Source organism: Microbacterium sp. UBA7513 (genome assembly GCF_002478345.1).
Lineage (GTDB): Bacteria > Actinomycetota > Actinomycetes > Actinomycetales > Microbacteriaceae > Microbacterium.
On record NZ_DLNJ01000037.1, the window covers coordinates 1 to 56773 of the forward strand.

Here is a 56773-nt window from a genome sequence, read left to right on the forward strand (position 1 = left end):
CACCACCCCGCGGGACTCCAGGTGACCCCCAGGCGTCCAGATGGCTCCCGCGAGACCGATTTCCGCGTGATTTCGGGCCGCAGATCATGCAGAGCGTGTCACGAGATGCATGGTTTGCATGGTTCTGGTCCCCTTCTGGTCCCCCTCGTCGCGCGCCTCGAAGAGCCACTGAGCCGCCCACTGGCCACCCCTATGAGGGCGCCTCCATCGTCCACATGCTTGACCGCGTCAAGGGGTCTGAGCGCCTGCCGTCGTTGATCCGCGACGCTGGTCCCTGATGGTGATGGAACGCGGTTCGTGATAGCCAATAACGTGCGGAGCTCGATCGTCGCGGACATGCTCCGGCACCGCCCTCAGTGATTGACGTCGAGTGCGTCCGCGACAGGGGCGAGAAGGGCCCGCTCGTTGCGTTCGATCCGCTGCTTCGCCTCGTGCTCGGTCACGCCCCATACATCCGCGATCGAGCGGAGAGCTAGAGCGATGTCCCACGGGTTCAGTCCCTGACGCCGCACCTGTGCGAACGGTCCATCAGTCTCAAGCACAATCTTGTCGTTGGGCATGAGCGCAACCAGGTCTCTGCCTTTCGTTCCAGCCAGCATCGCGGGTCCGACGCTGAACCAACATCCGCGCCCTGTCGCACGTTCCATCTGTGAGCGTGAGCCCGAGAACCAGTGGAGCACCGGGGTCTTGATCTGCGCGTACCGGTCAAGCTGGTCAAGTACATCTTTAGCCGCTCTACGGCTGTGGATCGAAATGACCTTCTCGTCGCTGGTGCTACATGCTTGAAGCACGTGGTCGAAGACTTCCAACTGGTCTTCCCAGAAGGTGCGACACTCGGGTGACCCATCTAGGCCCACTTCACCAACGAAGGGTGTGCTCGCCAAGTAGCTGTCGAAAAGAGCTAGTTCATGCTTCCGCTGCCCTGCGAGTTGAGGGTGCAAACCAATCGCAGTGCGGATCGCAGGACGTCCCTCAGCGAGTCTCGCGGTGCCGTTCCACGCGGAAGGCGTTGTGGTGACCGAGAGCAGACCGACACCGCGGCGCTGGCTTTCGTCGGCCACGGCAGATGGCGATTGGTAGAGATCAAGGTGGCAGTGGAAGTCGATCACACTAGGCCGTACCTCTCATGGACTCTCCGCAGTTCGCCGAAACCACGCTGGAGCATGTCTCGAAGTTCGAGCCGGTTATGGATTAGCGGAGAGCTGAGAGTCGGTCCGAGCCAACGGTCGAAGCCGTCCTGTTCGATGGTGAGCAGCGCGACGGCTACCGAGCGCACGTCGTCAAACGCTGCATGGTCTTCGTCTTGGATAGCCAAGTCGTCGTACACGTACTCAGTCGGATCTGGGCATCCCCACGCCTCGAACGAGGCACGTCGAATCTGGCATGGGACGCATCGACCGCAATGCCTGTAGTTGAAGCGTTGGAATCGACCACAGCTTGTCGATAGCGGCGCCTCGGTCGAGAGCAGGTCTTGGTCAAGACAGTCGCGAAGCATCTCGCCCTTGGTCTTCTCCGCGTAGGGGTTCTTGATCTGGACGTTGAGCCCTACCGCATCGAAGATGCTTTGCATCCGTCCTAGGAACTCGGGATGCGCGGTTCGAGTGCTGAGGCTTCCCACGCGAGCCGCCGTCAACGGCGGGTTGATCGCGATGAATCCGTTCTCGCTCACGTAGAGAGGTACCGGCTGGCCATAGGCGTAGCGACGAGTAGCGGTTGCCGCCAGCACGGCGAATGCCAGAAAGATCAGAGATCGAGACCGTTGTGAGGTCTCCTTCTGACCACGAGGAGTACTGGCGTTGTGATTGAGTTGAAGGTGATCGATACCGCCGCCAATCCGCTGAGCAAACCGGTCCTGCTTTGCCGCATCTCCACGCACCGTTTGGCTGACTGCGAGCAGCGTCGTCCCTGCCGCAGTGAGGTCAATCGCACCAATCAAAGAATCGAGGCCGCCGGATAGGAGCGCAACAGCGTCACTCGTCGGGTATCGAGGCTTCTTAGGCGGGGTCGGAATTGCTCCGCCGTCTCGAAACGATATTGTCCAAAGATCGGTGGTGAGGAACTTCAACGCCGTAGCGATTGCGTCGGCGTGCGGGTTCCATCGATCCGGATCACTCAACGCGATCTCAAGTTCGATCTGCCGGGTCCATCCGTCTGGGCTCGCGCTTCGCAATGTCGCCCCGTCGGCGACAACAACTGATAGGGCGATAGCGAGCAAGTCCCAGGCTGCGGCATCTGGCATCAGCTTCTGTCGGCGAACCTTCTCCGCAGCAGACCACCCCGCCGTGAGTACGTCGCTGGTGTCGCCATGTCCGAACAACACGATCGGAGTTTGCTCCCCGCTTCGATCGCTGGCCGTCAACTTGGGAACGCTGAGGTATTTCATGAGGTGTACTCCTCGAAAACTGCCAGCGTCTCGCGGAGCGCCGCACGGGTAAGTTGAGCAATGCTCCTGGTCGTCGGGGCCGCACTATCGTCTCGGATCTTGCGAAACGAGGCCGAGACTTGCTCTGAGATAAACTCGCGGATGTATCTCAGTCGGCGCATCCCGGTGACTGCATCTGGGGCCTTGTCCAGCACAGTCTTCTGCAAGTCAAGGCAGAACCGCGCATACACGTCGAGGGCTGCATAGCGCTCGATCACGTAGTTCCTCTGTGCTTCAGTCAGCGCAAACAGGTCCGCATCGGGGAACCGCACTAGTAAATCGGATAGCGCATTGCGGATCGAGAGGCGTGATACTTCTTTGTCCTGCGTTCCGTCCGCGGGACTAGCGGCGTCAACGATCGCGTCGAGTACAGCATTCGCGTCGCTCCCATTAGCCAGAGCTGCGTCACGGAGCGATGTCCCGTCCGGCGTTCGGCCAGACTGGAACATCGTTCCCAGACGCCCGGCTGTCGCGGCCGTTCCGCCGAGCCGACGCGTCATGGTCGCGGTGCCACCGTAGCCGCTTCCTACATAGTGGCCGAGCGCCCGGTGCAGGTCTCGGCTGTCACCGTTTCGGGCATAGCTTCCGAGACTTCGGCGTGTGTCCCTGAACCGTGCGGGTGGTGCTTCCTGCGGCCGGTCTTGATCGGGCTCGTTGGAGGTGTCGTCGGCGTCGGCCTTGGATGGGTCGTCCGCGGGCACGTCGTCGGCCCACGGTGGGACGAGATCGACTCCGGCACCTGGTCCGGTGCTACTTTGCGACGTTCCCACTCTTGACCCTCCCCTCAATGACCCTCTTTACTGGACCCTCGACATCCACGGCGCTGGTCCAGTGCTTGAATACATCGGCGGCCCAGGGCTCCGACTCGATCTTTGGCACGATACTTGCCTGAATCTGTTTGCCGGGTCGCTCGATGAGGAAACCTGCGAGGCTTCGTCCTTGGTTTGGGTCAGCGGCAGCTAGAGCAATGCAGGCATCCAGGATTGGCGGAGCCCCCCACTCTTGGACCTGTCGAGCGCGCGCAAGAACGCGATCCATCAAGATTGACAACTCGGTTCGAGGCAGCGCCGCGAGTTGAGTAACGAGGGCGTGCGACTCCTGGGGGTCCTCAACAAGTGCTTGAAGCAGGTCGGCCGCAGCAGACGAGAGACGATCCGATGCGGTGACCAACGGAGCATGCTCACGTCCTACGTAGAGCGCGCCACGAAGGTCTGTCTGGCCGAGGGCTGGCGGAAGCGCCAACCATTCGCGAACGAACGGTTCGTCCCATGCCTCGTCGGGCTCGAACTCCTCCTCCTTCGTGGCCGCGTCTTCCCAAGGAGTCAAGATCTGAGGCATTCCGTCCGGGTCGACGTTCACTGCCGCAGTCAACGCGGCGTACGCCGCTGGCGACGCCAAGCGTTCGAACAGAAGCAGCTTCGCCAAGACCGCTTCGTCCACGCCGACGCCTTGTGCAGTCGAGATGGTCATACGAATCGAAAGCGCATTGAGGAACCGCTTGATCAGCCTGGGGTTTCCCGCGATCCGCTCGGAAGTTGTCATCAACGGCGCCAACCGCTCCGCAGTCTCAAGCCGAGCAAGCAGCGCGGGCTTAAGGTCAACTCCGCAATTACTCACGAATGACCGATCAACGCGCTTGCCCTTCCAAGACTCTCGGAGTTGACCGGCGATCGACGTCCGAAGGTGGTCCTTCTGCGTCTGGTCAAGGTCGCTGTTCTCGATGAACAGCATCATGAGATAGGCGCGAACCTCTTGCGTTCCGAGAGCCGGCACGCGAATAGGTATCTGTACCAGCTTGTCGAAGTAGTTGGTGATTAGTTCGTCATTCTCGAGTCCACCGAAATGCTTCTTGACGGCGTACTTGATCATGTTGTCATCAGCGGCGATGACGAAGGCCGTGTGATCAAGGAACAAGAAGAGTCGAATAGCTTCCAAGGTCGATATCGTCGTGCCTGGCATACACCGATCCAGGTCATCGATAAGCACCACGAGCGTGATATCAAGTGCTTTGACCGCGTTCTCGAAAGAGTTGCGAAGGGCCTGGATTTCCTTTGGCGGCGAGACCGCCTCCTTCGGCTTTATCAGGGCCGCGGCAGCGCCAGCCGTAGCTGACGCCTGCTCTCCCAGCGACTCCAGTTCCTCACCACTTAGATTTCCGGAGGCCGCGTCTTTGAAAGCATCCGAAATCTCGCCTGCGAGTCCTACTGGCGGAAGTCCCAGCGCCATCGATGCAGTGGGCAATGCGATCAGCTTGGCGAGCCGGAACCACCGCACCCGCGAGAGAAAGTCCTTGGCTTTGTCGACCCCCGTGCTGCGGGCTTTTGCCTCGGCCTCAAGCTTGTGGGCGATGACCTCAAGGAGCGCTGCGCGGGCGTCGTCATAGCCCTGATACAGCCATGCGTTGAACTCCACGAAGACGAACTTTTCCGGCTTCTGCTTGGGCTGATGCTTGGCAAGCGACGTCTTGGTCAGCTTGATCATCGAGGACTTGCCGACGCCCCAAGCACCGGAGACCCCGATCGATACGGGCCGTCCATCAGCGCTGACGATGACTTCCGCAATGGTGTCTGCCACGCCCTCAAAGTTGAGGAAGTCGCGGTCGGTCTCGTTGTCGGTCCACATGCTCGGCCGCCTCCTCGCGTTCCTCGCTCCGATCGGCGACCTGAGCCTGACTGTCCTGTTGATTCTCCCACGTTCGTCCCGTTGGCGGTCGGATTCGCGAGCGGTGTTCCGACGCGGGTCTAGGCGTTGACCGCTCCCTTCGGCTACTCGACAGGTGAGGGTGCGATGCCCCGGTCTACGCGCACCTGGGGCTTCAGTCACTCCTCCCAGTTCAGGCGTTGCGGCTTTCCTTGAGACGCACCCTCGCCATCTCGCTTTGGGCGTGCCGGCCGCAGCCTCCTCTCGTCCGCCAGGGCGTGGGCTAGCTGGACGAGGCTGACGGGTCCGATCCAGAGGAACTTGAAGGCGTTCCAGACGAACAGCAGGACCGGCAGGTAGAGCCAGCCGGGACCGTCGTCGTTGATGATCGTGGTGCAGATCGCGGCGGCGTAGAAGTAGGGCACAGTCAGGAGCATCGCGGGGATGCCCCACTTGAGGCCACGGCGAGTGCGGATCGCGATGAGCAACAGGTTGGTGGGTGCGTAACGGAGCACGCCATAGCCTCGTGCGCTGAGTGCCACGGATGCGCGGATCATCGCGGGGTTTCTCTTTCCTCGTCATAGCACGACGGTGTTCCGTCGTGGAGGCGGCTATGAACCGAGTGCCCGCGAGGGGCCGTCCCGAAGGACCCGCGTAGTTTGCTGAACCTGCCTCGTCCCAAATTCTACGACTGACGTGTGACGGACGGAACCCCTCGCTGAGCGCAAGAGCGTGTACCTCGTCGGTGACCTTGGAGCGAGAGGACACCGATTATGGCGACATTGGCGGAGCAGGTGCCGGGAGAGCGGCAGGCGCGAGTCGTGCTGTCGATGGTCGCCGAACCGAACGACCCGACCACCGGGTACGTCCTTGACCGTCACGGCGGGGTCGAGACGCTGAGGCTGATCGAGTCCGACGACGAAGTGCCCGGCCTGGCACGCGCCGACGTGCTGATGTGGCGCGAACGGCTGGCGGCGCGGGTCACACCCGCAGTGCCGGATCAGATCGCTCAGGCGGAACGGCGCGGGTTCGGCACGCTCATCCCGTCTGACAAGGAATGGCCCGCCGGGCTGAACGACCTGGGCGAGCGTGCCCCGTACCTGCTGTGGACACGCGGCGCGGCCTCGTTCCTGACGACACCGCTGAGCGATCGGGCCACGATCACAGGCGCACGCGCCGCGACCTCCTACGGCGAGCACGTCGCCGGCGAGCTGGCGACAGGTCTTGCCGATGAGGAACGGGTCGTCGTCTCCGGTGGCGCTTACGGCATCGAAGGTGCCGCGCACAAGAGCGTGCTCGCCGCGAGCGGACACACGATCGCCGTCTTGGCCGGCGGGCTGGACAGTCCCTACCCTGCCGGGCACAGCGAACTGCTGGGTCGCATCGGAGATGTCGGGCTGCTGGTGAGCGAGCTGCCGCCGGGCGCCGCGCCGACCAGACACAGGTTCCTGGCTCGCAACCGCCTGCTGGCGGCACTCTCGGGTGCGACCGTGATCCCCGAGGCCGGTCCCCGATCCGGGTCGATGACCACCGTCATCGCCGCGCACGAACTCGGCCGGGGCGTCGGCGCGGTGCCCGGTCCGGTGACCAGCGCAACCAGTAGTGGCCCCAACCAGCTCATCCGGCAAGGCTTCGCCCAACTCATCACGGAGCCCAGCGAGCTACTTGTCCTACTTGACGCCGACGAGGTGACAAGTCGAGCGGCGACGGGGCCGGGGGTTCGACAGCAGTTCGACCGCCGCCCTCAGCGGGGAAGACCGGGCCGCTCGCTCTGATCATCTTCGATCGACACCGCAACCAGCGTGTACTAGACGGCTTCGATGTCGTCGGTCGATGTCGAGACCGCCTCAGTGCGGGGTACCAGCTCACTGTCTGAGCGTGTCACTACTGTTTCGGGCTTCAGGAAATGGGATGGCCCGTACATCGAGAGCATCCAGCGGCCCGGTTCCCACTCTGTCGCGGTACTTCCTGCTTCATCGACGCGAACCCATCGGAGATCGGTTCGGTAGGTGACGCCATTCACGAGGAGTTCTACATCGACGTGTGCGACGGCGGCCGCAACGTGCCGGATGCCGAGGATCGTCCATGCCGTGAGGTCTAGTGTCTGGTAGAGGTCCTTGGCCTCGACGGCGAGCTTGCCGACGGAAGATCGCGAGCTGCCGAGCTCCATGAAGTGGGCGCCTGCGGGAGCCCATTGCTTCTTCTGCCACCTCAGTAAGAAGTCCGCGCACGTCGTAGCGACCTCGGACGGATTGTCGGTGGATGCGCCTGGTTCGTACTGATGAGGGTGCCATTCTTCGAGTTTGGCCTTCTGGTCTTGGACCGTCTTCCAGCGGGTCAAGGACGCGCGCAGCGTTGGCGTCGGTTCGACAGGCTTTGCCTGACGTTCCCGGGCGTCTGCCCAGTCGCTTACCGCGAAGAGCCGATTCCACGCTTTGGCGGCGACGACCTCGTTATCGAAGTTGACCAGGGTGCCGTGCATGATGCCGTTGCGGTATAGCTCGGTTACTTCGGTCGTATCGGTCTTGTAGAAGCCCTTGACGAACGACTGGTGCGCATGGCTCAGGCCAAGATGGTGTCCGGCCACGCTGTCCCACGCCACCATGTCTTCTACGGGACGGGCATGCAGTCCTTGCCGTGACGCCGTGTCGAGGTCGTTGACGAAGCCGTCCATCACTGACAGCAACACAAGGACTGTGCTGTAGTACCGGCCTGCCTCGTAGTCGATCAGCGCCTTCTTCAGTAGCGGGATGCGCGGACGCATCGCGTCGAAGCGATGGAGGCGACGGAGCGGGAACGCGATCCGATCGGCTGACTTGTAGTACTCGACGAGCCGCGCCTCAGCGATCGACGCATCCTCGGCGCAGACGACGTGCTCGATAGCAGGCAGATTGAAGTCACCGGTAAACACCCAGTTTCGTTCACCAAGAAGGCCGTAGAAGGTGTCAACAATCCCAATGATGCGCCCGTGCTCGCTCTGCAAGTCCTTGAGCTGCTTCCGTTGTGCCTTCGGCAGCAGCAAGCCAAGCAGCTTGAACGCCGCGATCTGCTGCTCCATCTCCTTGACGGACGGAAGATCGCGCGCCGAGCCGTAGGGGCTCACTTTGTCCGTGTCGCTCATGTCTCGACCGTATCTGCGAGCACCGACACTCACGGCATGTTGTGGCTCGGTCCGTGCAACTCCGCTCGTCATAGGCTCCGAGCGGGCCGAGCCGCCGCGGTCCGTCGTACCTGCTGCGCCGGCTGCTCGTCGTTGGTGATGGCGTGGGCGCGGTTGAGGGCGGCGTGGGCGCGGATGGCGTCGATCTTCTGGCTGGTGCTCTCCGGCGGCGCCCCGAGTGGGGTTCGGTCGTCGGTGATGCTGTAGCGGTCGCGGTAGGCGGCGATGGTGTGGGCGGCGCGCCACCATGCCGCCTTCTGCTTCTCGCCTCTCGGTGCCGTGCCGAGGTCGGCCGTCCACGGTTCCTCATCGGTGAGAGCGCCACGGAGCACGGCGTCGGCGCGGGCCTCGATCAGCTCGCGGCGCTCGTCCAGTGCTTGCCGCATGTCCTCGGCCATCTGCCCGCCGGCGTGCGGGATGAGCCCGGCGATCAGTCTCGGGGGTTTGCGGGTGCGGCCTGATCCGGCGGGCCGAGCGGTGGCGCGCGCGACGCGGGCGTGGAGGACGGAGGCGATGTCATCGGCATCCTCCAGGCTCCGCGCGGCGACCAGACGCGGGAGCAGCGCGTCGAGGTCGTGGTGGTTGGCTTCGGCGTGACGTAGCTCGGCCGACAGCGCGCCGTAGGCGTCGGAGGCGAGCACGTCTTCGATCTGCTCGCCGGTGAGCCCGGAGGCTTGCAGGACGGTGGCCCAGCGGTCGTGCTGGGCGGCTTGCGCGATGGTGTCGTACTCGGCCGCGAGCTGGGCGATCGAGCCCCAGCGGTCTTGCTCGGCGGTGATCGTCTCGTGCACGGACAGCTCGGCGCCGATGTGCTGCAGGACGCCGTAGAGGATCGAGCGGGCGGTGACGTTCGGGTTGTCGCCGGGATGCGGCACCGCGTGTTCGGCGTCCTCTCGGTCGACGGCGACGTAGGCGTGATTGCTGTGGGCGCCGCGGGTCATGGAGACGTAGAAGTTCTCCCGCGTCGTGGTGGCGGTCACGACCGCGTGCGCGGTGTCGGTGGTCACGCCCTGGGCACGGTGCGCGGTGACCGCGTAGCCGAGTTCCAGGTGCTCCGCCACATAGTCGGCCGGCAGGACGATCCCGCCGCCGAACCTGCGCCCGGCCGGGCGGATGCTCACCGACCCGTCCTCCCGAACCCCGGTGACGATCCACCGGGAGCCGTTACGGACCCACGTTCGGCCGTTGCGAAGCCGCCTGTCGTTCTCACGGGTGATGACCAGATCACCCTCGGAGACCGCGGTGCCGTCGCGCAGGGCAAGTTCGCGGGTGGGGTTCACGGTGCCGTCAATGATCCGATCCGCCCGCGCTCTGGCGTTCAGCTCGGTGACGGTCGCCTGGGTCTCGGTGACCAGGATCGACGCGCGCCCGGCGGCAAGATCGCCCCGCCATGCGGTGTAGGCGGCGTCGATCATCGCTTCCTCATCGCCCCCGGTGATCCGGCCGTGCTCGATCAGGGTGTCGATCGCCTCGGCGCGGCCGTGGCGGAGCTGGAGCGAGGTGTTCTTCTCCCACTCGTTGGTGAAGCGGTGCAGATCGGTCAGCTCGGGAGCGTCGTCGCGGGCGTGCACGAGCATGGCGAAACTGCCGCCGGCGCCCGGTGATTGGAGCTGGCCCCAATCGCCGACCAGGAGGACTTTCGCGCCTGCCTTCTCAGCTTCACGGGTGAGCCGATCCAACGACATCGTGCCGGCCAGCGAGGCTTCGTCGATGATGACGAGCTGCCCGGCCGTGAACGTGGCCCCGTACATGATGTGGTTCTGCCACCACTTCGCCGTGTTCTCCGTGGCGATGCCGAGGTCATCGGCGAGGACCTGCGCGGCGACCGCCGAGGGGGCGAGCCCGATCACCGACCCGGTGCCGTGCTCCTTCTCCCACGCCCGCCGGAGCCCGTTCATCGCCGTCGTCTTCCCAGCCCCGGCCGGACCGACCAGCACGTCCACGACCCGGCCGGAGACCGCGATCGCGGCGAGGGCCGCGGCCTGATCCTCGCCGAGCACCCGGCCGCGTGCGTCGGGCTTGCGGGCGATCCTCTCGACCGTCTCCAACGGCACGGTCGGTCCCGTCGTGGCCGCGGCGCGGGCCAGGAGTCGGTCTTCGGCGGACAGCAGGACTTCGGATGAGAACAGGGTCGAGGCGTGTGGGCGGAACTGGGAGGTGCCGTCCACGCGGCGGAACTGCAACGGGCTGGACGCCAGCTCCGGTGGCGTCAGCCGCAGCGAAGCGTGCTCGGCGGCATCGACCACGAGCCCGGTGATCGCCTCCCGGTCCTGGATGCTGGCGAACCGCCAGCCCATCAACTGCCGGGATGCTTCGGCGTGCAGGTTCCAGCGGGCCCAGGTCGAACGCTTCTCACCAACCGTCTCCATCACGGTCTGCCCGACCTCGCGCACCACATCCAGCGGCACATCGTCGGCGCGCAGCACCCCCCGCGGCGCCTGCGGGGTGGATGCGGTGAGCGTGCGCGCCCAGTCGTTCGCGTCACGTCGCAGTACTCGGCTGGCGCGCTGGCGCCACTCGCGGGTGAGGTCGGCCAGCGACCGGACCTGCTTCTCCGGCCTCGTGGCGAGCGTGGCCTGTGCCCGGAGTTTCAGCACCGTTCGGGCGGAGGGCTGCCGGCCGTGCTTGACGACGTACTCGGCGATGAGGCGGTCCTTCTCGGCCTCGATGTGCCGGGAGCGGGTGGAGAACTCGGTCACCAGCTCGTCGGGCACGCCGTCGATTTCCCATGCCGGGTTCCGATCCTTGCCGCGCTCGCGCGCCTCCCACTCCACGCCGAGAACGCGAGTGAGCTGGTCGGCCAGGGCGGCGTTGTAGAGCTCGGAGACGGCGACGACCACCGCGTGCATCGGCCGGCCGGCAAGGGTCCGCCAGCGGCCGTCCTGCACGGTCAGAACCTTGTTGCTGATGACGACGTGCGTGTGCAACTGCGGGTCGCTGGCACGGCTGTCGTAGTGATCGAACGCCGCCGCCACGACGCCGGCGACATCGACGTGCGCAACCGCGCCGTCCGGACCGGTTGCACCGACGCGGGTTGCTGCAACCTCGCGTTCGAGGAACGCAACCAGCTCTGCAACCGCCGCATGATGCGCCTCCGCGATCAGGGCTTGCGTGCCGGCGTCCGCGACGGCCCAGATCGTGGAGACCGACTTCGGCACGGAGAACGTGAAGTCATAGCCCGCGACCGCGCGACGGGTGCCGCGCTCGGCTTCCTCCGCCTCGATCGCGACCACTTCCTGCGCTCGAGCGGACGGCCCCAGCTCGGGCTCGAGGGCGTCGACGCGCTGCTTGATCCGTTCCGTGATCGAGGCGAACCGTTGGTAGGCGCGGCCCAGCGGATCGCCGGTGATCGGGTCATGGCCCATCCCGATCAACAGCGCGAGCTGGGCTTCTGAGACCTGCGCTCCCTCGACCAGCTCGCCGTGCCCGAGCCGGCCCAGGCCCGAGCCCATCCAGAAGCCCGGCGGTGTTCCTGCCTCGGCGTAGTAGCGGGTCAGCGGCGTGCTCAGGCTCCGGTCGCCGTCGCCTGCGGCTACGGATTTCAACAGGTACTTGTAGCCATCGCCTGCGCTCATCACGCGCATCGAAACCGTCACCTGGCCCGCTCCTTCCGCTGCTGTACGGAGGGCAGGTGAGCCCGCGAGCCCGGTCGCATCTGATGCGACTCGGGACCCTTGCGCCTCGTCTGAAAGACGTGTGATGGCTCCGAGAGCTGCGGAGTGCGCGAGCTGTTGGTTCGCACGGCGCGGGTGGTCGGACGACGCGATAGAGGCGGTGCGCCTGGGAATGCGCGAAGCAGACAGCAGACGCGCTGGCGGTGGATCGGGTGGCCGAGCACCTGGTCGCTGACCAGCCCGGCGGCGAGTGCCTGTGAGGAATCCGACCGGGGATCGCCCGTCAGCGCCGGAGTCCTCATGCTCGACCTCAACAACCGCGGTCGCCCGCTCAGCGTCGGCTCGCTGTTCAGCGGCTACGGCGGGCTCGACCTCGCCGTCGAATACGCCCTCGACGCCGAGACCGTTTGGTTCTCCGAGAACAACCAGCGCGTCGCTCGCATCTTCGCCCATCACTGGCCCGACGCTCCCAACCTGGGCGACATCACCACCATCGACTGGAACGACGTGCCCCCGGTCGATGTGCTCTGCGGCGGATTCCCCTGTCAGGACGTTTCCACGGTTGGCAAGCGGGCCGGCCTCGCCCCGGCACTCGCTCCGGGCTTTGGTCGCACATGGCCGAAGCGATCGAGGCGCTACAACCCCGTCTCGTGGTCATCGAGAACGTCCGCGGCCTGCTGTCCTCACCGGCTGTCCGCGCACCCCTGGAAGGAGAAGACGATGCGCAACGCAACCCCGACCATGCAACCCCCGGCGATGCAACCCTTCGCAGTATGGAACCCGACCCGTGGGGTCTGGGAGACATCGCAGCTCGACCTCTCCGGGCAGCCGGCGCCGTACTCGGCGATCTGGCCGACCTGCGGTACGACGCACAATGGATCGGCCTACCAGCATCCCTTGTCGGCGCTCCTCACCCCAGACTTCGCATCTTCATCCTCGCTCACCGCCAAGGCGCTGTTCAGGACCCCGCTTGCCACCGACTCGGCCCGCGGCGGGGAATCGCTGGAACAGGTACGAGCGAGACGAGGGACAATCGCACTGTCCCACCAGATCATCGACCTGGCACTGAACGGACCCACTGGCTTGCGGAACAGGAGCAGCGAACCGGAGATGCTGTGGTCGCTGATCGAGGACATCTTCGCCGCTGCGGACGATACGCCGACGCCATCGCCCAATGGGAGCACATCACCGGACGACCTGCACCGGCTCCCGCGCTCCTGAACGACGCCAAGGGGCCAAGACCGGCACCGGAGTTCGTGGAGTGGCTCATGGGCCTGCCCGCTCGGTGGGTCACCGACCCGGCACACCAGCTCACTCAGAACCAGCAGATCACGGCGCTCGGCAATGGAGTGTTGCCGCTACAGGCGACCCAGGCGATCCACGCAGCGACGAGACCCGCCTACCTCGACGCTCAGGGCGGCGACATCAGGAAGCGCAAGCACAACCAGTAGTTGTAGGAGCCTGACGAAATGGTTGTTTGACCGTGGAACAGCAGTGCTGATGAGATCAGTAGACAACGATTAGTTGTGGGCTTGGCCGCGCCGTGGAAGGGGTTCGGGAACCGTGCTCGGAGCACCGAGGCCGAGGCTATCCGGACAAAGGAGTTCTGATGAACAACGCACGGCCACCCTTCGATCCCGAGCTGGAAGCCGTTGTTGAGGCGATCACGAGTTCAGCTCCCGCGACCTTGACAGCCGACATGATTCCCGAGCTACGGCAAGTTGCAATGCCTGGTTCATCTCGGAGCGCCGTCGAAGACAGGGGCCTCGTCGCGCGCGATGTAGCGGTGACGAGCTACGACGGAACCGAGATTGTGCTTAGCGTGATCCAGCGCCCGGAACGTACCGGCGCCGGCCCATGCATCTATTACATCCATGGAGGCGGCATGGTCATGGGCGACCGATGGAACGGCGTGCTGGGTCTGGCCGAGTGGACGCAACGCCTCAACGCGGTGATCGTCACGGTCGAGTATCGGCTTGCGCCCGAGTATCCAGACCCGATACCCGTCGAGGACTGCTATGCCGGCCTCGTCTGGACGGCCGACCACTCTGAGGAACTTGGCATCGACCCAGGACGCCTCATGGTCGCAGGGGCAAGCGCCGGCGGAGGACTCGCAGCGGGGACCGCGCTCCTTGCTCGGGACAGGCAGGGCCCGGCGCTGTGCGCTCAACTATTGATGTGCCCGATGCTTGACGATCGAGACAGCACTGTTTCGACGGTCCAGTTCGATGGGGCTGGGACGTGGAGCCGAGGAAGCAATGCCACTGGCTGGACTGCACTGCTTGGCGAGCGCCGAGGCTCCGAGAACGTGTCCATCTATGCCGCGCCCGCCAGAGCCGCGGACGTGGCCGGGCTTCCTCCGACGTACATCGATTGCGGCAGCGCCGAGGTGTTCCGTGACGAGGATGTCGCCTACGCGACATCCATTTGGAGCGCGGGTGGTCAGGCGGAGTTGCACGTATGGGCGGGAGGCTTCCACGGGTTCGACGTGTTCGCGCCCGATTCGCGGGTCTCGTCACAAGCGGTTGCTACGAGAAACAACTGGATTGCGCGAGTCCTGGGTGCTTAGGAGCTCAGGTCTTTGTTCCCCTGGGCAGCCAAACGTCCCGACTATCCGCCTCGCGCTGGACTGTCGCATCCAAGTAGGACCGCAGGGCGGCGAGGCCCGGATGCGGGTTCGATTTGAGCCACAGCAGCGAGTAGGGGTACATCGGCGTCGGGGATCGCAACGGGATGCGGCGAAGGTCGTATTGCGCCGGCCAGAGATAGCGGTCTCGATCGCCAACGAATGTCGCAAGGTCTGCGGATTCGGCGAGTTGATCCATGAGTGCTTCATCGCCGAAGTGAGGGCCGAGCGCGTCGATCGTGAGGTCGAAGGCGCCGGCGAAGTCCTCGTAGTAGGCAGCCCATTCGGTGCCGTCCACGATTCCGGGAATCCATATCCGGTGTCCGGCGAGCTGTTTCGGGGATAAGTGCTTCCTGTTCGCCAGCGGGTGATGAGGCCCGACTAGCAACTCAAGTGATGAGTTGACTGCCGGAGTTGCCACGATGCCTTTCGGAAGGCGATTCCAGGGGGATGTCAGTGCACGAAAGGATGCGTCGATCACGCCATCGCAGATCGCTTTGATTGCTGTCTCGATGTTTCCATTCGCCAGCGTCACGACATCAAGCCCCACATCGGGGTGACCGTTGTAGAAGTCTTGAAGAACGACCGCCGGAGCAATGCGGCGATGAATGACGTCGACCCGCAATGCCCGCTTCTCAGGCTGCACCGACTCTGCTGCTCGAACCGCGATCCTCAGCAGATCGCGGGCATGAGGCAGGAACGCTTGGCCGTCAACGGTGAGCTGCGTGCCGCGCGGAGTTCGGGTGAACAGTGTGACGCCGAGCTCTCGTTCCAACGCGGCGATGCGCTTGGACACCGCCTGCTGGGTCACTCCAAGGTCGGCTGCGGCCTCCTGAAACTGCCCTAGATCGGCGGCCGCGACGAACGTCCGCACTCCCTCTACATCCACGGGATCAGCCTACCACCACAACGAAAGGTTGTGGCTCGCCGACGATCTAGTTGTTTGTCACGCGATGGGATGGCTTGGTTCGATCGAAAGAGTCAACGTCTTGTTGTGGATCGGAGTTCGAGATGCATGTGGTCACCGCCTGGGCGGAGCAAGGACGGTGCCGATGACATCGCCTGGATCGTTCGTCCACCTGCACGTTCACAGTGAGTATTCGATGCTCGACGGTGCAGCCCGACTGAGCCCTCTGATTGCCGCGGCGATCGAGCAGGATATGCCTGCCATCGCGATGACCGATCATGGCAACGTCTTTGGTGCCTTCGAGTTCTGGCGTGCGGCCACGGACGCGGGCATCAAACCGATTATCGGCACCGAAGCGTATCTAACTCCGGGGACTGCCCGTCAGGATCGCACGCGTGTCCGCTGGGGAAACGGCACGGACTCTGGCGACGATGTGTCAGGCAGCGGCGCCTACACGCACATGACGCTGCTGGCGGAGACCACGCCCGGAATGCACAACCTGTTCCGGCTCTCGTCGCTCGCGTCGATCGAGGGCTACTACTTCAAGCCTCGGATGGATCGCGAGCTGCTGAGCCAGTACGGGGCGGGGCTGATCGCGACGACTGGATGCCCCAGCGGGGAGGTACAGACCCGACTTCGCCTGGGGCAGTACGAGGAAGCCCGTCAGGCGGCATCCGACTTCCGGGACATCTTCGGGACGGACAACTACTTCTGCGAGGTCATGGATCACGGTCTCGGTATCGAGCGTCGCGTGATGACCGATCTGATCCGACTCTCGAAGGAACTCTCACTACCGCTGGTGGCGACGAACGATCTGCACTACGTCAACGCTGGGGATGCCACCAGCCATGCCGCATTGCTCTGTGTTCAGTCCGGCAGCACCCTGGACGATCCGAAGCGATTCAAGTTCGACGCGGACGAGTTCTATCTGAAATCCGCCGCGCAGATGCGCGATCTGTTCCGCGACTATCCGGAATCCTGCGACAATACCCTGCTCATCGCTGAGCGGTGCAATGTCGAGTTCGACACCAAGGCGAACTACATGCCACGATTCCCGGTTCCCGATGGAGAGACCGAGGAAAGCTGGCTGGTCAAGGAGATCGACCGGGGACTGGCCGAGCGGTACCCGGAAGGAGTGAGCACCGAGGTCCGTGAACGAGCGGACTACGAGACACGCATCATCCTGCAGATGGGATTCGCCGGCTACTTCCTCGTCGTCGCTGACTTCATCAACTGGGCCAAGGATCACGGCATCCGTGTCGGACCAGGACGCGGCTCCGGCGCGGGCTCGATGGTCGCCTATGCCTTGAAGATCACCGGCCTCGACCCCCTCGTCCACGACCTGATCTTCGAGCGGTTCTTGAATCCCGATCGCGTGTCCATGCCCGACTTCGATGTGGACTTCGATGATCGCCGTCGAGGTGAGGTCATCCGCTACGTCACCGACAAGTACGGCGACGACCGAGTGGCTCAGATCGTCACCTACGGCACCATCAAGTCAAAGCAAGCCCTGAAAGACAGCTCCCGCGTCCTGGGGTTCCCGTTCAGCACGGGCGAGAAGTTGACCAAAGCTATGCCCCCAACTGTCTCGGGAAAGGACATCCCCCTCGCGGGCATCTTCGACCCGACTCATCCCCGCCACATTGAAGCAGCCGAAATCCGCACCCTGATCGAGACTGACGCAGAGGCAAAGTCCGTCTACGACACAGCGGTCGGCCTGGAAGGGTTGAAGCGACAGTGGGGTGTCCACGCCGCCGGTGTCATCATGTCCAGCGCCCCGCTGCTGGACGTGATACCGCTCATGAAGCGGGAACAAGACGGCCAGATCGTCACCCAGTTCGACTACCCCGCCTGCGAGTCGCTGGGGCTCATCAAGATGGACTTCCTGGGGCTTCGCAACCTCACGATCCTCAGCGATGCCGTGGACAACGTGCGTAGCAACCGAGGCGAGGACATCGAGCTCGACGACCTCCCGCTTGACGATCCTGCGGTGTTCGAGCTGTTCCGGCGCGGCGACACATTGGGCGTCATCCAGTTCGACGGCGATGCCATGCGTTCCCTGCTGAGACTCGCCCAACCGGATCACTTCGAGGACATCACCGCGGTCGGCGCGCTCTACCGGCCCGGCCCGATGGGCGCCAATTCCCACATCAACTACGCGCTCCGCAAGACCGGGCAACAGGAAATCACCCCGATCCACCCCGAACTGGCCGAGCCGCTATCGGACGTGCTTGGCAAGACCTACGGCTTGATCGTCTACCAGGAGCAGGTCATGACGATCGCTCAGGTGCTCGCTGGCTTCTCTCTCGGGCAAGCAGACTTGCTGCGGCGCGCGATGGGCAAGAAGAAGAAGGCCGAGCTCGACAAGCAGTTCGAGGCGTTCTCCGCCGGGATGAAGGCCAACGGCTACGGCCAGGACGCGGTGCAGACGTTGTGGGACATCCTGCTGCCCTTCTCCGACTACGCATTCAACAAGGCTCATTCCGCCGCTTACGGACTGCTGAGCTACTGGACCGCCTATCTCAAAGCGCACTACCCGGCGGAGTACATGGCCGCTCTGCTGACGAGCGTCGGAGAGTCGAAAGACAAGATGGCGTTGTACCTGAACGAGACCCGCCGGATGGGGATTAAGGTCCTGCCCCCCGACGTGAACGAGTCAGGCCGCTACTTTGCCGCTGCGGGCGACGACATTCGATTCGGCCTCGAAGCTATCCGCAACGTCGGCGCCAACGTGGTCGACCAGATCACGAGGGCGCGCGACGAACGCGGCCGGTTCGAGAGCTTCCACGACTTTCTGCGCAAGGTGCCGCTGGAAGTGGCGAACAAGCGCACGATCGAGTCTCTAGCCAAAGCCGGCGCGTTCGACTCCTTCACCCACACTCGTCGCGCACTAGTCACGATTCACCAGGAAGCTGTTGAAGCAGCCGCCGGGCTGAAACGCCAGGAGGCCCGAGGGCAGTTCGACCTGTTCGCCGGACTCGGCGACGACGCGGAGGGCTCGTTCGACACGGAGATCCCGGAACTGCCCGAGTACGATAGGAAGGACAAGCTGGCGCTCGAACGGGAGATGCTCGGCCTCTACGTCTCCGATCACCCCTTGCGGGGACTGGAACAGGTTCTTACCCAGCGCGCCGACACGCAGATCGCGAGCCTGATCGGTGATGCCACCCCGCGAGACGGAAAGTCAGTGAACCTCGCCGGGCTGATTACGAGCGTCCAGCATCGCGTAGCCAAGGTATCCGGCAATCCCTACGCCATCGTCCGCGTGGAGGACCTTGGTGGAGAAGTCGCCGTGATGTTCACAGGAAAGACGTATCAGGCGTATTCAACGTCGCTTCAAGCCGATTCCGTCATGCGTATCAGCGGCCGAGTGAGTGTCCGCGACGATGGTGTGACGATCCACGCGGACGGCGCCGAGGAAATCGAGTCTGCCGATTACATGGCGAACAAGCCATTCGTGATCGTCATGCAGGAAACGACTGCAACTGAGCCAGTCATCAAAGAGCTTCGCGACATCCTGGACCGTCACAGGGGCAGCACCGAGGCTCGAATCAGGCTACTCAAGCCGCAGAGCTCGATGCTCTTCTCGCTCCCGCCTCATCCGGTCAACGTCACGGCTGATCTGTACTCCGAGGTCAAGGCGCTCCTCGGGGCAGGCTGCGTGGAGTCCTGAGGTGACTCGCCATGGCGGGCTCGTCCTACAGCGCCGGGAGTGGGGCGGCTGAGTTCGGTCCGATCCGGGCGCTCGCGATGACGATGCATCGGCCTGTTGCCCCTGCCGCTTTCGATTGGATCAGGCTCATCTTCGTCCGCGACGGTTCGGCCATTCTCCTGAGTGAGTTCGGCGAGAAGCCGGTGCGGATCGGTGACGCGGTCCTGCTCGCGGCAAACGTGCTCTGCGGAATTGAGCCGGAGGATCACGTCACAGTGACCGTCGTCTATGCCGACACCGACTATGTGATTGACCAGGTGTTCTGGCAATACGTCGGTTTCCTGCACGATCGGCTTGATGCACAGGACTTCGCGGCGACCATCTACACCGAGCCAGCGCAGATACTACGTCTCGGGGAGCAGCGTGCCGGCATGACGATGCCTTGGCTCGACGAGTTGGTCGCGTTGAGTATCCAAGACCAGCCCGTGGCGAACTTCCATCGGATGCAAGCACTCTGGTTCTCGATCGCCCATGTCGTCGCGCCGTTCATCAACACGTCGCCTGTACGCACCTCTCCGACGCAGCGTGCGACCAGTTGGCCGACCTCACCTCGTCATCGCCGGTTCGCGCCGCTGCGAAGGGAAGCGCGTAAGGCGGCAGAGCTACTGCGTGCTGACCCGGAACGTCGTTGGTCGGTCACGGACCTTGCGAACGAGGTGCATCTTTCCAAGTCCCAGGTCGGCCGTGTGTTCGTAGAGGCGTATGGGAAGTCGCCGATCGCCTATCTGACGATGCTGCGCACGGAGCGGATGGCTGGTCTTCTGCGCACCACGGACACGCCGATCGCGGTGATCGCCCATGAGGTGGGATGGGGCGATCCTGACTTCGCGGCCCGGCAGTTCCGCCGTAGCGTCGGAATGACGCCGAGTCGCTACCGTGCGATGAGTCGCGACCGGTTCGCCAGCGCGTCCGGGTGATGCGCGCAACTCAGCCGGGTGATGAGCGCGGTTTGGCGGCTTCCGACTCCTGTACGCGCCCTGATCCGGTAGTCCGGTAGAGACTCGTCGGGTTCATCGCGGAGCCTGACGGTCCGAAGCATCGTTCCGTCGTCCGTCTCGTCTTCCTGATCCTCCCGGCGTACCTCGCGGTCGCACGGTCGCTCCCTCTCAGAGTGGCCCTGGCGGAGGGAGGTCAGACGATGGCTGCGAACGAGGACAAGCAGGCGGCGCGGCAAGCGACGCTCGACGCGCTGGAAGAACGCATCGTGCGCTCGGTCGAGGCACTGGTGTCGGGCGATGACTGGCGGCGGGCGATCGAGTTCGCCGCGAGGTTCCGTACCCGCTCGTTCAACAACACGCTGTTGATTTGGGCGCAGCATCTCGAAGCCTACGAACAGGGCAGGGTGCCGACGCCTACGCCGACCTGGGTGGCGGGGTTCAAGGACTGGCGGAAGATGGGCCGCTGGCCGGAGAAGGACGGCGGCTATCGGATTCGCGGTCCGGTCAAGGCGAGGTTCGCGTCGGCGACCCCGCGTGATCCGGCGTCGTGGCGGCGGCTGGGGTCGTGGGAGAAGCCGCGCTCGGGCGAGGTCGTGCGTCGCCGGATCGTCAGTGTCGTCCCGGCCTACGTGTGGGACGTGTCGAGGACGCACGGAAACCCGCTTCCCGAGCTGCCGCGTCCGAGGCTGCTGGAAGGCGAAGCCCCGGCCGGGCTGTGGGAGGGCCTGGCCGAGCAGGCGGAGTCGCTGGGGTTCGAGGTGCTGCGGATGCCGCGCGACCGCATCGAGCGGGGCGCGAACGGCTGCACGGACTTCGAGACCCGTCAGGTGATGGTCTGCGCGGACATGGACCCGGCCGCGCAGGTCAAGACCCTCGCGCACGAGCTGGCGCACGTCCGGCTCGATGGCCCGAACCAGCAGGACGACGCCCGCGAGCATCGCGGGATCAGCGAGGTACGGGCCGAGTCGGTGGCGCTGATGATCGCCGCCGCGCACGGCATGGACACCAGCGACTACACGATCCCGTATGTCGCCGGGTGGGCGGCCAACGTGGACGGGAAAGACCCGGTGGCGGTCGTGCGCGCCACGGGCGAGCAGGTGCGCAGCACCGCATTCGACATTCTCGACAAGCTCGACACGACACAGCTCGGCAACGGCAACCCGCTGTCCCTGCGCGTGGACGGCCCGGAGCACACGCCGCAGGCTCAGGAGGCCCCGCAGCGGCCGCGCCGGGTTGAGCCGCTGCCGGAACGGGAGACGCCCGCCGCGCCGGTCACTGCGGGACGGGGGCTGTGATGGTCACCGCTGCGACGGCTGCCGCCGTGTTCGGCCGGCTCGACGGGGTGCCGCTGCCGGTCGCGGCGCGTGAGCTGGCGCGGGCCGGGGTGCCGGTGTTCCCTTGCGCGCCGGGCGGGAAGCGCCCGATTCCGGAGCGCGGGTTCCACGAGGCCAGCGTCGACCTGGATCGGGTTGAGGGGTGGTGGCGAGAGCGGCCGACCGCGAACATCGGCATCCCTACCGGCGCGGTCTCGGGGCTGGTCGTGATCGACGTGGATGTGCACGGCGTCAACGGGTATGCGGCCTATGCGCGGGCGGCGCGGGCCGGGCTGATCCCGGAGCCGTTGGCGGTTGTGCGCACACCCACCGGCGGCCAGCACGCCTACTTCCCGGCCGACCCGAACCAGGCGCAACGATCCTGGCAGGCCGGGAAGGTCGGCATCGACTGTCGCGGGGACGGCGGCTACATCATCGCCCCGCCCTCGGTCCTGCGGCTGGACGGCGTGCGCACCCCGTACCGGATCGAGCAGGTCGCGGCCGGCGCTGCCCGGCCGATAGATGCGGGCCGGCTGCGGGACTTCCTCGATCCTCGCCCCGCGCCCCGGCCCCGTATCGGCGGGCCGGTGCGGCGGGAGGACGCGGAGCGCCTGGCGATGTGGCTGGGCCGGCAGGCCACCGACCGCAACCTCAAACTGTTCTGGGCTTCGTGCCGGTTGGCCGAGGGCGGGGTGCCGCTGGCCGATGCCTTGGACGCGATGGTGACGGCCGCGCAGTCGGACTTCGGGGAGCGGGAAATCACTCGCACCGTCTACAGCGCCTATCGCAGCGTCGGCGCTGGAGCCCGGCCGGACCGTCCCGCCGCATCGCCCTCGGGCGAGTTCGTTCGCGGGAACGTTCAGCAGCGGGCGCCCGCCACGCGAGGGCTGCCATGAAGGATCTACGCGGCCGCCGGTGGGCGGTCATCACCTCGGTCGCCGGGACGGTGTTCATCGCCGCCGGCGCGTTCTGGCTGTCGTTCACGTCACTGGCCGACCTCGCCCGCCGCTCCGGGATCGGGGCCGGGCAGGCGTGGGCGTGGCCGCTGATCGTCGATGGCGTGATCGTGGTCTCCACGGTCGCCGTCGTCGCCCTCGCCGGCGAGCGGGCGGCGTGGTATCCGTGGGCGCTGCTGATCGGCGGTGCCGCGGTGTCGGTGACGGCGAACAGCTTGCATGCGGTGGTCGCGGCCGACGCCGACGTGCCCGGCCCGCTCGCGGCCGCGGTCGCCGCCGTGCCGCCGGTCGTGTTGCTGGCGATCACCCATCTGACCGTCGTGCTGACCCGCGCCACCGCACGCCCTGCTGCTGCGCTCGAGGTGCCGCCGGCGGTCGAGCCGATCACCACCCAGCCACCAGGCGAGGCACTACCTCTCGACCCGCCACCTGCGGCGGCAGGCGTCGCTGCTGCGGACGCGGACGGCGGGCCGGATCGCCGGGTGCTCGCGGCGGAGCTGCGCGATCTGGACTGGTCGAACAAGGCCATCGCCCGGCACCTGGGCGTGCATCCCTCGACGGTGGGCCGCTGGCTGCCTCGTGCTCACCAGTCCGATGAGGCGGACCCGTCCGGGTCGCAGCCCGAGATGGAAGGAGCCCTGCCATGAACGACGAGGACCGGATGCGGGAGCAGCATCGCTCCGAGCCCGAGCCGCCGCCCCGTGAGCGGAACGACCCCGACCCGGCCGAGGCGACCGAAGCCGCGGGGACGCCGGATGCGGTCAAGGACGCCGAGTCCCGCAAGGCCGCCAAGGAGAAGCTGGCGCGGGTACGGAGCCGGGGCGTGGATTGGGTGCGCCCGACCGACCTGCTCGCCCAAGGCGGCGGCGCGCTGTCCCGCCGGGGCATCGACCGCACCGCCGAGATGAACCGGCACGTCCGCGCCCCAATCGAGAAGGGCGCGCGCTGGGTCGCCGAACGAGCCAAGCGTCTGCCGCCGCTGAGCGCGTTCGGCCGTCGCGGCGGCACCGAGCAGGGACCGCGCCGCTCCGGGGCCGGCATGAGGTAGCCGGGTGGTGATGAGTCATGGGCGCCCCTTCCGTCACGGCGAAGCCCGCAGTCGCCTGCGGGTGCACCTCGCCGCCGGGAGGTGCCCAGACCATGACCAACGACACCAGCACCATGAGCGAGACCAGCGGCCGGCCGGCTGAGGACTACCGCACCAGCGAGGGCCTGCGTGCCCTGCTGAAACGGCTCCACACCGCCGGCCAGCGCGCCTGGGAGCACGACCCGGTAGCGGCAGAACTGATGGCGTTCGCGGCCGAGAAGTACGCGGCGCTGGCACACAAGCACCGGCTCGATCCGTGGGAGGCCGCGTCGGCGGCGTTCGACGTGATGCGCACCAAGGCCGCCCGCACCGCCGATGACCCGTGGGCGGTCATCACGCACGCGGTACGGATCACCTGCATCGCCGAGGAACGCGGCCAAGGGCTGCTGTGCTCGACCCACCAAGCACGCCGGCCCCGCTACTCGATCTTCCACGACCCCGAACGCCTCTCCGACCGTGAGAACGTCCTGAGCGACTACCATCCCGCGTTCCAGATCAAGGACGCCCACGACCGCGACGACACCCCGGAACAGGCACCGGCCGAGCCGGCGGCAACCACGGCGGCGTCGGCGGTCGAGGACGCGATCACGCTGCTGGTGCTGTTGGACTGGCCCGAGGGCACGGCACGCTCGGCGGTGGAGCACGTCTGCGTGGCGCTGACCCGGGTCGGGAACCGGCACACCGCCTACGAGACGCTGCGACGCGACAAGCACGCCCGAGCCCTGATCGACCTTCCGGGCCGCTCGTGGGCGGTGCTGCTGCGCGCCCTGCTCGGGACCCCGGACCCGGCGCTCGCGGCGACCGGCGCGGGACGCGGCGTGCTGCTGCGGCTGGTGATCGGCGAGACGCTGCCGGTGCTGCTGCGCGATGACGACCTCGTGCTCACCCTCTCCTTGGCTGCGCCGGGCACGACGAAGGCGCGGGGTGCGGGATGAGCGCACCGGCCGGGCACATCGAGCTGGAGCGGGCGGTGGACTCCATCACTGTCGGCAACCGGCACCGCACGGACCTGGGCGACATCGACGCGCTCGCGGCGTCGATCGACCGGGACGGCCTGTTGCAGCCGCCAACGATCACCCCAGACGGGGTGCTGGTGTGCGGGGCGCGCCGGATGGCGGCGATCAAGAAACTCGGCTGGCGCCGCGTCAGCGTCTGGGTCCGTAGCGGTATCTCGGACCGGCTGGGGCACCTGCTGGCCGAGCAGGACGACAACCAGCTCCACAAGCCGCTCACCCCGATCGAGGCCGAGGCGCTGTACCGGGAGATCAAGGACCTCATGGCCGAGGAAGCCGCACGCCGCAAGGCCAAGACCCAGTTCCACGGGGGCCACGAGCCAGGACAGCATGGTCCCGCCGATTCGGCGGGACCATCGGACGCCCACCAGCTCGGAGATGCCCGCGCGCAGGCGGCGCGGATAGTGACCGGCTCGTCCTCCTACACCCGGCTGGAACAGATCGGGTACGTGCGACGCTTGGCTGACGACCCGACTGCCTCCGAGGCCGTGCGCGCCCAGGCACGGGACGGAGTGACGCAGATCGAGGCTGGCGCGCCGGTCAACCCGATCTTCCAACGCCTCCGCGACGCCCAAGCCGAGGCCGACAGTGACCGGAACCGGCTGTTGCACGAGCTGGCCGACGAAGCCCTGGCCCGCGTCCACGCCGCCAAGGCCAGCAAAGCCAGCAAGCCGGCCACGCCGAAGCGTCGCCCGGTCGTTGAGGACGAGGCGCCGGCGCGGTACCCGGTGCGGGCGTTCGTGCTGACCTGGGGCGACCTGGAAGCGTGGTGGACCCACTACGACGTGGACGAGCTGGCCGTCGAGCTCACCGACGAGCAGGCCGAGGCGTTCTTCGCCACCGTCGAAGGCACCACCGAGTTCGCCGACCAGCTCCGCACCGCCCGCGCCGCCGTCGCCGCCGAGCCGGCCGGTCGGCCACTGCTGCGCGCCCTCTGACCCAAGCCCGCCGTCGCTCTCGTCGTTCGGGGCGGCGAGCACCTGGCGATATGAAGACGAATCCCGCCTCCTGGTCCCGTGGCCGCCTGATCGCCGTGATCGCCGCCGGCCTCGTCCTGCTGATCCTGGTCGGCATCGGCGTCTACGGGCTGATCGCCGGCCCGCAACGACCCACCGCACCCGATCCCGGATCAGACCCCACGGTCACCGCGCCGGGCGAGACCGGGCCGAGCACGCCACGGCTGCCGCAGGTCACGCCGTCCAGTGATCCCGATGAGTTCGCCCGCAACGTCGCCGAGGCCCTGTTCGCGTGGGATACCGGCTCAGGGCTGATGCCCTTGGACTACACCAGCGTGATCCTCGCGGTGGGCGATCCGTCCGGCACCGAACAGGCCGGCCTCGCCGCCGACATCGCGTCCTATCTGCCGTCGCGTGAGGCGTGGATCGAGCTGCGCAAGTACGCCACCACCCAGCACCTCACCATCGAGTCCTCGTTCGTGCCCGAAGCGTGGGACACCGCGGTCGAGCAGGCCCAGCCCGGCCAGCTCCCGCGTGGTGCGGCCGCGGTCACGATCGAGGGAACCCGGCACCGCGAGGGCGTCTGGAACGGCGAGACGGTCACGAGCGAGCATCCGGTGTCGTTCACCGTGTTCCTGGCCTGCCCGCCCCCGGCACCGGAGTTCCGCACCGGCCTGTGTCATGTGCTGCGCCTGTCGCAGCTCGACAACCCGCTGCGATGACAGAGGGCGCGTCGTGGTCAAGAAGCTCCTCATCCTCGGACTCGCCTTCGTCCTGTTCGGCCCTGCCTGCGTCCTGCTGGCGATCGGCGTGCTGATGAACCCGGCCGCCGCGAACTGCGCCGTCCCCGGCGGCAGCGTCACCGTGGGCAACGTTCCCGACTCGTTGACCGTCACCACCCAAGACGGCACCACGTTCACGCTGAACCGGCAGCAGCTCACGCACGCGGCGACGATCATCACTGTCGGCGGCGGCATCGAGGGCGTCGGCCGGCCCGGCATCAAGGTCGCGCTGATGGCCGCGCTCACCGAGAGCACCCTGCGCCAGCTCGCCAACACGAGCGCCTACCCCGAGTCCGCGAACTACCCCAACGACGGCAACGGCGGCGACCACGACTCCCTCGGCTTGTTCCAGATGCGCCCGCAAGCCGGGTGGGGAACCGTCGCGGAGCTGATGGACACGACCTATCAGGCCCGCGCGTTCTACGGCGGACCCGATGGCCCGAACTACCCCTCACCGCGGGGCCTGCTGGACATCCCCGGCTGGGCGCAGATGGACCCCGGCGAGGCCGCGCAGGCCGTCGAGGTCAGTGCTTACCCGGACCGCTACCGCAACTACGAGCCGGTCGCCGAACGCATCCTCGACGCCCTCACCGGCGCGACGGGTGCGGCTGGCCCGGCCGCCGCCCCGTTGGCGGCGGGTCCGGTCGCGGAGTCCTCGCGGGTCGTGTTCCCGCTGCCCGAGGGGACGTGGGTGCTGACTTCTCCGTTCGGGCCGCGTATCCATCCGATCACCGGGGAGCCGTCGTTCCACACCGGCACCGACTTCGCCGCACCGGACGGCACGCCGATCCTCGCCGCCGCGGACGGCACGGTGACCGTGGCCGAGTTCTCCGGCGGCTATGGCGGACTCATCGTCATCGAGCACCAGATCGACGGTGCGACGGTGGCGACGGCCTACGCGCATATGTGGCAGTCCGGCATCCACGTCTCGGCGGGTGACCGGGTGACCGCGGGCCAGCACATCGGCGATGTCGGCAGCTCCGGCAACAGCACGGGACCGCACCTGCACTTCGAGGTGCGGCCCGGCGGCACCAGCGGCGAGGCCGTCGATGCGGCCAAGTGGCTCAACGACCACAACGCGGCCGACCTGCCCGAAGCCATGGTCGGCAGCCCCAACGGATGCTCCGGCGGCACCGCGGGCGCGCCGGCACCGTTGGACGGCGACCCCGACCGGATGGTCGATGACCCCACCAGCAGCGGGCAGATTACCGCGCGCATGGCGCACGTCATGGCCCAGGCCCGCGCCGCCTTCCCCGACACCTCGTGGGCGTGCTACTCGCCCCGTCCCGGCACGGCCTCCGAACACCCGCTGGGCCGCGCCTGTGACGTGACGTTCGGCAACGCGATCGGCCAGTACCCGACGCCCGCGCAGCTCGAAGCCGGATGGGCGCTCACGAACTGGCTGAAAGACCATGCCGAGGTCTTGGGCGTGGAGTACCTGATCTGGCAAGGCAAGATATGGTCCCTGGCCCGCGATGCCGAAGGCTGGCGACCCTACAATGGCGGCGGGATGCACGACCCCGGCGACGTGACCGGCGGGCACTTCGACCACCTGCATATCACCGTCCGAGCCGGCGGTGCGTGATGGGAGTGTTCCCCGACTTCGACGGGCTGGGCGGCATCGGCGATCTGAAACAGGTCATCGGCGCCCTGCTGACGATCGTGCTGATCGTCGCGGTGCTCATGGTGATCGTCTCCGCGATCTGCTGGGCGTTCGGCGCGTCGCACGGCAACCCCGCCCTCGCGTCCAAGGGCCGGGTCGGGGTGCTCGTCGGCGTCGGCGCCGCCGCGCTCGCCGGCGCCGGGGTCGCGTGGGTGAACTGGCTCATCGCCCTCGGCAACCAGCTCTGACCCCCGCACCGAGTGAAGGCCCGCCTGTGGGCGGGCCTTTCCCGTGCTCTCACTCGCTCGCCGGAGTCCAGTCGCTCTCCGGCCCACCTCGCCGCCACAAGCCATCCGCTCAGCGAGGGAGTAACCGCCGTGATCGACATTGACCCCAACAGCAACGGCCTTCCGGGCATCGAACAGCTCCGCACCATCGTCGGCGCCGTGATGACGGTCGGCCTGATCCTGTCCGTCTTGGCCTTGATCGTGAGCGCGATCGTGTGGGCCTACGGCGCCAACAGCTCGAACCCGCATCTGGCGGGCAGGGGCAAGCTGGGCGTTCTCATCTCCTGCGGTGCCGCGGTGATCTGCGGTGCGGCGGTGACGCTCGTGAACTTCTTCTGGAACGTCGGCCAGGCCGTATAGGGCCGGTCACAGCAGGAGATTCGTGATGGGTGTCTGCGACGTTCCCGTGATTTCGACCGTCTGCGACGTGGCCGGCGAGGCCGCCGCGACGGTCGTGGCCGCCCCGTTCGACTGGCTCGCCCAGGCGATGGGTGGCGCGGCCGGCTGGTTGATCGAGGCGATGTGGTCGGTGTTCGACACGACTACGCTGGTCGATGTCCAGACGGACGGGTTCACCAGCGTCTACAACCTGATCTTCGGGATCGGGGTCTTTCTCGTCCTGATCTTCTTCTGCCTGCAACTCATCACCGGGCTGATACGCCGAGACCCGACCGCGCTGTCCCGCGCCGCGCTCGGCGCGGCGAAATCGGTGCTGGGCGCGTTCGTGGTCGTCACGCTGACCGCGCTCGCGCTGGAGATCGTGGATCAGCTCTGCATCGGCATCATTCAGGCGTCCGGCGAGACCACCGAGACGATGGGCGACAAGATCATCCTGCTCGCCGCCGGGCTCAGCGGCATCAACATCGCCGCGCCCGGCGTCGGCGCGATCGTGACGATCTTCCTGGCTGGGCTGATGATCGCCGCCGTCGCGATCGTCTGGTTCAGCCTGCTGATCCGCAAGGCGCTGCTATTGGTCGGCGTGGTGCTGGCGCCGATCGCGTTCGCCGGCGCGTCCTGGGACGCCACCAAAGGGTGGATCGGGAAATGGGCGGCGTTCGTGATCGCCCTCATCATCAGCAAGCTCGTGCTTGTCGTCATCTTCTTGCTGGCGATCACGCAGATCGCCACCCCGATCGAGCTGGACATCGCCGCCGTCACCGAACCGATCACCGGCATCGTCCTCTTGGGCATCGCCGCGTTCGCGCCCTACATGGTCTACCGCTTCGTGTCGTTCGTCGGCTTCGACGTGTACCAGCAGATGGGCACCGAGCAGGAAGCCAAGAACGCGCTCAACCGTCCCGTCCCGATCCCGTCCAAGCCCCAAGGCGGCGGCGAGCCCAAGAAGGTTCTCGAAGACCCGACAGGTGGTGGTAGCTCCGGCGGCGGATCGGGCGGAACTCCACCGCCCAAGGCTCCCGCCCCGGCTGCGGGAGGGGGCGGAGCCAGCGCAGCGGGCGCGGGTGCCGGAGGCGGGGCAGGTGCCGGAGCAGGAGCGGGGGCCGCCGCGGGACCGGCGGCAGCCGTCGTGGTCGGAGCGAAGGTCGCCAAGGATGCCGCCGAAGCCGGGCCAAAGGCCGGGCACGCGGTGGCTGGTCAGGCCGAGACCGCCGCGGACGCCGCAGGCGGGCAGAACGGCGGCACCCCGCCGTCGCAGACGCCCCCGCCGTCCACGCCGCAGCCGCGGACTCCCACCGAGCCGTCCAGCCCCACGGCAACGCCGCGGGGCAAGGGGTAACCGGCCATGCCCACGACGGAACAGAAGACACCCGGTAGCGAACTGACGCCGATGAAGTTCAGCAGGCTCACACGCCGCGGGGTGCTGCTCGGCCTCTCGGTCTCCCAGCTCGTCACCCTCGGCATCGGCGGCCTGGCGCTGCTGGCCGCGTTCTACGGCGGCGCCGGGATGCTGCTGGCCTACACCGCCCCGATCTGGCTCCTCGCCGTGGTGCTGACCTGGGTGCCGGTCGCCGGGCGGCCGATGGTCGAATGGCTCCCGGTCGCGCTCTGGTGGCTGTGGCGCTCCACCGGCGGGCAACTGCTCTACCGGCGGCGGATCGTCAAGCCCCGCCCGGCCGGGAACCTCGCGCTGCCCGGCGACATGGCCCGGCTGCGGGAGCACCTGGACCCCGAGACCGGCGCGTGCATGATCCACGACCCGCGCCAGGCGACCTTGACGGTCGTGACGGAAGTGACCCATCCGGCTTTCATCTTGCTGGACCCCGGCGAGCAGGAGCGACGGGTCACCTCGTGGGGGCGGGTGCTCGCCACGGTCTGCCGGTCCGGGCGGATCGCGACCCTGCAAGTGCTGGAACGGACCCTGCCGGACTCCGGTAGCGGGCTGGCGGAGTGGTGGGCCGAGCACGGCACCGACGACGGCTCCTGGGCTGCGACGACCTATCGCGAGCTGATCGAGCGGGCCGGCCCCGCCGGGGAGCGGCACGCCACTACGGTCAGCCTCTCCCTGGACATGAAGGTCGCCGCTCGGCAGATCAGGACCGCCGGCGGCGGCATCCGTGGTGCCGCCGCGGTGCTCCGGCAGGAGATGGCGACGCTTGTCGCCGCGCTGCGGTCTGCGGACTTGACCCCTTCGGGGTGGCTCGGTCCCGGTCAGGTCGCGGTCATCCTTCGCTCGGCGTATGACCCGGCCGTGGCCGCGACCTTGGAGCGCCACGGGCGGCTCGGGCAGGAGCTCGCCGCGGCTGGCCCGGTCGCGGTCACGGAGACCTGGGGCAACCTGCGCACCGACTCCGCGTGGCACGCCGTGCTGTGGGTCTCGGAGTGGCCCCGGAGCCTGGTGTATCCGGGGTTCCTCGCGCCGGTGCTGCTGTCCACCGGCATCCAGCGGTCGGTGTCGCTGATCTACACGCCCATGCGCTCGGACCAGGCGGCCCGCGATATCCGCAAGAAGAAGGTGGAACACATCTCGGACGCGGCCCAGCGCGCCCGGATCGGGCAGATCGAGGACGCGGCCCAGATCGCCGAGTACCGAGACGTCCTGCAACAAGAAGCCGACCTGACCGCCGGCCACGGCGTGCTGCGCGTCTCCGGCCTCATCTCCGTCTCCGCCCCCAGCCTCGACGAGCTGGAAGCCGCGGTCGCCGCGATCGAACAAGCCTCGATCCAAGCCTCCTGCGAGACCCGAAGGCTCGTCGGCCAGCAAGCGGTCGCGTTCACGGCGGCCGCGCTGCCGCTGTGCCGCGCGGTGTGACCGGCGCGCTCACCTGGCAGGCATCCCACCCTCGTTGAAGGAGGCCCGTGATGCCCACGTTCACCGATCCCGCCCGCGACGCCGGCGAAGCCTACGAGGCGTTGCGCGGGCTCGCGCACGCCACCCGCACCTTCGAGAACCCGGCCGACACCTACGCCGTGATCGGAGACCTGCTGGGCGGGCTGCGATCGCTGCGGCAGGTGCTCGACCAGCTCGCCAACGCCCATCTGACCCGGCAGTACCACGTCACCGACGACGCCCACGACCGCGCCGCCGGCGCGGCCGCGGCGCTGGCGGCCGCCGACGAACTGCACCAGGCCGGCACCCTCATCGACCAGGCCGACGACCGCCTCAGCGCCGCCTTCAACCAGTCAGGCCGGATCGTCTGGAACCCGCAGGACCGACGTGTCGAGCGGTGGATCGGCGTCGTGTTCCTCCAAGGCGATGAGGCCGACCAGACGCTCGACCTCATCGACCGAGGCGGCGACGAGGCAGGCATCGAGCATCTGTCCATGTGGGACTACGGCGACGAGACCACCAACGCCGCCTTCGAGAACGGGGATATCCACGACACCGCCCCCGTGTACCCCGGAGACCGGCAGGCCGAGACCGGCGACTACGCCATGACCTACAACCCACAGGCCGGGCACGTCGCGCTCTACCGGCGGCACCTGATCCCCGCCGAAGACGCCATCGACCCGCCCACCGCAGCGCACGTCCCACCGACCCGCGACACCGCCGGCCGCGAGACGGCAGCTCGACGCAGCGCCGTCCGAGACGGGGGCTGGTTCGAGCATCCTGGCGTCGCCGCAGTCAAGCAGGCCCGCGGGCTGTCGCTCTGACATAGCCACCACAGAGACGCGCCGGCGTGCACCTGCCCGCCATGAACAGCGCAGACCCCACCCCTTCGATGTCCCGGCAAGTCGGGACGCTCACCTTGACCGTCTGGCCGGACTCGCCGCTGGGCGAGCACCAGCGATACGCCTACCGCATCGAGGACACCGCGAACGGGCAAACTCTCGACGGCCGGGACCTGTTCACCGGCGCCGGAGCGCCCGTCGCCCCGGACCGCGCGATGCGCGACCTCGCCGGCTACCTGACCGCGGCCGGCGACGCCCGCCAGTACGCCACCGACAACCCCGACAGCAGCCCCGAACACGAGGGCCTGTTCCCCGGATGGGTCGCTGAGGCCGCCCGCCAGAACGCGGACGCGCTGGCCCTGCTCGGCATCGAGGACCCGCCCCAGCCCAAGCCGGACACGCCACCGCGGCCTCGCCTAGCGCCGGACTCGTCATGGTTCGACCGTCCCGCCGGCGGTTGGGTCTCCGGGACACGGGGGCGGGCGTTGTGAGCCGGGGCAAGAAGCTGCATACCGCCGTCCTCGTCGCCCCCGCCTCGGAGCGGCGCCGACTGCGCAAGCAGCGGCGGCAAGCCGCCGCCCGCCTCGTCGCCGAGCAGCGTCACGTCGAGAAGGAAGCGGCCCAGGCCAAGGCCGCCGCCGAACGGGCCGAACGCCGCGCCACGGTCTACCTGCCCGCCGCCGGCGAGCCCGGCCCGGCGGCGCTGAGGACGCCGGGCCGGTTCCGGGTGCCCCGGCATCAGGACACCAGCGCCGTGCTCGCCGGGCAGTACCCGTTCCTGGCCGAAGCCGGGCTCGGAGCCGCGGGCATCTTCATCGGCCAAGACCTCTACAGCGGCTCCTCGTTCGTGTATGACCCGTGGGAGTTGTACCGCAGGGGCATCATCACCGCGCCGAACCTGATCTTGGCCGGGATCGTCGGCTCCGGGAAGTCCTCGCTCGCCAAGAGCCTCTACACCCGCAGCCTGCCCTTCGGATACAGGGTCTATGTCCCCGGCGACCCCAAGGGCGAGCACTCCGGCGTCGCGGAAGCAGTCGGCGGGAAAGCGATCATCCTCGGGCACGGGATGGGCAACAGGCTCAACCCATTGGATGAGGGCTACCGGCCCGGCGGCCTGTCCGACCAGGAGTGGGCCACCACCCTCGCCGCGCGACGCCGCGATCTGCTCGGAGCCTTGACGGAGACGGTGCTGGATCGGCGGTTGGCACCGTTGGAGCACACCGCGATCGACACCGCCCTGGCCGGCGCGGTGCGCGATGCGGCCGTGCCGATCCTGCCGATGGTGGTCGAGCGGCTGCTGCGCCCCGACCCTGCCGACGACCCGGACGGCCGGCTCACCGAGGACGGCCGTCAAGTCGGCCACGCGCTGCGCCGGTTGGTAGCCGGGGACCTGGCCGGTCTGTTCGACGGGCCGAGCACCGTCAGGTTCGACCCGTCGCTGCCGATGGTCAGTCTCGACCTGTCGCGCGTCACCGAGAACAGCACGCTGATTTCGGTGCTGATGACCTGCTCATCGGCATGGATGGAAGCCGCCCTGCTCGACCCCAACGGGGGCCGCAGATGGGTCGTCTATGACGAGGCGTGGCGGCTGATGTCGCACCCGGCGCTCCTGCGCAGGATGGACGCGCACTGGCGTCTCGCCCGCCACTACGGGCTGGCGAATCTGCTCGTGTTCCACAAGCTCACCGACTTGGAGAACGTCGGCGATGCAGGGTCGGCGAACCGGGCGCTGGCGAACAGCCTGCTGGCGAACGCGGAGACGAGGATCGTCTACCGGCAGGAGACCGATCAGCTCAGCCCGACCGCCGTCGCACTCGGGCTGACCGGCACCGAACGCCGCCTGCTGCCTGGACTCGGCACCGGGCAAGGGCTCTGGCGGATCAAGGACCGGGCCTTCGTGGTGCAGCACCAGCTCCACCCCGCCGAGCTGGCCGCGTTCGACACGACTGCCCGCATGACTGGCAAAGTTTAAAAGTTCGTCGAAATATTGAAGGTTTTCGCGGGAACTTGAGTGTTGGTGGTCGTTCTGGGGTCATCGTAGTGCAAAGTTCCGCGAACCCAGTGCTGCACGGTGGGATGATTCACGGCTGCTCGTGTTTGGGCCGCTGGGAGGGCACCGCGGCGATGAGGATCGCGGTGGTGAGCGTGAGAGCGGCCATGACGGTGAAGGCGGTTCGATCGGTCGGGGCGGTGATGCTCGTGGTGATGATGGCGAGGCCGACGGCTCCGCCGAACTGTTTGGCCGTGTTCATCATTCCTGATGCGGCTCCGGCTTCGGCGGGGCCGATGCCGGTGGTGACGAGGGTCGCGAGAGGGGTGTTGAAGAGTCCCGCGCCGAGACCGATGATGAGCGCGGGTGCTAGCACGACGAGGTAGGGCTGTTCGGTTGGGATGACGGCTTGGAGGAGGAGACCTGTCGATGCGATCAGCGCCCCGGTCACGGCGATGCTGCGGAGTGTGTGCCGTGCGATCAGGCGGGGTGTGATCCAGGTGTTCACCGCGAGCAGGGTCACGGTGAGGGGCAGGAACGCGAGGCCGGTCATCGCCGGGGCGAGCCCGAGGCCGTGTTGGAGGAGGAAAGTGAGGAAGTACCAGATCGCGACTTGGAAGCTCATTCCGGCGATGAAGGTTGCCGCGTTGCCGATCACGATGGTCGGGTTGCGCCACAAGGACGGCGGGAGCAGCGGTTCCGCGGCACGAATCTGGTGGGCGATCGCGGCACCGATGACGACGACGGCCGCGACAAGAGCGCCCCACCAGTCTCGGTTCAGGTCCCCGATGGTGGACAGGACGTAGGTGGCGAGAGTGAACCCGGCGGTGACCAGCACTGCACCGATGACGCTGATTCGCGTGCGTCCGCTGGGTTCGGGCGGACGTAGCCTGCGGGTGCCGAGAAGGACGAGGGCACCGATGGGGATGGCGATGAGGAACACCGCCCGCCAGGTGAGCCACTGTGTGAGGACTCCGCTGAGGACGTTCCCGATACCGCCTCCGGCAAGGCTCGCCGCCGTCCACCAGGCGATCGCTCGCACGCGCTCACGCCCTTCGGGAAAGGTGACGGTCAGCAGCGCGAACGTCGCGGGTGAGGCGATCGCGGCGGACAGGCCTTGCGCGGCTCGGGCTGCGATGAGGAGGAGCGGATCAGCGGTGAGTCCTGCGGCGAGGCTGGCGAGTGTGAAGCCCGCGATTCCCCATCGCAGGGCGCGGATGGGGCCCAGGACGTCGCCCAGGCGCGCACCGACGAGCAGGACGCCGGCGAATCCGAGTGTGTAGACCAGCGCCACCCACGACACCGCCAGGTCGGTCAGGTCGAGGTCGGCCTGGATCGATGGGAGGGCGACGTTGACGACGGACACGTCGAGCACGATCAGTAACTGCGCAACGCTGGCCACCCACTGCACTCGGTGTCGCATCCCGCCCCCTCTCCGTGATGGTACAGCCGTACCACGACTATGATACGACTGTATCAAAGAGTGAGGGGTGGGGATATGGATCGGCGCGGGGCGGTGCTGGACGCGGTGGAGCGGTTGGTGCTGCGCGAGGGCGTGCATGCTGTGTCGATGCGCGCCGTCGCGAAAGAGGCCGGCGTTTCGTTGCGCCTGGTGCAGTACTACGGGTCATCGAAGGCCGAGCTGCTCGACGGAGCGCTGGCTCGCCTATCCGAGCGCAGCACCGCCGACTGGCGTGAGCGGATGGGTAGGGCGGAGAGCGTCAGGGGCGTGCTGGCGGCGTTTATCGATGCCGCGCTGCCGGTGGATGAGCAGCGCCGCGCGTTCCACCGGTTCGGCGTCAGCCTGGAGCAGCTCGCCCTCACCGGCGAGGATGGCGCAGGGCGCTTCTACACCGCACACATCGGGGTCGTCGTCGCGGCACTGGCCAGCGCGCTGAACGCGCACCTGGACGCGCCGGGCGCGCAGCGGGTGGCGGAGTCGGCGGTCGCGTTCTCCCACGGACTCGGCACCCTGGTGATGGCCGGACTGGTGGCTGCCGATCGCGCGGGCGCGCTGATCACGGATTACCTCGATCAGGTCGAAGCGGCATCCGAGGACTGAGGGGTGCCATGCGCGCTGAGCAGGCCGATGAACTCGTCGGCCATCTCGACCTGGCGGGCGAGCTTGGTGCGGCGTTCGGTTGCGTCGTGGAGGAAATCGGCCAGCGCCCGCTGTGCGTCGACCGCGGCGGTGCCGCCGCCCTCGGCGGTGTCGATCGCACCGAGCAGGTCGCCCATCTCATCGAGGGAGTACCCCAGCGGCTTCATCCGGCGAATCAGCATGAGGCGGGCGTAGTCGTCTTCGGTGTACAACCGGAACCCGCCCTCGGAACGCGCCGAGGGCGTGAGCAGGCCGATGGAGTCGTAGTGACGGATCGTGCGCTGCGACAGCTCCGTGCGCTCGGCAAGCTCCCCGATGTGCATCGTTCCCGGCTCTGGCATGCCCCGCTCCTCCTCCGATTTCACACAAACTCTCACGTTACGTTAGAGTTGGTGGCTGTGGCCCTCCTGCCGGGGAGGGCGCTGATCTTCTATTCTCCCGCATCGGTGGGGAATGTTCCGCGTGTGCCCACGCCCCTTTCTTGTTCCACTCCGCAGACGATGTGCTCTGCGCCCAACTGCCCGGGAGGGTGATCCATGACTACAGCGACGACGACCGCTGACGACACGAACCGCTACCGGCCCGACCCGTCGGTGCTGACCGCGCTGAAGAGTCCGCGACTGCTCACCCGTGAAGCACTCGCCGGCTTGGTGGTCGCGCTCGCGCTGATCCCCGAGGCGATCTCGTTCTCCATCATCGCCGGTGTCGACCCCAAGGTCGGGCTGTTCTCGTCGTTCATCATGGCCGTCACGATCGCGTTCGTCGGCGGGCGGCCCGCGATGATCACCGCCGCCACCGGCGCGATCGCGCTCGTCATCGCGCCGGTGGCTCGTGACTACGGGATGGACTACTTCATCGCCACCGTGCTCCTCGCCGGCGTCTTGCAGATCGTGCTGGCGGTGTGCGGGGTGGCGAAGCTGATGCGGTTCATCCCGCGCAGCGTCATGGTCGGCTTCGTCAATGCCCTGGCGATCCTGATCTTCACCGCGCAACTGCCGCAGCTGATCGGCGTGCCCTGGATGGTCTACCCGCTCGTCGCGGTGGGCCTGCTGATCATGGTGTTCATGCCGAAGATCACCAAGGTGGTCCCGGCACCGCTGGTCTCCATCATCATCGTCACCGCCGCCGTGATCGTCTTCGCGATCCATGTCCCGACCGTGGGCGACCAGGGCGAGCTGCCCCGCAGTCTGCCGGAACTGTTCATCCCGAACGTGCCCCTGACCTTCGAGACGCTGTCGATCATCGCCCCGTACGCACTCGCGATGGCCTTGGTGGGGCTGATGGAGTCGCTGATGACGGCGAAGCTCGTCGACGATGTCACCGATACGCACTCAAACAAGACCCGCGAGTCCTGGGGGCAGGGTGTCGCGAACGTCGCGTCCGGGCTGTTCGGCGGCATGGGCGGCTGCGCGATGATCGGGCAGACGATGATCAACGTCAAGGCCTCCGGAGCTCGCACGCGTATCTCCACGTTCCTCGCCGGCGTGTTCCTGCTGATCCTCATCGTCGCCCTCGGCGATGTCGTAGCAGTCATCCCGATGGCCGCGCTGGTCGCGGTGATGATCATGGTCTCGGTCGGCACTTTCGACTGGCACTCCATCCGCCCCTCCACGCTCAAGCGGATGCCCAAGAGCGAGACGACCGTGATGGTCATCACCGTCGCCGTCGTCGTCGCGACCCACAACCTCGCCATCGGCGTCGTGGTCGGAGTGTTCGTCGCGTCGGTGATGTTCGTGCGCCGCGTCGCCCACCTGATCGAGGTCAACCGTGAAATCGTCGATGACCACGGCATCGAGACCGCCCGGTACACCGTCGAGGGGCAATTGCTGTTCGCGTCCAGCAACGACCTCACCACCCTGTTCGAGTACACCGATGATCCCGACCGCGTGGTCATCGACCTCACCCGCTCCCACATCTGGGATGCCTCCACCGTCGCCGCCCTCGACGCGATCGTCACTAAGTACGAACAGCGCGCCAAGCAGGTCGAGATCGTCGGGATGAACGACTACACCACCGCGTTCCATTCCCGCCTGTCTGGAGGGCTCGGTGCCGGTCACTGATCGCGTCTGGTCTCCCACGTTTGAAGGTCGGGGTGTTCGAGGGTGTCGACGTAGCGGTTGGTGCCCTCGATGCTCAGCCCGAACAGGTCGGTGAGGCGACGCGGGTCGCCGCCGGTGGCGCGGACTTCGGCGAGGATGCGGTCTTCGCGGAGGGCCTTGGCTGAGATGCCAGCCTTCTTCCAGGGGAACTGGTGGCCAGGCGAGTTCAGCCTGGGAGCGGTCTGCATCGTGACGAACAGGTGCGGGTTGCGGGTGTTCGGCCACTTCGCTGCACGGTAGTCCAGCCAGCGGGCGAGGCGGTCACGGACTGGCCCTGCGAGCAGGATGACACGGCCGTCGGGCATCATCAGGCGTCCGTCGCTGATGTCAGTGAGCTGCAGGCCTCGGACTTGCAGGTTCGTGAGCGCGTGGAAGGCGACGATCGCGACGGCCAGCGCGATCGCCGGATCGTCGTGGTCGAGGGCAGCGCGAATCTGCGCAGGTTCTAGCGGCAGCGGCGTGGTGCCGCCCGACTGGTAGGAGGCCATGCTGCTGGTCGGGTCGGTGAAGACGAGCTTGCGGCCTTTGAGAATCGCGAACACGGAACGCAGGCCGAGCATCGCGGCGTGCCTCTTGGCCGATTCCTCGGGCAGGGAGTCGACCAGGACGGCCGGGCTGATCTCGGCAAGGGATTGGTAGCCGGCTTCGGCCCAGGCGGTGACGATCGGGGCGAGACCGATGATCTGAACGCGCACGGTCGTCTCCTCGCGGGGCTTGCGGCGAGGAGGGATGCGGCTACCGCCCAGCATGATGTCGAACCAGAGCTCGAGCTGGGTGCGCATCGTCTCGGGGAGCTGGTCGAACTTGCCCGCGAAGTAGCGGTCGATGGTCGGGATGCGGTCGTCGATGAGGATGCTGGCGGCGTCGAGAACGTCGAGGGTGGAGCGGACGTTGCTGTCGCTGTCGTAGCGGCGCAGCCGGATTACTTCGGTCGCGCGGATGGTCATCGCGCCCTCGGGGGCGAGGATCTGGAGCATCTTCAACGAGCGGCGGACTTGGTTGGTCTGCCGTTTGGACCAGCCGAAGCGTTGGGCGTGCTCGAATACGATGCCATCGGTTCGCCAGGACCAGTCGCGGGCTTGAGCGGTAGTGAGCTCGCGGAGGACGTCCGGGTCGGGGGCGAGATCGAACAGGGCGGGCTGCTCCCAGTCGGAGAGTTCCTCGGCTTGCTGCGCGAGCAGGATGCGGGCGGCACGCACCGACTGTCTGGGCTGTTTCGGCTTGCGGCGGGGAGCCATGTTCGCGAAGAAGAGCTGAAGGCCCAGCCGGGCGCCTTCCTCGAAGTCGAGGGGCTGGCCGGGTTCGTGGATGCGGCGGGCGTTTTCCAAGCAGAGGCGGCAGGCTCCTTGGTCGCCGACGGTGACGTGGCGTCCGCAGTAGAGGCAATCGCCGACCGGATAGTGACTCGACCACCAGCGGCATTGCCAGCACTTCCAGTTGTGTCGGCGGTAGACACCCCAGGCGAGGCAGTCCTTGCAGGAGCCGACGTACTCGGGGCTGCCGGGGTGACAGCGGTCGCAGAGGCCCTGGCTGTAGTAGGCGGTCGACCCGCATCGCTCGCAGGCGGGTGCGGGGAACGGGCCACCGGGTAAGCAGTCGTAGCAGTAGTCGACGGCCGGCCAGGTCCAGGCCGCCGCGTTCACGCCGCAGGTGAAGCAGGTTCGAGGGGGCCGGAAGCGTGAGTTGATCCCCTTCCTGGTGCTCACAACGGCGGCTCAGACCGCGGGTTCCCGAACCGTGGTGAGACCCGCGGCCCGGCCTCGTTCTCACCGCCCACGGTCTCGGCCTTTCGCGGCCGGCGGGCAGCGACCTTCTCCGGCTCCGGGGTCATCAGGTCAGACGGGGTGCAGTCGAGGATCGTGCAGATCACGTCGAGCTCTTCGAGCCGGATCGTCGGCGGAGTGCCCGACCACCAGCCCGACATCTTCCCGGCGCTGATCTCCACGCCGGCCGCTGCGAGCTGGCGACGCAGCTCGGCTGACTTCCAGATACCCCGTTCGGCGGCTCTCATCCGCAAGTTCCACTTCACAGTCTTCTCACCCTTCCCCTGTCAGGCGGGCCTCGACCCGCTGGTTCGCGTTGCGCCACGCAAGCTCGACGTGCTCGCTGCGCACATGGATATAGCCCGAGGTCGTCGCCAGCCACTGATGGCCCAGCAGTTCCTGGAGGGCCTTCAAGTCCATCCCGGAGCCATACAGCGACGAGGCGCAGTAGTGCCGCAACACATGCGGCGTCAGCCGCCCTGCCCACGCAGGCAGGAACCGTTCGGTCTGGATCGTCAGCGCCCGCCTCAGCGAGTTGTGACCGATCCGTCCACACCGGCCGAGTTCGTCATCGAACCGCTCGGAGGGCATCAGCGGCGCGTCAGGGTTCTGCCAGTCGTCGCCGAACTGGTGGCGGACCTCGGCCAGCCACCAGTCGATGAGCTGGTCGGCGCCGTTGATCGCCGGCACCAGACGCGGCTTGAAGCCACGCCCGCCTGAGCCTTTCCCGAAACGAACATGCAGTTTGCCGAACCCGCCCAGGTCAGGTCGCCAGTCGCGGATATCGAGCATCACGGACTCGTTGATCCGCAGACCCAGCCGCCGCCACAGCGACGCCGCGAAGTAGTCACGGGCAGCCGGCAGATACTTCCTCGCACCGGGGATCGAGCCGCGCCACCGGGTAAACAGCTCCTCGATCTCAGCATCGGACGGCGGCACCCTGATCTTGCCCAGCGACTTGCCCTTTTGCCGGTTGAACTCGTCGATGGGCTGCTCGACCGTCACCCCGGTCATCCGGCGGATCTTGCCCTGATAGCGGGTGATGAGGAACTCGTAGAACTGCGCCAACGCTCCGGCCTTGCCCGCCCGCGTCGTCACCGACAGACCCCTGCGCCGCTGCTCGGCGAGGAAGCGATCGGCATCGTCAGCCGACGCCTCCCACAACGGGCACGTCAGCGACCGGGCGAACTCGATGACCGCCGCCCGCGTCGACCGCACATGCCCATCGGTGAGCCCGGCAGCAGCCATCGCCAGCGCATACTCGTCGACGAGCTCCTGCTCGAAGTCCTCCGCATCCTGGGGGCTGCGCAGCACCTCGTCAGCCGCGCCACTACCTTGCAGCACGACGAGCTTCATGAACTTCTCGGTTCACTGTGACCGACCATGCTTCAATCATACCGACGAACCATCATCCACAGTGACTGTTCTTCAACCTGTCTTCTGGGCACGGGGAACCTTGCACCACCTGGGAAGCAGGCCCCTCAGACAGCCGGGGCGTCAGGAGGAACTTGAGTCCATGGAGATTAACACCCCGGATCATGCGCGGGCCTCCATGAACTGAAGCATCGCAATGGGCACCGGCGCAGTTGGTGTTCTAGGAAGGTCGACTATCGGGAAGGCGATCCGCACATTGGCGATGTCATCCACTCCGAGCTGCAACCACTCGGTGCAGTCGACGTGAGGAAAGGAGTCAACGAGTTTTCGATCAGCAAGCAGCAGGCTGAAAGGAGCGAAGTGAATCACCGCCGATGCCGCCGGTGTAGTCGCGGTCGCCCACTCACCGCTATCGCTGTCTTGTGACATCCGGACAACTAGCGCCTCGTGGCTGCCCTCTACGTGGGCCGGGCTCCTGTTCGGCGCGATGGCTGCCAGGAACCTTATGCCTTCGGGCGGCTGGGCTGGGATGCCTTCGCGCACAATACGAACAAGGTCGGCGTGCGAGTCGATGAGGTTTGGAGTCAGGGCCGTCATGCCCGCGATCGCTGCGCGGATGAATCTGCCAGGACGCACGTCGGCAAGTTCGCCCGTGATGTGGGTCCGCTGACCCTTCCATTGCGAGTGGAGCAAGTGGCCGGCGAAACAGTGCGCCCACCTGATGTACTCGTCATCCCAGGGCGACGTGCTTGCGCGGCAAGCCTCGCAGTGCGCGTACCGGCTCGCGCCCCCGAGCCTCGGTCGTCCGTAGGCAAGGCGGCTATCCGCCGTTGTGCCGCCCCAAGCGAAGCTTCCCCGATTGAAGGCTGCCTTCGGCGGCACGTGAGCTTGGGTGAGCTTCGCTCGGTTCCCGCAGAGGGTGCATCTGCCGGTTCTGGCCCGCTGGCCACTCGGCCGAAACCCCTCCTGTTCAGTCATCTCGCTCCTCCTCCTGAAAGGCTAACGGTGGAAGCCGAGTCTGGGGTGGGTCGTCCGGCCGGGTGCGGTTCTGGCTCACCTCGGGTTCATGAGGAAACCCGAGCCTGAGCCCGTCCCGGTGTCCATCCCGCTCGTCGTGCTCGACGTGCACGAGGACGGCACCGTGACCGTCACCGTCGACGGGAAACGGCTGGACCCCGACCTTTTCGCGCCGCCGTGGCGACGATCCTCGTTCGGGCAGATCATCGACCGCGCCACGAACGACCGGACGACACCGGCCAGGGTCGAGGTCCGCGAAGCGGACGGCACGACCTTCACCGACATCATCGCCGCCCGCCGCCGGCGTTCCCGCCCCGAGCCCGAACCGGAACCGAAGGCATCAACCGGGCCGGTGTTCCACACCGTCGAGGGCGAGGGGTTCGTCCCCGGCGAGGACGTGGCGGCCGCCGTCGTCACCGGGCACACCGACGCCGCCCACACCGGCACCGCGCGCGCCCTCATCGACCCAGCCGGGATCGGCGCCGACCGAGCCGGCGGGGTCATCGAGGTCATCCTGTTCGGCCGCGTCTCCGGCACCACGATCATCCGGCAAGTGCCGTGAACGAGCAGGGTCGGCAGACCGGCTCGTTCGGGGACGAGTTGACCAACGCCGCCATGATCGGCCTCGTCGTCCTGTTCGGCGTCGCGCTGATCCTGCGCGCCGCTGGATCGGTGGCCGCGTTCCTGACCGGCACACCGCAGCCGGCCGGCGATCCCGCCTCCGGGGTCGGAGTGCTGTTCCGCGCCGGCGACCCCGGCTCGGCGCTCGACGCGGACGGACTGAACCCGGTCGTCTACTGGATCGTCGCCGGACTGCTGCTCGCCTGCCTCGTCACCGGCGGGCTATGGGCATGGCTGCGGCTGCGCCGCCACACCCACCGGATCGAGCAGGACCCGCGCCGCATGGCCGGAGTCGCCACCCGGCACGAGGTCGCCGCCGCTGCATCTGACAAGGCGCTGCTGCGCCGCGCGGGAAACCTGCGCCCCGGCCTGCGCGACCCTCGGCCACAGGACGTGGGCTACCGGCTCGGCACCTCCAAGGGCACCGGCGTGTGGGCGAGCGTGGAGGACTCGATCATGGTCATCGGGCCGCCCCGCTCCGGGAAGGGCCTACATCTGGTGATCCCGGCGATCCTGGACGCTCCCGGTGCCGTGGTCGTCACCTCGACCAGGCCGGACAACCTCACCGCGACCATGCGTGCCCGCCGCAGGATCGGCCCCGTCGCGATCTTCGACCCCCAGCACTTGGCCGAGGGTCTGCCCGCCGGCCTGCGGTGGTCGCCGATCCGGGGCTGCGAGTCACCGCAGACGGCGATGATCCGCGCCACCGGGCTCGCCGCCGGCACCGGCCTCTCCGCAGGCGGAGTCGATGGCGGAGGCTTCTGGGAGGGCAAGACACGGGCTGCGCTGCAAGCCCTGCTGCACGCGGCAGCGATCGACAACCGTCCGCCCGCTGAGCTGTTCCGGTGGACTCTCGATCCGACCGCGGCCGCTGACGCGGTGGCGATCCTGACCGGCTCCACCCAGGCCGCGACCGGATGGGCCGAGTCCCTGGAAGCGATGATCGACTCCGACCCCCGCACCCGCGACTCCATCTGGCAGGGCGTCTCCCTGGCTCTCGGCTCGCTGGCCGACCCGCGCGTGCTCGACGCCGTATCGCCCGGCCCCGGTGAGGGCTTCGACCCCGAAGCGTTCATTCGCGAACGCGGCACGTTGTTCCTGCTGGCAACCGGCTCCGGCGCGGGAGCCAGCGCCGCGCTGGTCGCCGCGCTCGTGGAAGACCTCATCGAGACCGCCCGCCGCCTGGCCGCACGATCGGCCGGCGCCCGGCTCGATCCGCCGATGCTGCTCGCGCTGGACGAGATAGCCAACCTCTCGCCGTTGCCGTCGCTGCCGACGCTGATGGCCGAAGGCGGCGGCTCGGGCATCACGACAATGCCGGTGCTCCAATCGCTCGCGCAGGCGCGGGACAAGTGGAACGAGCACCAGGCGAACGCGATCTGGGACGCCTCCATCGTGAAGGTCATCCTCGGCGGAGCTTCCAACAGCCGCGACCTGCAAGACCTGAGCGCCCTGGTCGGCGAACGCGACGAATACACCGACTCCGTGACGCTGGGCGACCACGGCACCCGCTCCAACCAGCGCTCCGTGCGCCGGGTGCCGATCTTCCCTCCCGACCGCATCCGCCGGCTCCCGTTCGGGACCGGGATTGTGCTGCTGCGGTCCGCACCCCCGATCGTCACCGACCTGCACCCCTGGCCCAAGCGCCCCGACGCCGGCCACCTCACCGCCGACCGCGCCGAGATCGAAGCCCTGCTGCGCCGCTCCGACACCTGAACGCCGGTCGCGGCAAGGAGCACCTGCCCGCCACAACGGCCCGGCACCACCGGGGCCGGAGAGCAGACAGGAGCACCGCATGTCCGACGAACCTCACGGCGACGCCACGACGAACGACGTTCCCGACTCGGGTGTGGACGAGATGGACGACGACGACTACGACGAGCCTCTGATCGCCGAGCCGCCGCACCCGATCAACTGGAACTTACTGAGTGCCGAGGACGCCGAGGCCGAGTGGCTGGAACTCAACCGCTGGGTGGACTGGCTGCGCCACACCTACGGCCTCCCTGCATCCGTGGTCCCGCCGGCCTGGCACATGCACCCCGAGCTGCTGTGGGAGCTGAGCGCGCTGCACCTTCACTGGCTCTGCGCCTACGACCCCGACCAGAACGGCAGCGCACCGCTCGGCTGGCACCGCGACTTCGCCGACGCCCGGCAACGGCTCCGCGAATGGGTCGCCGCGTCGGGCACGAAGCTCGACCACGACCGACCCACCAGGCAGACAGTCTGGCCCGGCGAGGAACCCGCCGGCCCGATCGAGGACATCCCGATCATCGACCGCGATGCCGAGTTCGTGGAGTTCGTCATGGCCGACGCCCAGGCCCGCCGCGAGGCCGAGGAAGCCTTCTACCGCGACCTCGACCCGGACACCGGAGAAGTGCCGTGAGCGACAAGACCGAGGCACTGGTCGTCTCGCCGCTGCTGGACAGTCGCGAGGTCGCCGCGTACTTGAAGGTGTCGGAGTCCACGTTGTCGCGGTGGCGCTCGACCGGGACCGGGCCGCCATTCCTGCGGCTGGGCGGGATCGCCCGGTACCGGCTCGATGCCGTAGACCGCTGGCTGGGCGAACTGGAACACGATCATGCCCCGGAGAGCTGAGCCGCAGCCGACCGCCGAGCCCAAGCCGGTCCCACCGATCGGCGTGAAGGTCTCCACGGACATGGAGCGCCGCTCTTACGGCATCCGTGCCCGCGTGCGGTGGACCGACCCGACCACCAAGCGCCGGGTGATCCGATCGGAGATCGTGCGCGACGAAGCGGCCGCCCACGCCTTCTTCCACCAGCTCCGCAACTCCTCGACCAAGGGCATGGATGTGTCCATGACGCTGCTGGAGTTCGTCACTTCCATCGGCGACCGGTGGGCGCGTGGCCTGGACCCGACGTCCACCGGCGAGACCTACGGGTACGGGTTGAAGCTGCGAGTGCTGCCCGCGCTCGGGCACCTGCCGGTCACCCAGATCACCGCGGGGATCATCGACCGGACCATTGATGAGTGGGAACAGCGCCACGGCGCCTCGACCATCAAGAACACCATTGCCCCGCTCGTGAGGGTTCTCGATGAAGCCGTGCGGGACGGGCTGATCCAAATCAACCCCGCGAAAAACCGCGCCAAGCGGAGCCTGAACCGCAACGCCTTCCGCGGGCAGGCCGCCGAACACGCCTCTCCGCGGGCGCACGCGATCCCGGACATGAAGACCCTCAACCGGCTCGCCAGGGCGTGCGGGAAAGCGCATCAGTCCTACAGCGACTTCGTGATGCTCGCGGCACTGCTGGCCGCACGGTCCTCGGAAGTGTCCGGGTTGCAGGTCGGGGATGTGGACTTCGGCAAGAACCTCGTCGTGATCCGCAGGCAGGTATTCCCCGGCAAAGGCGGCCTGGTCACCAAGCCGACCAAGAGCCGCAAAGAACGCCGCGTGCCGATCCTGGAACCGCTCCGCTCCGTGCTGGAACGCCTAACCGATGGCAAGCAGGCCGAGGACTCGTTGCTGGTCGGCCCGAAGGGCGGCTACCTCACCACCGCGACCGTCCGCGACGCCACCAACTGGGACGGCATCGTCGCGAAGCTCGGACTGCCCGACCTGACCCGGCACGGTCTGCGGCACACCGGGGCGACCTGGATGGCCGACGCGGGTATCCCGCTGCACGTCCTCCAAGACATCCTCGGGCACGCCTCGATGGAGACCACCCGCGGCTACCTGCATCCCGACGACCGTCACCTCGCATCGGCGGCCGAGCAGGCCAACGCCTTCCTCTCCGCCGCCGGACAGCGCAAGCACGCTCGGCGCAGTGGCCCGGCGTCTCGGGGCCTGTGATGCGCTCCGACGCCCGCGGGCGTGCTCCCGGAGCGTTCTGGTCCCCTTTTGGTCCCCTTATCCACAGGAAGCGGGTTCGAGGCGCCCCGTTCGTCCACAGGCGACCGCAGGCGAGAGTGTCGGGGGGACCAGAGGGGGACCACGGAAAACGACCGCCGGACATGATGAAGCCCAGGCGAGAAACCTGCTCTCACCTGGGCTCTTACGTCGGGCTGACAGGATTTGAACCTGCGACCCCCTGACCCCCAGTCAGGTGCGCTACCAAGCTGCGCCACAGCCCGTGGCATGGATTTTCAGTTGTTCGGGCCGACCAGAGCGGGGTAAACCCCTTAACCCCCAGTCAAGTGCGCTACCAAGCTGCGCCACAGCCCGCTGTTCTGCACTCTCGCGCAGGCAACTCCCCTATCTTAGCCGCACCGGAGGCACTCTCGCGAACCGAGGCGTTGCGGGGTGTCGGAAGCTGCTTGTACCGTCGCCTGCATGTCGACGATCACGACCGCGCTGGCGACGACCGCCCGCTGGGAGGACGTGCAGCACGCGCTCACCGGGGGCGGCGACGGGGCGAGCTGTCAGTGCATCTGGCCGGTGCTGCCGAACAAGGACTGGAATCAGACCACCACGTCTCAGCGCACCGAGATGTTCCGCGCCGAGATCGACGAGGGTCCCCCTCCGGGGCTGGTCGCGTACGTCGATGGCGAGGCCGCAGGTTGGATCCGTATCGGACCGCGCACCCGTCAGGCCCGGATCCCCCGCACCCGAATGATCGCCGCGTCGAGCACCGAGCCGTTCGACGACGAGTCCGTGTGGGCTGTCACCTGCTTCGTCGTCCGCAGGGAGCATCGGGGTACCGGGCTGAACGCGGAGCTGCTCGATGACGCGATCACCTTCGCCCGGGAGTCCGGCGCCCGCGTCATCGAGGGGTATCCCGTCGACACCCGTGGCGAGCAGCAGCGCGCGAACGATCTGTACCACGGCACACTCGGGACGTTCCTCCGCGCGGGTTTCACGGAGAAGGCGGTGATGAAGCCGGGGCGCGTGCTCGTCACCCTGGATGTCGCGCCGAACGGGACCGATAGCGTGAAGGCATGAGCGACGCGAACTCCTCCCTCGACGATCCCGACCTCGGCCTGCTCCAGCGGGCGACCTCCGAGCTCGACGACGGCTCCGTCCTCACCCACGACTGGTTCGTCGGTAGCGTCCAGGTCGACGGCAGCACCTACGAACTGATGGTCGAGGGCGCGTCGCCGGAGGAGGTCGCTCCGCTGCTCCCCCGGCTGCGTACGGTCGTCGCCGGCATCCCTGGCCTCCGCCGCGTCGCCTCGGACGCCGTGGTCACGACGTTCAGCACTGGCGATCCGGGCCCCACCGAGCTCGACGAGGCGGCCGACGACCTGGACCTCGAGACCATCGAGGCCTCCGGCGACGGCACCGTCGTCCTCCACTTCACGGACTCCTGCGGCGAGCACTTCCCGGAGGGCTACTGGCCGGCCGTACACCTCGATGCCGAGGGCGCCGTGGCCACGGTCACCGTCGAGTCCTGAGGCGGGCCGGTCCGATCGACCGCCGTCGGGACGACATGCCCCTCCGGTCATACGATGGAGGGATGCAGCGCCGCACCCTCCCTCCAGCGATCGTGTGGGCATTCGTCCCCTATGCCGCGGTCTCCGCCCTGCACGTCATGCTTCTCGCACTGGACCACGATCTCGCGGCTCCGACGAAGCTGCTGCTCATGCCGCTGCTCGCGGTACCGGTCCTGGTGGCGGCGCGGCGAATCCACCCACCCGTGACGGTGGCCCTGCTCCTCGTCGCCCTGCTCTTCTCCTGGCTGGGCGACGGCGCGGGCGCGCTGTTCCCCGCGGCACCCGAGCTTCCGCTCATGCTCGCCTTCTTCGGCCTCGCGCACATCGCCTACATCGCCCTCTTCGCCCGCCACCTGGCGCGCCGCCGCCTGCCGTGGTGGACCGCGATCTACGCCGTTTGGTGGCTCGCGATGATCCTCGCCCTCGGCCCGCACACGGGCCCGCTCCTCATCGGCGTCGCCCTGTACGGCCTGCTCCTCGCGGGCACCGCCGCATTCGCCGCACGATGCCATCCGCTCGTCGCGACGGGCGGTGCGTTCTTCCTGGCGAGCGACACGATCCTCGCGTTCCGACTTTTCCTTCCGGATGCCCTTCCGGGCTGGAGCAGCCCCGCCGTGATGCTCACCTACACGCTCGGCCAGGGCCTGATCATCGCCGGCGCTCTCGTCTCCCTACAGCGGAAGGAACCCTGATGGTCGACAGTGCGCGGGTAGACAGCTGGCTCTGGGCGGTGCGCGTCGACAAGACCAGGTCCGCGGGGACCACCGCATGCCGCGCGGGGCATGTGCGCGTCAACGGCGACAAGGCGAAGGCCGCGCAGGCGGTCCGCGTGGGCGATGAGCTTCGCATCCGCATCGCGGGTTTCGACCGGATCCTGATCGTGCGCCAGATCCTCGTCAAGCGTGTGGGCGCGCCGCTGGCCGCCCTCGCCTACGAGGACCGGACGCCGGAACGCGAGCCGCAGGCAGCCCTCGGCGTCCGGGACCGCGGCGCGGGACGACCGACGAAGCGGGAGCGTCGGGACATCGACCGCCTCCGCGGACGAGGCGATATACAACACGACTGAACCCTTCCTGGATTCGAACATAAGTTCTAAAGTGGAGGTATGACGAACCCACCGACCGCACCCCTCGATCTAGAGGAGCGGCGGCGCGTGCGAGACGCATGGACGGAGGCTCGTCGACGCATCGCAGCACTGGAGGCAGAGGCTGCGGAGCTCCTGGTGGCGCAGATCGCTTTCCATGACGAAGACGTGGCGGCGGCTCCGCACCACCGCGATGCCATCCACCGCTCGATGGTCGCCGAGTTCGCGACAGCGGCGCATCTTTCCACCGGCACCATGGAGTTCGCGTTCGCCGACGCTCTCGCCCTGAGCACCGCTCTCCCCCGCGTGCGAGAGGCCTTCCACACGGGGGCTCTGAGCTCCGCGCATGTGCGGGAGATTGCGCGGGCAAGCGCGATCGTGGACGAGGCCATCCGCAACCGCGTCGTCGCGCCCGAGACGATGGGGCTGTTCGAGACGGCGGTGCTCGTCGTCGCGGAAGCCGAGACCGCGGCATGCACCCGGGTGCATGCCCGCCGCGTCGCCTCCGCCCTCGTCGGCGAGACGATCACGGAGCGACACCGCCGCGCCGCGGATGAGCGCTGCGTCACGGTGCGATCGGTCGACGACGGCCTCGCTGTCCTGACGGCGGTCCTCCCGGAGTGGGCGGCGGTGGCGATCGCCGACCGACTGAGCCAGCTCACCCGCACGGTCATCCGGGCCCGTGATGCGGGTCCCGCGCGTGATGCGGGGACTGCGCGTGATGCGGCATCGGGGTCGGATGAAGCGACGCCGCGTCTGGCACCTGCGCACCACGAAGTGCTGACCGCCGACCGCGTCGCGACGGATCGCCCGTGCGGCGAGGCTCGGTCGGACCCGACGATCTCCAGCGTCGATGGCGACACCTACGCCCTCGACCCCGAGGCGGAAGTGGCCCCTTCTGACACCCGTACGTGGAGCCAGGTGCAGGCCGACCTTCTGACCGATCTGCTCCTCACCGCCGATCCGAGCGCCGTCGAGGGCGACGGTCTCATCGGGGTGCGCGGCCGCCTGCAGGTGACCGTGGCGGCGACGACCCTCGCAGGGCTCGACAACCGTCCAGCCGAACTGGACGGACACGGCGCTCTGCACCCGGACATCGCGCGGGCTCTCGCCGGTCGCGACGGCGGCTGGACGCGGTTGTTCCTCGATCCGCACGGACAGGTCATCGAAACGGACGCCTACAGCCCGACCGAGAACATGCGCCGGTTGCTCCGGGCTCGCGATCAGCACTGCCGGTTCCCCGGATGCCGCCAGCCGGTGCACCGCTGCGACCTCGACCACACCTGGGATCACGCGAAGGGCGGCCCGACCCGCGTCGACAACCTCGCGCACCTCTGCCGCGGACACCATGTACTGAAACACCCCGATATCCCGGATCCTCAGCGCTGGACAGTGCGCCAGCGACCCGGTGGGGTCCTCGAATGGCGAAGTCCCCTCGGCGCGGTCCACACCGATCACGCCCCACGTCGGGTCGCCTTCGCCTGAAGCGCGCCGCCATCACGACGACGGGTCATACGAGCACCTGGATCCGCGGAGCGAAACACCCGTGTCTCGCCCTAGGCGTCGAGAAGACGGAGGAGCCAGCCGCTCGAGCGCACCTGCGCCCCGGCGGCTTCGACGCGGGACTGCAGCTCGCGGTCACTGGTCACCGCGAGAACCGGCGACGCGCTCGCGACCCGGCGTTCGACCTCGGCCACGATCGCGTCGTCACCGGCGCCCTCCGCGCGCACGACGTCCAGGGCCGAGCCCGCGACTCCGGCTTCTGCGGCCGCGGCGTCCGCGGTTGATCCCCCCACAGCAGCCTCCGCGATGTCCCGGGCGCGACCTTCCACGACGAGCGAGACCTCCGGGAACCAGGCGTGCCCCGCCAGCCCGAGGTCGTCCGCGGGCACCGACAGCCCGGCCAGACGATCACGCAGGCGTGCCGCGGCTCCGGCGCGATCCTTCCACCAGCCGTCCGGGACCGAGCCCACGACGTTGGCAGCGTCGACCACGACCACCGGATGCGCCGAGAGCTGAGCCCGCAGCATCGGCCACGCCGCACCGAAGCCGGGGTGCAGGGGCAGCCCGTCCACGTCCTCGACGGGCACCCACGACAGCGCGACGCTCTCGGGGTCGCTGATCACGGGATCGAACGGCGTCCGTACGTCGGCGACGACGGTGGTGTACGACCAGATGCCGAGATCGAGCACGCTCGTGAAGCGCGGCCGCACCGCGCCATCCGGCACTCCCGCCTCCTCCTGCGCCTCCCGCACGGCACCGACGATGGCCGCTTCGCCCTCGTGCAGCGCGCCGCCGGGCAGGCCCCAGGTGCCGCCGAAGTGGCTCCACGCGACGCGATGCTGCAGGAGGATGCCGCGCTCCGGGTCGACCGCGAGGAGACCGGCCGCACCGAAGCGGCCCCAGTACCGCTCACCGGTGTCCGCGACCACCCAGGCATCGCCAGGATCGCGCGGCCCCTCGGGGCGACGCGGTTCACCGGCGGCGGGAGGTACGACAGTCACCCCCTCAGCTTTTCACAGCATCGGGGTTCCGGCGCCACCGCCGCGACATGCGCGGCAACGAGTCAGCGCTGGCGACGCTCCCGCACGCGCATGTTGATGACGATCGGCGTGCCCTCGAACGGGTACAGCTCGCGCAGGCGGCGCTGGATGAACCGGCGGTAGCCCGGGTCGAGGAAACCTGTCGTGAACAGCACGAACGTCGGCGGACGGGTCGAGGCCTGCGTCCCGAAGAGGATGCGCGGCTGCTTCCCTCCGCGCACCGGGTGCGGGTGCTCGGCGACGAGCTCGGCGAGGAACGCGTTGAACTTCCCGGTCGGGATGCGGCGGTCCCAGTTCTCCAGCGCCATCTCGAGCGCCGGGACGAGCTTGTCGAGGTGACGACCCGTCTTCGCCGAGATGTTGACCCGCGGAGCCCAGGCCACGTGGGCGAGGTCCTGCTCGATCTCGCGCTCCAGGTAACGGCGGCGGTCGGCGTTCTCCAGGTCGTCGTCGTTGAGGCGATCCCACTTGTTGAACGCCAGGACGAGCGCGCGACCCGACTCGAGCACGAGGTCGATGATCCGCACGTCCTGCTCGCTGATCGACTCCGACACGTCGAGGACGACGATCGCGACCTCCGCCTTCTCCAGCGCGGCCGAGGTGCGCAGCGACGCGTAGAAGTCGGCACCCTGCGCCATGTGCACGCGGCGACGGATACCGGCCGTGTCGACGAGGCGCCACATCTTGCCGCCCAGCTCCACGACCTCGTCCACGGGGTCGCGAGTGGTGCCGGCGAGATCGTTGACGACGACGCGCTCCTCCCCCGCGGCCTTGTTCAGCAGCGAGGACTTGCCGACGTTCGGGCGTCCGAGGATCGCGACGCGGCGCGGACCGCCGATCTCCTGCTTCGCCACCGCGGAGATCTCCGGCAGCTTCGTCAGCACGGCGTCGAGGAGGTCGGCGACACCACGACCGTGGATCGCGGAGACCGGGTGCGGCTCCCCGAGACCCAGGTTCCACAGGGCGGCCGCTTCCGGCTCCTGACGCGCGTCGTCGATCTTGTTGGCGACGAGGAAGACCGGCTTGCCGCTCTTGCGCAGCAGCTTCACGACGTGTTCGTCGGTCGACGTGGCGCCCACCATGGCGTCCACGACGAACAGCACGACGTCGGAGAGGTCGATCGCGACCTCGGCCTGTGCCGCGACCGAACGGTCGATGCCGCGGGCGTCTGGCTCCCACCCGCCGGTGTCGACGACCGTGAAGCGGCGGTCGTTCCACTCGGCCTTGTACGTGACGCGGTCGCGGGTGACGCCGGGGGTGTCCTCCACGACGGCCTCGCGACGGCCGAGGATCCGGTTCACGAGCGCGGACTTGCCCACGTTCGGGCGCCCGACGATCGCCACCACCGGGAGCGCCGGCAGGAACTCGATGCCGTCCTCGCCCAGTGCCACGCCGGCGAGGAGCGCGGCGTCCTCGTCGTCGAGCTCGTAGTCGGCGAGCCCGGCGCGCAGGGTCTCCGCGCGCTGTTCGGCGAGCTGGTCATCGATCTGCTCAAGCTTCTCGGCGAGCTGGTCGGGACCGCCTTCGTATTCGTCGTCAGCCACGGTCTGCTCCTCGGAGTCGTTCGATCACCGAGAGGACGGCGTCGATGGTCTGGGGGAAATCGAGTGCGGTCGAGTCGACGACCTCCACGCCTTCCGCGGCGTTGAGGAAGTCGACGACGGCACTGTCGGAGGCGTCGCGCTTGTGCAGCGCGTCCGCGACGGCGGCGGCGTTCTCGCCGGCGAGCTCGCCCGCGCGGCGTGCGGCCCGCACCTCCGGCGCCGCGGTCAGCAGGATGCGCACGGGCGCATCCGGTGCCACGACGGTCGTGATGTCGCGTCCTTCGACGACGACGGCCGGGTACGGTGCCTCGGCGACCAGCGCCCGGAAGAGCTCGTTGACCTGGGTGCGCACCTCCGGCACGCGGGCCACGCCGCTCACGGCACCGGACACACGGGGTTCGCGGATCGCCGCCGTCACGTCGACGTCGCCGACTCGCACCGTGCGGTCGTCGGGGTCGAGCCCGAGACGGACCGGGAAATCGGCGGCCGCAGCGCGCACGGCCTCGGCGTCGTCGGTGTCTGCACCGCGATCGAGCACATGCCAGGCGAGGGCCCGGTAGGCCGACCCGGTGTCGAGGTAGCCGAAGCCCTCGCGACGTGCGATCGCCTTGGAGACGCTCGACTTGCCGGACCCGGCGGGTCCGTCGATGGCGATGAACTTCGTGGCGGAGATGGTGGAGGTGTCAGTCATTGGTGTTCCCTGCGATGCGCCAGCCGCGTTCCTGGAGCCCGGTGATCGCGCCGTGCAGCGCCGCGGGGTCGACACTGATCTCGGCGAGGCCGAACTGCGCGCCCGGAGAGTGCTCCAGTCGCAGGTCCTCGACGTTGACGCCCAGCTCGCCGAGCTCGCCGAACAGGCGCCCCAGCTGACCGGCGGTGTCGTCGACCATGACGACCAGTGTCTCGAAGCGCCGGTTCTGCCCGTGCTTGCCGGGGAGGCGCTCGACGCCGTCGTTGCCCTGGCGGATGGTCTCCGCGAGCACGCGTCGGGCTCCGGGAGCACCGGGAGCCCGCAGCGCATCGGCGACCTCGCTCAGATCGGTCGCGAGCGCGTCGAGGATCTCGACGACGGGACCGGCGTTGGCGCCGAGGATCTGCACCCACAGTTCGGGAGCGGACGCGGCGATGCGCGTGGTGTCCCGCACCCCCTGCCCGGCCAGACGGAGAGCTCCCTCCTCGGCCCCGGCGAGACGCCCGGCGAGGAGACTCGCGACGACCTGCGGCACATGCGAGGTGAGGGCGACGGAGCGGTCGTGCTCCTCCGGAGTCATCTCCAGCGGCATCGCGCCGACGTCGAGCGCCAGCGCCTCGACCAGCGCGAGGTCCCGCGCGGCGGTGTCCTCGTCGCGGCACACGACCCACGGCCGCCCGATGAAGAGATCGGCCCTGGCCGAGATCGCCCCGCCGCGCTCGCGACCGGCGAGCGGGTGGGAGCCGATGTAGCGGGCGAGGTTCACGCCCCGCTCCCGGAGCGTGCGGAACGGCTCCAGCTTGACGCTCGCGACATCCGTCACGACAGCGTCGGGGTACCGCTCGAGCTCGGCCTGGATCACGTCGGCGGTCACGTCCGGCGGCACGGCCACGACGACGAGCACAGGCGCGTCGTCATCCTGCGGAAGGCGTCCGGCGCCGTAGTCGACGGCGAGGCGCAGCTGCGCGGGGGACGCGTCGGTGAGGACGACGTCGATGCCCTTCGCACGCAGGGCGTGGCCGACGCTGGCGCCGAGCAACCCGGCGCCGACGATGCGCACGGTGCCGGACAGACGCGGCGCCACGGCACCGGTCTTCCGCGCCGCGGGCGCACTCGTCGTCTGGGTCATTCGCTCTCCTGCTCGCCTGGCGCCTCGGCGACACCGGATTCCCGGCGCGCGAGAGTCAACAGCGCGCCGAGTTCGATTTTACTCAGTTCCCGCGTCCGGCCCGCCGGGAGGGTTCCCAGGTGCAGCGGACCGAACTGCCGCCGCACGAGTTCCGTCACCGGATGGCCGACCGCGGCCATCATCCGGCGCACGATCCGGTTGCGTCCCGAGTGCAGGGTGAGCTCGACGAGGCTCGAGCCGCGCGACGTGTCCAGCAGCCGGGCCTTGTCGGCGGCGATGGGGCCGTCCTCCAGCTCGATGCCCTTCGTGAGCTTCGAGATGGTCTGCGCCGTCACCGCGCCCTCGACCTTCGCGATGTAGACCTTGGTGACGCCGAAGGAGGGATGCGCGAGGACGTGCGCGAGCTCGCCGTCGTTGGTGAGCAGCAGCAGTCCGCTGGTCTCGGCGTCCAGACGCCCGACGTTGTACAGCCGCTCCTCGTAGTCCTTCGTGAAGCGTCGGAGATCGGGGCGTCCGCTCTCGTCGCGCATGCTGCTGACCACACCCGTCGGCTTGTTCAGCATCACGTAGCGCTTGGACACGTCGAGCTGCACCGCGGTGCCGTCCACGTCCACGAGGTCCCGCTCCGGATCGATGCGGCGGCCGAGCTCGGTGACCACCTGGCCGTTCACGCGGATGCGTCCCTCGACGATGTACTGCTCGACGACCCGACGGGAGGCGACGCCGGCCGCGGCGAGCACCTTCTGCAGTCGCACGCCCTCGGGGGCGCTGGAATCGTGGGCGTCGGTGGTCATCGGACCGTCCCTTCGTCGAAGCCGTCGGCGCCGTCGTCGAGGAGCGGCGAGATCGGCGGAAGCTCATCCAGAGAGTTGATACCAAGATGCTGGAGGAGTGCATCGGTGGTGCCGTAGTTGATCGCGCCGGTCTCGGAATCGGCGAACAGTTCGGTGATCAGCCCTCGCGCGAGGAGGGTGCGGACCACGGAGTCGACGTTGACCGCGCGGATCGAGGCCACCTGGCTCCGGGTGACCGGCTGCTTGTACGCGATGACGGCGAGCGTCTCCAGCGCCGCCTGGGAGAGTCGGGCCGGAGCCTGACCGCCGACGAACTCCGCCACGACCGGATCGAGGTCCTCGCGGACGTAGAGCCGCCATCCGCCGCCGACCTCCCGCAGCTCGAAGCCACGCCGCGGCCCCGCTCCCTGGCCGTCATAGTCCTCGACCAGTGACTCCACCGTCTGTCGCACGGCGGGCACCGGCGCGCCGACCGCCGCGGCGAGGGCCACCAGGCCGATCGGCTCGTCGACGATGAAGAGGATCGCCTCCACGCGCTCGCTGAGCGGGAG

General features: G+C 67.9%; 53 protein-coding genes and 1 tRNA gene (1 of these 54 cut by a window edge). 33 read left to right on the plus strand and 21 right to left on the minus strand.

What is annotated here, in order from left to right; genetic code table 11:
* Window positions 1–353: 353 nt before the first annotated feature.
* The 5 genes from qatD to B2W79_RS17110 all read right to left on the minus strand — a co-directional run bounded on the left by qatD (window position 354) and on the right by B2W79_RS17110 (window position 5577).
* A complete protein-coding gene (gene qatD / locus B2W79_RS17090) occupies window positions 354–1109 on the minus strand; it encodes a Qat anti-phage system TatD family nuclease QatD (protein ID WP_292791648.1) in 756 nt (251 codons plus the stop codon).
* Window positions 1106–2383, minus strand: coding sequence for a Qat anti-phage system QueC-like protein QatC (qatC, locus tag B2W79_RS17095; protein ID WP_292791650.1), 1278 nt, complete (start codon window positions 2381–2383; stop codon window positions 1106–1108). Before qatC ends, qatD begins: the two co-directional genes overlap by 4 nt.
* The gene (qatB, locus tag B2W79_RS17100) at window positions 2380–3123 is read right to left on the minus strand and encodes a Qat anti-phage system associated protein QatB (RefSeq protein ID WP_292791652.1); all 744 of its coding nucleotides are present in this window, start codon (window positions 3121–3123) and stop codon (window positions 2380–2382) included. The genes qatC and qatB overlap by 4 nt, the downstream gene beginning before the upstream one ends.
* 49 nt (window positions 3124–3172) lie before the next feature.
* Window positions 3173–5044 carry a KAP family P-loop NTPase fold protein gene (locus B2W79_RS17105; RefSeq protein WP_292791655.1) on the minus strand — a complete coding sequence of 624 codons (1872 nt, stop codon included), beginning with the start codon at window positions 5042–5044 and terminating at the stop codon, window positions 3173–3175.
* A gap of 197 nt (window positions 5045–5241) precedes the next feature.
* Window positions 5242–5577: a sulfate permease gene (locus B2W79_RS17110; protein ID WP_313391396.1), complete on the minus strand. Its 336-nt coding sequence runs from the start codon at window positions 5575–5577 to the stop codon at window positions 5242–5244.
* A 258-nt stretch (window positions 5578–5835) separates the two neighbouring features.
* Here B2W79_RS17110 and dprA point away from each other — a divergent pair, with 258 nt between their 5' ends.
* On the plus strand, window positions 5836–6837 hold the full coding sequence (gene dprA, locus B2W79_RS17115; protein ID WP_292791661.1) for a DNA-processing protein DprA: 1002 nt from the start codon (window positions 5836–5838) through the stop codon (window positions 6835–6837).
* A 32-nt stretch (window positions 6838–6869) separates the two neighbouring features.
* Here the strand turns inward: dprA and B2W79_RS17120 are convergent, their stop codons facing one another.
* Both B2W79_RS17120 and mobF read right to left on the minus strand, forming a co-directional pair.
* Entirely contained in the window at window positions 6870–8183 is a 1314-nt protein-coding gene (locus tag B2W79_RS17120) for a hypothetical protein (protein ID WP_292791663.1), read from the minus strand.
* Window positions 8184–8251: 68 nt separating this feature from the next.
* Complete coding sequence (gene mobF, locus B2W79_RS17125; protein WP_292791666.1) at window positions 8252–11797, minus strand: MobF family relaxase; 3546 nt, start codon at window positions 11795–11797, stop codon at window positions 8252–8254.
* A gap of 339 nt (window positions 11798–12136) precedes the next feature.
* Between mobF and B2W79_RS17130 the strand changes: the two genes are divergently transcribed.
* The 3 genes from B2W79_RS17130 to B2W79_RS17140 all read left to right on the plus strand — a co-directional run bounded on the left by B2W79_RS17130 (window position 12137) and on the right by B2W79_RS17140 (window position 14405).
* Window positions 12137–13057, plus strand: a complete 921-nt coding sequence (locus tag B2W79_RS17130; protein ID WP_292791669.1) for a DNA cytosine methyltransferase — start codon at window positions 12137–12139, stop codon at window positions 13055–13057.
* A 47-nt stretch (window positions 13058–13104) separates the two neighbouring features.
* A complete protein-coding gene (locus B2W79_RS17135; RefSeq protein ID WP_292791672.1) occupies window positions 13105–13287 on the plus strand; it encodes a hypothetical protein in 183 nt (60 codons plus the stop codon).
* 158 nt (window positions 13288–13445) lie between these two features.
* On the plus strand, window positions 13446–14405 hold the full coding sequence (locus B2W79_RS17140; RefSeq protein WP_292791675.1) for an alpha/beta hydrolase: 960 nt from the start codon (window positions 13446–13448) through the stop codon (window positions 14403–14405).
* A gap of 4 nt (window positions 14406–14409) precedes the next feature.
* Here the strand turns inward: B2W79_RS17140 and B2W79_RS17145 are convergent, their stop codons facing one another.
* Window positions 14410–15351: a LysR family transcriptional regulator gene (locus tag B2W79_RS17145; protein WP_292791677.1), complete on the minus strand. Its 942-nt coding sequence runs from the start codon at window positions 15349–15351 to the stop codon at window positions 14410–14412.
* A 163-nt stretch (window positions 15352–15514) separates the two neighbouring features.
* Here B2W79_RS17145 and dnaE point away from each other — a divergent pair, with 163 nt between their 5' ends.
* From dnaE to B2W79_RS17230, 17 genes are all read left to right on the plus strand, one after another.
* Entirely contained in the window at window positions 15515–19042 is a 3528-nt protein-coding gene (dnaE, locus tag B2W79_RS17150) for a DNA polymerase III subunit alpha (RefSeq protein ID WP_292791680.1), read from the plus strand.
* Between the two features lie 11 nt (window positions 19043–19053).
* On the plus strand, window positions 19054–19998 hold the full coding sequence (locus B2W79_RS17155; RefSeq protein ID WP_396654762.1) for an AraC family transcriptional regulator: 945 nt from the start codon (window positions 19054–19056) through the stop codon (window positions 19996–19998).
* A gap of 221 nt (window positions 19999–20219) precedes the next feature.
* Entirely contained in the window at window positions 20220–21314 is a 1095-nt protein-coding gene (locus B2W79_RS17160) for an ArdC-like ssDNA-binding domain-containing protein (RefSeq protein ID WP_292791682.1), read from the plus strand.
* The gene (locus B2W79_RS17165) at window positions 21314–22228 is read left to right on the plus strand and encodes a bifunctional DNA primase/polymerase (protein ID WP_292791685.1); all 915 of its coding nucleotides are present in this window, start codon (window positions 21314–21316) and stop codon (window positions 22226–22228) included. Before B2W79_RS17160 ends, B2W79_RS17165 begins: the two co-directional genes overlap by 1 nt.
* The gene (locus B2W79_RS17170; protein WP_292791688.1) at window positions 22225–22935 is read left to right on the plus strand and encodes a helix-turn-helix domain-containing protein; all 711 of its coding nucleotides are present in this window, start codon (window positions 22225–22227) and stop codon (window positions 22933–22935) included. The genes B2W79_RS17165 and B2W79_RS17170 overlap by 4 nt, the downstream gene beginning before the upstream one ends.
* Entirely contained in the window at window positions 22932–23336 is a 405-nt protein-coding gene (locus B2W79_RS17175; protein ID WP_292791691.1) for a hypothetical protein, read from the plus strand. The genes B2W79_RS17170 and B2W79_RS17175 overlap by 4 nt, the downstream gene beginning before the upstream one ends.
* A 92-nt stretch (window positions 23337–23428) precedes the next feature.
* Complete coding sequence (locus B2W79_RS17180; protein ID WP_292791694.1) at window positions 23429–24310, plus strand: hypothetical protein; 882 nt, start codon at window positions 23429–23431, stop codon at window positions 24308–24310.
* Entirely contained in the window at window positions 24307–25326 is a 1020-nt protein-coding gene (locus B2W79_RS17185) for a ParB N-terminal domain-containing protein (RefSeq protein WP_292791697.1), read from the plus strand. The genes B2W79_RS17180 and B2W79_RS17185 overlap by 4 nt, the downstream gene beginning before the upstream one ends.
* A gap of 50 nt (window positions 25327–25376) precedes the next feature.
* A complete protein-coding gene (locus tag B2W79_RS17190; protein WP_292791700.1) occupies window positions 25377–26066 on the plus strand; it encodes a hypothetical protein in 690 nt (229 codons plus the stop codon).
* A 13-nt stretch (window positions 26067–26079) separates the two neighbouring features.
* The gene (locus B2W79_RS17195) at window positions 26080–27711 is read left to right on the plus strand and encodes a M23 family metallopeptidase (RefSeq protein WP_292791703.1); all 1632 of its coding nucleotides are present in this window, start codon (window positions 26080–26082) and stop codon (window positions 27709–27711) included.
* A complete protein-coding gene (locus B2W79_RS17200) occupies window positions 27711–27977 on the plus strand; it encodes a DUF6112 family protein (protein ID WP_030549147.1) in 267 nt (88 codons plus the stop codon). Before B2W79_RS17195 ends, B2W79_RS17200 begins: the two co-directional genes overlap by 1 nt.
* Before the next feature lie 129 nt (window positions 27978–28106).
* Window positions 28107–28376: a DUF6112 family protein gene (locus tag B2W79_RS17205; RefSeq protein ID WP_051723506.1), complete on the plus strand. Its 270-nt coding sequence runs from the start codon at window positions 28107–28109 to the stop codon at window positions 28374–28376.
* Between the two features lie 25 nt (window positions 28377–28401).
* Complete coding sequence (locus tag B2W79_RS17210) at window positions 28402–29751, plus strand: conjugal transfer protein TrbL (RefSeq protein WP_292791714.1); 1350 nt, start codon at window positions 28402–28404, stop codon at window positions 29749–29751.
* A gap of 6 nt (window positions 29752–29757) precedes the next feature.
* A complete protein-coding gene (locus B2W79_RS17215) occupies window positions 29758–31224 on the plus strand; it encodes an SCO6880 family protein (protein WP_292791717.1) in 1467 nt (488 codons plus the stop codon).
* A 50-nt stretch (window positions 31225–31274) separates the two neighbouring features.
* A complete protein-coding gene (locus B2W79_RS17220; protein WP_292791720.1) occupies window positions 31275–32066 on the plus strand; it encodes a hypothetical protein in 792 nt (263 codons plus the stop codon).
* 68 nt (window positions 32067–32134) lie between these two features.
* Window positions 32135–32575 carry a hypothetical protein gene (locus tag B2W79_RS17225; protein ID WP_292791723.1) on the plus strand — a complete coding sequence of 147 codons (441 nt, stop codon included), beginning with the start codon at window positions 32135–32137 and terminating at the stop codon, window positions 32573–32575.
* A complete protein-coding gene (locus tag B2W79_RS17230; RefSeq protein WP_396654760.1) occupies window positions 32518–34056 on the plus strand; it encodes an ATP-binding protein in 1539 nt (512 codons plus the stop codon). Before B2W79_RS17225 ends, B2W79_RS17230 begins: the two co-directional genes overlap by 58 nt.
* A gap of 109 nt (window positions 34057–34165) precedes the next feature.
* On the opposite strand, the gene B2W79_RS17235 is transcribed toward B2W79_RS17230, so the two are convergent.
* Window positions 34166–35497, minus strand: a complete 1332-nt coding sequence (locus B2W79_RS17235) for an MFS transporter (RefSeq protein WP_292791729.1) — start codon at window positions 35495–35497, stop codon at window positions 34166–34168.
* A 75-nt stretch (window positions 35498–35572) separates the two neighbouring features.
* Between B2W79_RS17235 and B2W79_RS17240 the strand changes: the two genes are divergently transcribed.
* A complete protein-coding gene (locus tag B2W79_RS17240) occupies window positions 35573–36136 on the plus strand; it encodes a TetR/AcrR family transcriptional regulator (RefSeq protein ID WP_292791732.1) in 564 nt (187 codons plus the stop codon).
* Here B2W79_RS17240 and B2W79_RS17245 read toward each other — a convergent pair.
* Window positions 36109–36516 (minus strand): MerR family transcriptional regulator, encoded by a 408-nt coding sequence (locus B2W79_RS17245; protein WP_292791735.1) that lies wholly within the window; start codon window positions 36514–36516, stop codon window positions 36109–36111. The two genes, B2W79_RS17240 and B2W79_RS17245, sit on opposite strands and share 28 nt — an antisense overlap.
* Before the next feature lie 195 nt (window positions 36517–36711).
* On the opposite strand from B2W79_RS17245, the gene B2W79_RS17250 reads away from it, so the two are divergent.
* Entirely contained in the window at window positions 36712–38235 is a 1524-nt protein-coding gene (locus B2W79_RS17250; RefSeq protein WP_292791738.1) for a SulP family inorganic anion transporter, read from the plus strand.
* On the opposite strand, the gene B2W79_RS17255 is transcribed toward B2W79_RS17250, so the two are convergent.
* The 4 genes from B2W79_RS17255 to B2W79_RS17270 all read right to left on the minus strand — a co-directional run bounded on the left by B2W79_RS17255 (window position 38229) and on the right by B2W79_RS17270 (window position 42008).
* A complete protein-coding gene (locus tag B2W79_RS17255; protein ID WP_292791741.1) occupies window positions 38229–39917 on the minus strand; it encodes a hypothetical protein in 1689 nt (562 codons plus the stop codon). The genes B2W79_RS17250 and B2W79_RS17255 overlap by 7 nt on opposite strands.
* A 59-nt stretch (window positions 39918–39976) precedes the next feature.
* Window positions 39977–40285, minus strand: coding sequence for a helix-turn-helix domain-containing protein (locus B2W79_RS17260; protein WP_396654759.1), 309 nt, complete (start codon window positions 40283–40285; stop codon window positions 39977–39979).
* A 25-nt stretch (window positions 40286–40310) separates the two neighbouring features.
* Complete coding sequence (locus B2W79_RS17265) at window positions 40311–41393, minus strand: tyrosine-type recombinase/integrase (protein ID WP_292791747.1); 1083 nt, start codon at window positions 41391–41393, stop codon at window positions 40311–40313.
* A gap of 180 nt (window positions 41394–41573) precedes the next feature.
* On the minus strand, window positions 41574–42008 hold the full coding sequence (locus tag B2W79_RS17270; RefSeq protein ID WP_292791750.1) for a hypothetical protein: 435 nt from the start codon (window positions 42006–42008) through the stop codon (window positions 41574–41576).
* Between the two features lie 469 nt (window positions 42009–42477).
* Here B2W79_RS17270 and B2W79_RS17275 point away from each other — a divergent pair, with 469 nt between their 5' ends.
* From B2W79_RS17275 to B2W79_RS17295, 5 genes are all read left to right on the plus strand, one after another.
* Window positions 42478–42990 carry a hypothetical protein gene (locus B2W79_RS17275; RefSeq protein ID WP_292791753.1) on the plus strand — a complete coding sequence of 171 codons (513 nt, stop codon included), beginning with the start codon at window positions 42478–42480 and terminating at the stop codon, window positions 42988–42990.
* 53 nt (window positions 42991–43043) lie between these two features.
* The gene (locus B2W79_RS17280) at window positions 43044–44765 is read left to right on the plus strand and encodes a type IV secretory system conjugative DNA transfer family protein (protein ID WP_292791827.1); all 1722 of its coding nucleotides are present in this window, start codon (window positions 43044–43046) and stop codon (window positions 44763–44765) included.
* Window positions 44766–44844: 79 nt separating this feature from the next.
* Window positions 44845–45432: a hypothetical protein gene (locus B2W79_RS17285; protein WP_396654758.1), complete on the plus strand. Its 588-nt coding sequence runs from the start codon at window positions 44845–44847 to the stop codon at window positions 45430–45432.
* Window positions 45429–45644 carry a helix-turn-helix transcriptional regulator gene (locus B2W79_RS17290; RefSeq protein ID WP_292791756.1) on the plus strand — a complete coding sequence of 72 codons (216 nt, stop codon included), beginning with the start codon at window positions 45429–45431 and terminating at the stop codon, window positions 45642–45644. Before B2W79_RS17285 ends, B2W79_RS17290 begins: the two co-directional genes overlap by 4 nt.
* Window positions 45645–45738: 94 nt before the next feature.
* A complete protein-coding gene (locus B2W79_RS17295; RefSeq protein WP_349680471.1) occupies window positions 45739–46857 on the plus strand; it encodes a tyrosine-type recombinase/integrase in 1119 nt (372 codons plus the stop codon).
* A 207-nt stretch (window positions 46858–47064) separates the two neighbouring features.
* Here the strand turns inward: B2W79_RS17295 and B2W79_RS17300 are convergent.
* Window positions 47065–47138, minus strand: a tRNA-Pro gene (locus tag B2W79_RS17300).
* Window positions 47139–47337: 199 nt separating this feature from the next.
* Between B2W79_RS17300 and B2W79_RS17305 the strand changes: the two genes are divergently transcribed.
* From B2W79_RS17305 to B2W79_RS17325, 5 genes are all read left to right on the plus strand, one after another.
* The gene (locus B2W79_RS17305) at window positions 47338–47946 is read left to right on the plus strand and encodes a GNAT family N-acetyltransferase (protein WP_292791762.1); all 609 of its coding nucleotides are present in this window, start codon (window positions 47338–47340) and stop codon (window positions 47944–47946) included.
* The gene (locus B2W79_RS17310; RefSeq protein ID WP_292791765.1) at window positions 47943–48398 is read left to right on the plus strand and encodes a hypothetical protein; all 456 of its coding nucleotides are present in this window, start codon (window positions 47943–47945) and stop codon (window positions 48396–48398) included. The genes B2W79_RS17305 and B2W79_RS17310 overlap by 4 nt, the downstream gene beginning before the upstream one ends.
* Before the next feature lie 62 nt (window positions 48399–48460).
* Window positions 48461–49129 (plus strand): lysoplasmalogenase family protein, encoded by a 669-nt coding sequence (locus B2W79_RS17315; protein WP_292791768.1) that lies wholly within the window; start codon window positions 48461–48463, stop codon window positions 49127–49129.
* A complete protein-coding gene (locus tag B2W79_RS17320; protein ID WP_292791771.1) occupies window positions 49129–49503 on the plus strand; it encodes an RNA-binding S4 domain-containing protein in 375 nt (124 codons plus the stop codon). Before B2W79_RS17315 ends, B2W79_RS17320 begins: the two co-directional genes overlap by 1 nt.
* Before the next feature lie 87 nt (window positions 49504–49590).
* The gene (locus B2W79_RS17325) at window positions 49591–51006 is read left to right on the plus strand and encodes an HNH endonuclease signature motif containing protein (protein ID WP_292791774.1); all 1416 of its coding nucleotides are present in this window, start codon (window positions 49591–49593) and stop codon (window positions 51004–51006) included.
* A 71-nt stretch (window positions 51007–51077) separates the two neighbouring features.
* Here the strand turns inward: B2W79_RS17325 and B2W79_RS17330 are convergent, their stop codons facing one another.
* The 6 genes from B2W79_RS17330 to scpB all read right to left on the minus strand — a co-directional run.
* Window positions 51078–52025 (minus strand): NUDIX domain-containing protein, encoded by a 948-nt coding sequence (locus B2W79_RS17330; RefSeq protein WP_292791777.1) that lies wholly within the window; start codon window positions 52023–52025, stop codon window positions 51078–51080.
* A 62-nt stretch (window positions 52026–52087) separates the two neighbouring features.
* Entirely contained in the window at window positions 52088–53608 is a 1521-nt protein-coding gene (gene der, locus B2W79_RS17335) for a ribosome biogenesis GTPase Der (RefSeq protein ID WP_025105139.1), read from the minus strand.
* On the minus strand, window positions 53601–54299 hold the full coding sequence (cmk, locus tag B2W79_RS17340) for a (d)CMP kinase (RefSeq protein WP_292791782.1): 699 nt from the start codon (window positions 54297–54299) through the stop codon (window positions 53601–53603). Before cmk ends, der begins: the two co-directional genes overlap by 8 nt.
* A complete protein-coding gene (locus B2W79_RS17345) occupies window positions 54292–55428 on the minus strand; it encodes a prephenate dehydrogenase (RefSeq protein ID WP_292791786.1) in 1137 nt (378 codons plus the stop codon). Before B2W79_RS17345 ends, cmk begins: the two co-directional genes overlap by 8 nt.
* The gene (locus B2W79_RS17350) at window positions 55425–56222 is read right to left on the minus strand and encodes a pseudouridine synthase (RefSeq protein ID WP_292791789.1); all 798 of its coding nucleotides are present in this window, start codon (window positions 56220–56222) and stop codon (window positions 55425–55427) included. Before B2W79_RS17350 ends, B2W79_RS17345 begins: the two co-directional genes overlap by 4 nt.
* Window positions 56219–56773: the 3' portion of an SMC-Scp complex subunit ScpB gene (scpB, locus tag B2W79_RS17355; protein ID WP_292791792.1), read on the minus strand. The gene runs 69 nt beyond the window's last position; 555 of the gene's 624 nt are visible here — the last part of the coding sequence; its start codon lies beyond the right edge, outside the window; the stop codon is at window positions 56219–56221. The genes B2W79_RS17350 and scpB overlap by 4 nt, the downstream gene beginning before the upstream one ends.

Bases quoted from the DNA above. Each gene is read 5' to 3' on its own strand.
- B2W79_RS17305 (WP_292791762.1), top strand. From the start codon at position 47,338: ATGTCGACGATCACGACCGCGCTGGCGACGACCGCCCGCTGGGAGGAC.
- B2W79_RS17280 (WP_292791827.1), top strand. From the start codon at position 43,044: ATGATCGGCCTCGTCGTCCTGTTCGGCGTCGCGCTGATCCTGCGCGCC.
- dprA (WP_292791661.1), top strand. From the start codon at position 5,836: ATGGCGACATTGGCGGAGCAGGTGCCGGGAGAGCGGCAGGCGCGAGTC.
- B2W79_RS17350 (WP_292791789.1), bottom strand. From the start codon at position 56,222: ATGACCACCGACGCCCACGATTCCAGCGCCCCCGAGGGCGTGCGACTG.
- B2W79_RS17240 (WP_292791732.1), top strand. From the start codon at position 35,573: ATGGATCGGCGCGGGGCGGTGCTGGACGCGGTGGAGCGGTTGGTGCTG.
- dnaE (WP_292791680.1), top strand. From the start codon at position 15,515: ATGACATCGCCTGGATCGTTCGTCCACCTGCACGTTCACAGTGAGTAT.
- B2W79_RS17315 (WP_292791768.1), top strand. From the start codon at position 48,461: ATGCAGCGCCGCACCCTCCCTCCAGCGATCGTGTGGGCATTCGTCCCC.
- B2W79_RS17200 (WP_030549147.1), top strand. From the start codon at position 27,711: ATGGGAGTGTTCCCCGACTTCGACGGGCTGGGCGGCATCGGCGATCTG.
- B2W79_RS17320 (WP_292791771.1), top strand. From the start codon at position 49,129: ATGGTCGACAGTGCGCGGGTAGACAGCTGGCTCTGGGCGGTGCGCGTC.
- B2W79_RS17345 (WP_292791786.1), bottom strand. From the start codon at position 55,428: ATGACCCAGACGACGAGTGCGCCCGCGGCGCGGAAGACCGGTGCCGTG.
- cmk (WP_292791782.1), bottom strand. From the start codon at position 54,299: ATGACTGACACCTCCACCATCTCCGCCACGAAGTTCATCGCCATCGAC.
- B2W79_RS17155 (WP_396654762.1), top strand. From the start codon at position 19,054: ATGGCGGGCTCGTCCTACAGCGCCGGGAGTGGGGCGGCTGAGTTCGGT.
- B2W79_RS17105 (WP_292791655.1), bottom strand. From the start codon at position 5,044: ATGTGGACCGACAACGAGACCGACCGCGACTTCCTCAACTTTGAGGGC.
- B2W79_RS17265 (WP_292791747.1), bottom strand. From the start codon at position 41,393: ATGAAGCTCGTCGTGCTGCAAGGTAGTGGCGCGGCTGACGAGGTGCTG.
- B2W79_RS17180 (WP_292791694.1), top strand. From the start codon at position 23,429: ATGACCAACGACACCAGCACCATGAGCGAGACCAGCGGCCGGCCGGCT.
- B2W79_RS17185 (WP_292791697.1), top strand. From the start codon at position 24,307: ATGAGCGCACCGGCCGGGCACATCGAGCTGGAGCGGGCGGTGGACTCC.
- B2W79_RS17140 (WP_292791675.1), top strand. From the start codon at position 13,446: ATGAACAACGCACGGCCACCCTTCGATCCCGAGCTGGAAGCCGTTGTT.
- B2W79_RS17250 (WP_292791738.1), top strand. From the start codon at position 36,712: ATGACTACAGCGACGACGACCGCTGACGACACGAACCGCTACCGGCCC.
- B2W79_RS17225 (WP_292791723.1), top strand. From the start codon at position 32,135: ATGTCCCGGCAAGTCGGGACGCTCACCTTGACCGTCTGGCCGGACTCG.
- B2W79_RS17175 (WP_292791691.1), top strand. From the start codon at position 22,932: ATGAACGACGAGGACCGGATGCGGGAGCAGCATCGCTCCGAGCCCGAG.
- B2W79_RS17210 (WP_292791714.1), top strand. From the start codon at position 28,402: ATGGGTGTCTGCGACGTTCCCGTGATTTCGACCGTCTGCGACGTGGCC.
- B2W79_RS17270 (WP_292791750.1), bottom strand. From the start codon at position 42,008: ATGACGGCCCTGACTCCAAACCTCATCGACTCGCACGCCGACCTTGTT.
- B2W79_RS17215 (WP_292791717.1), top strand. From the start codon at position 29,758: ATGCCCACGACGGAACAGAAGACACCCGGTAGCGAACTGACGCCGATG.
- qatC (WP_292791650.1), bottom strand. From the start codon at position 2,383: ATGAAATACCTCAGCGTTCCCAAGTTGACGGCCAGCGATCGAAGCGGG.
- B2W79_RS17285 (WP_396654758.1), top strand. From the start codon at position 44,845: ATGTCCGACGAACCTCACGGCGACGCCACGACGAACGACGTTCCCGAC.
- B2W79_RS17220 (WP_292791720.1), top strand. From the start codon at position 31,275: ATGCCCACGTTCACCGATCCCGCCCGCGACGCCGGCGAAGCCTACGAG.
- B2W79_RS17170 (WP_292791688.1), top strand. From the start codon at position 22,225: ATGAAGGATCTACGCGGCCGCCGGTGGGCGGTCATCACCTCGGTCGCC.
- B2W79_RS17130 (WP_292791669.1), top strand. From the start codon at position 12,137: ATGCTCGACCTCAACAACCGCGGTCGCCCGCTCAGCGTCGGCTCGCTG.
- B2W79_RS17120 (WP_292791663.1), bottom strand. From the start codon at position 8,183: ATGAGCGACACGGACAAAGTGAGCCCCTACGGCTCGGCGCGCGATCTT.
- B2W79_RS17310 (WP_292791765.1), top strand. From the start codon at position 47,943: ATGAGCGACGCGAACTCCTCCCTCGACGATCCCGACCTCGGCCTGCTC.
- B2W79_RS17160 (WP_292791682.1), top strand. From the start codon at position 20,220: ATGGCTGCGAACGAGGACAAGCAGGCGGCGCGGCAAGCGACGCTCGAC.
- B2W79_RS17230 (WP_396654760.1), top strand. From the start codon at position 32,518: ATGGTTCGACCGTCCCGCCGGCGGTTGGGTCTCCGGGACACGGGGGCG.
- B2W79_RS17245 (WP_292791735.1), bottom strand. From the start codon at position 36,516: ATGCCAGAGCCGGGAACGATGCACATCGGGGAGCTTGCCGAGCGCACG.
- B2W79_RS17190 (WP_292791700.1), top strand. From the start codon at position 25,377: ATGAAGACGAATCCCGCCTCCTGGTCCCGTGGCCGCCTGATCGCCGTG.
- B2W79_RS17235 (WP_292791729.1), bottom strand. From the start codon at position 35,497: ATGCGACACCGAGTGCAGTGGGTGGCCAGCGTTGCGCAGTTACTGATC.
- B2W79_RS17275 (WP_292791753.1), top strand. From the start codon at position 42,478: ATGAGGAAACCCGAGCCTGAGCCCGTCCCGGTGTCCATCCCGCTCGTC.
- B2W79_RS17260 (WP_396654759.1), bottom strand. From the start codon at position 40,285: ATGAGAGCCGCCGAACGGGGTATCTGGAAGTCAGCCGAGCTGCGTCGC.
- B2W79_RS17165 (WP_292791685.1), top strand. From the start codon at position 21,314: ATGGTCACCGCTGCGACGGCTGCCGCCGTGTTCGGCCGGCTCGACGGG.
- B2W79_RS17135 (WP_292791672.1), top strand. From the start codon at position 13,105: ATGGGCCTGCCCGCTCGGTGGGTCACCGACCCGGCACACCAGCTCACT.
- mobF (WP_292791666.1), bottom strand. From the start codon at position 11,797: ATGAGCGCAGGCGATGGCTACAAGTACCTGTTGAAATCCGTAGCCGCA.